50 protein-coding genes, 2 tRNA genes and 2 pseudogenes (1 of these 54 cut by a window edge) are annotated in these 57,364 nt (G+C 67.5%); 20 read left to right on the top strand and 34 right to left on the bottom strand.

The annotated features are described in order from the left end of the window. The 5 genes in view from WS69_RS13595 to mltG are tightly spaced (at most 53 nt apart) and all read right to left on the bottom strand, a layout consistent with a single transcriptional unit that may run on beyond the window. Positions 1-178, bottom strand: the beginning of a protein-coding gene (locus tag WS69_RS13595) for a TatD family hydrolase (RefSeq protein WP_059471282.1). Its footprint begins 632 nt before the window's first position; 178 of the gene's 810 nt are visible here — the first part of the coding sequence; its start codon is at positions 176-178; its stop codon lies off the left edge, out of view. A 53-nt stretch (positions 179-231) separates the two neighbouring features. After that, complete coding sequence (locus WS69_RS13590; protein WP_059471281.1) at positions 232-738, bottom strand: GNAT family N-acetyltransferase; 507 nt, start codon at positions 736-738, stop codon at positions 232-234. A 36-nt stretch (positions 739-774) separates the two neighbouring features. Next, positions 775-1,803, bottom strand: coding sequence for a DNA polymerase III subunit delta' (locus WS69_RS13585; RefSeq protein WP_059471280.1), 1,029 nt, complete (start codon positions 1,801-1,803; stop codon positions 775-777). Positions 1,804-1,822: 19 nt separating this feature from the next. Continuing rightward, complete coding sequence (tmk, locus tag WS69_RS13580) at positions 1,823-2,443, bottom strand: dTMP kinase (RefSeq protein ID WP_059471279.1); 621 nt, start codon at positions 2,441-2,443, stop codon at positions 1,823-1,825. Next, a complete protein-coding gene (gene mltG, locus WS69_RS13575; RefSeq protein WP_059471278.1) occupies positions 2,444-3,463 on the bottom strand; it encodes an endolytic transglycosylase MltG in 1,020 nt (339 codons plus the stop codon). 78 nt (positions 3,464-3,541) lie between these two features. Here mltG and ygfZ point away from each other — a divergent pair, with 78 nt between their 5' ends. Further along, a complete protein-coding gene (gene ygfZ, locus WS69_RS13570; RefSeq protein ID WP_059471277.1) occupies positions 3,542-4,588 on the top strand; it encodes a CAF17-like 4Fe-4S cluster assembly/insertion protein YgfZ in 1,047 nt (348 codons plus the stop codon). A gap of 70 nt (positions 4,589-4,658) precedes the next feature. Then, the gene (locus tag WS69_RS13565; RefSeq protein ID WP_059471276.1) at positions 4,659-5,510 is read left to right on the top strand and encodes an NRDE family protein; all 852 of its coding nucleotides are present in this window, start codon (positions 4,659-4,661) and stop codon (positions 5,508-5,510) included. A gap of 259 nt (positions 5,511-5,769) precedes the next feature. Here WS69_RS13565 and WS69_RS13560 read toward each other — a convergent pair whose 3' ends face one another. The 6 genes from WS69_RS13560 to WS69_RS13535 all read right to left on the bottom strand — a co-directional run bounded on the left by WS69_RS13560 (position 5,770) and on the right by WS69_RS13535 (position 10,261). Next, positions 5,770-6,210 (bottom strand): GNAT family N-acetyltransferase, encoded by a 441-nt coding sequence (locus tag WS69_RS13560; RefSeq protein ID WP_059471275.1) that lies wholly within the window; start codon positions 6,208-6,210, stop codon positions 5,770-5,772. A 299-nt stretch (positions 6,211-6,509) separates the two neighbouring features. Then, entirely contained in the window at positions 6,510-7,469 is a 960-nt protein-coding gene (locus WS69_RS13555) for an alpha/beta hydrolase (protein WP_059471274.1), read from the bottom strand. Positions 7,470-7,550: 81 nt separating this feature from the next. Next, positions 7,551-8,549 (bottom strand): NADP-dependent oxidoreductase, encoded by a 999-nt coding sequence (locus WS69_RS13550; RefSeq protein WP_059471273.1) that lies wholly within the window; start codon positions 8,547-8,549, stop codon positions 7,551-7,553. Positions 8,550-8,634: 85 nt separating this feature from the next. Continuing rightward, complete coding sequence (locus WS69_RS13545) at positions 8,635-9,117, bottom strand: PaaI family thioesterase (RefSeq protein ID WP_059471272.1); 483 nt, start codon at positions 9,115-9,117, stop codon at positions 8,635-8,637. Beyond that, on the bottom strand, positions 9,114-9,428 hold the full coding sequence (locus WS69_RS13540) for a Dabb family protein (protein ID WP_059471271.1): 315 nt from the start codon (positions 9,426-9,428) through the stop codon (positions 9,114-9,116). Before WS69_RS13540 ends, WS69_RS13545 begins: the two co-directional genes overlap by 4 nt. Before the next feature lie 617 nt (positions 9,429-10,045). Further along, positions 10,046-10,261, bottom strand: a complete 216-nt coding sequence (locus tag WS69_RS13535) for a hypothetical protein (RefSeq protein WP_059471270.1) — start codon at positions 10,259-10,261, stop codon at positions 10,046-10,048. A gap of 423 nt (positions 10,262-10,684) precedes the next feature. On the opposite strand from WS69_RS13535, the gene WS69_RS13525 reads away from it, so the two are divergent. Together WS69_RS13525 and WS69_RS13520 are read left to right on the top strand one after the other, a co-directional pair. Further along, entirely contained in the window at positions 10,685-10,975 is a 291-nt protein-coding gene (locus WS69_RS13525) for a hypothetical protein (RefSeq protein ID WP_156438115.1), read from the top strand. A gap of 338 nt (positions 10,976-11,313) precedes the next feature. Continuing rightward, entirely contained in the window at positions 11,314-12,714 is a 1,401-nt protein-coding gene (locus WS69_RS13520; RefSeq protein WP_059471268.1) for a GGDEF domain-containing protein, read from the top strand. A gap of 199 nt (positions 12,715-12,913) precedes the next feature. Here WS69_RS13520 and WS69_RS13515 read toward each other — a convergent pair whose 3' ends face one another. The 4 genes from WS69_RS13515 to WS69_RS13500 form a co-directional block, all read right to left on the bottom strand. After that, positions 12,914-14,092: an acetyl-CoA C-acyltransferase gene (locus WS69_RS13515; protein ID WP_059471267.1), complete on the bottom strand. Its 1,179-nt coding sequence runs from the start codon at positions 14,090-14,092 to the stop codon at positions 12,914-12,916. 59 nt (positions 14,093-14,151) lie between these two features. Then, positions 14,152-14,778, bottom strand: coding sequence for a bifunctional nicotinamidase/pyrazinamidase (pncA, locus tag WS69_RS13510; protein ID WP_059471266.1), 627 nt, complete (start codon positions 14,776-14,778; stop codon positions 14,152-14,154). A 35-nt stretch (positions 14,779-14,813) separates the two neighbouring features. Then, positions 14,814-16,898, bottom strand: a complete 2,085-nt coding sequence (locus tag WS69_RS13505; protein WP_059471265.1) for a 3-hydroxyacyl-CoA dehydrogenase NAD-binding domain-containing protein — start codon at positions 16,896-16,898, stop codon at positions 14,814-14,816. Between the two features lie 199 nt (positions 16,899-17,097). Further along, positions 17,098-18,738, bottom strand: coding sequence for a 3-(methylthio)propionyl-CoA ligase (locus WS69_RS13500; protein WP_059471264.1), 1,641 nt, complete (start codon positions 18,736-18,738; stop codon positions 17,098-17,100). A 127-nt stretch (positions 18,739-18,865) separates the two neighbouring features. On the opposite strand from WS69_RS13500, the gene WS69_RS13495 reads away from it, so the two are divergent. The 5 genes from WS69_RS13495 to WS69_RS13475 all read left to right on the top strand — a co-directional run bounded on the left by WS69_RS13495 (position 18,866) and on the right by WS69_RS13475 (position 22,688). Beyond that, a complete protein-coding gene (locus tag WS69_RS13495) occupies positions 18,866-20,431 on the top strand; it encodes a protein adenylyltransferase SelO (RefSeq protein WP_059471263.1) in 1,566 nt (521 codons plus the stop codon). Positions 20,432-20,507: 76 nt separating this feature from the next. Continuing rightward, on the top strand, positions 20,508-20,939 hold the full coding sequence (gene msrB, locus WS69_RS13490) for a peptide-methionine (R)-S-oxide reductase MsrB (RefSeq protein WP_059471262.1): 432 nt from the start codon (positions 20,508-20,510) through the stop codon (positions 20,937-20,939). Positions 20,940-21,036: 97 nt separating this feature from the next. Beyond that, a complete protein-coding gene (locus tag WS69_RS13485; RefSeq protein WP_059471261.1) occupies positions 21,037-21,567 on the top strand; it encodes a septation protein A in 531 nt (176 codons plus the stop codon). Positions 21,568-21,569: 2 nt separating this feature from the next. Continuing rightward, positions 21,570-21,884, top strand: a complete 315-nt coding sequence (locus WS69_RS13480; RefSeq protein WP_059471260.1) for a BolA family protein — start codon at positions 21,570-21,572, stop codon at positions 21,882-21,884. 24 nt (positions 21,885-21,908) lie between these two features. Next, positions 21,909-22,688, top strand: a complete 780-nt coding sequence (locus WS69_RS13475; RefSeq protein WP_059471259.1) for a peptidylprolyl isomerase — start codon at positions 21,909-21,911, stop codon at positions 22,686-22,688. Positions 22,689-22,948: 260 nt separating this feature from the next. Here the strand turns inward: WS69_RS13475 and purL are convergent, their stop codons facing one another. Continuing rightward, positions 22,949-27,046, bottom strand: a complete 4,098-nt coding sequence (purL, locus tag WS69_RS13470) for a phosphoribosylformylglycinamidine synthase (protein ID WP_059471258.1) — start codon at positions 27,044-27,046, stop codon at positions 22,949-22,951. A 253-nt stretch (positions 27,047-27,299) separates the two neighbouring features. Here purL and WS69_RS13465 point away from each other — a divergent pair, with 253 nt between their 5' ends. The 3 genes from WS69_RS13465 to pgi all read left to right on the top strand — a co-directional run bounded on the left by WS69_RS13465 (position 27,300) and on the right by pgi (position 31,965). Continuing rightward, a complete protein-coding gene (locus tag WS69_RS13465; RefSeq protein ID WP_059471257.1) occupies positions 27,300-28,604 on the top strand; it encodes an FAD-dependent oxidoreductase in 1,305 nt (434 codons plus the stop codon). Positions 28,605-28,648: 44 nt separating this feature from the next. Continuing rightward, positions 28,649-30,244 carry an NAD(P)H-hydrate dehydratase gene (locus tag WS69_RS13460; protein WP_059471256.1) on the top strand — a complete coding sequence of 532 codons (1,596 nt, stop codon included), beginning with the start codon at positions 28,649-28,651 and terminating at the stop codon, positions 30,242-30,244. Positions 30,245-30,342: 98 nt separating this feature from the next. Next, a complete protein-coding gene (pgi, locus tag WS69_RS13455) occupies positions 30,343-31,965 on the top strand; it encodes a glucose-6-phosphate isomerase (RefSeq protein WP_059471255.1) in 1,623 nt (540 codons plus the stop codon). Positions 31,966-32,235: 270 nt separating this feature from the next. On the opposite strand, the gene WS69_RS13450 is transcribed toward pgi, so the two are convergent. Further along, the gene (locus WS69_RS13450) at positions 32,236-32,952 is read right to left on the bottom strand and encodes an ABC transporter ATP-binding protein (protein WP_059471254.1); all 717 of its coding nucleotides are present in this window, start codon (positions 32,950-32,952) and stop codon (positions 32,236-32,238) included. Between WS69_RS13450 and WS69_RS13445 the strand changes: the two genes are divergently transcribed. Beyond that, complete coding sequence (locus WS69_RS13445; protein WP_059471253.1) at positions 32,951-33,625, top strand: arylesterase; 675 nt, start codon at positions 32,951-32,953, stop codon at positions 33,623-33,625. The two genes, WS69_RS13450 and WS69_RS13445, sit on opposite strands and share 2 nt — an antisense overlap. Positions 33,626-33,936: 311 nt before the next feature. On the opposite strand, the gene WS69_RS13440 is transcribed toward WS69_RS13445, so the two are convergent. From WS69_RS13440 to WS69_RS13425, 4 genes are all read right to left on the bottom strand, one after another. Then, on the bottom strand, positions 33,937-35,871 hold the full coding sequence (locus WS69_RS13440) for a SurA N-terminal domain-containing protein (protein ID WP_059471252.1): 1,935 nt from the start codon (positions 35,869-35,871) through the stop codon (positions 33,937-33,939). A gap of 86 nt (positions 35,872-35,957) precedes the next feature. Then, positions 35,958-36,034: transfer RNA gene (locus WS69_RS13435), tRNA-Asp, on the bottom strand. Positions 36,035-36,332: 298 nt separating this feature from the next. Next, on the bottom strand, positions 36,333-36,782 hold the full coding sequence (locus tag WS69_RS13430) for a carboxymuconolactone decarboxylase family protein (protein ID WP_226382820.1): 450 nt from the start codon (positions 36,780-36,782) through the stop codon (positions 36,333-36,335). 327 nt (positions 36,783-37,109) lie between these two features. Then, positions 37,110-37,604, bottom strand: coding sequence for a BCAM0308 family protein (locus WS69_RS13425; protein WP_059471251.1), 495 nt, complete (start codon positions 37,602-37,604; stop codon positions 37,110-37,112). Between the two features lie 407 nt (positions 37,605-38,011). Here WS69_RS13425 and WS69_RS13420 point away from each other — a divergent pair, with 407 nt between their 5' ends. Next, a complete protein-coding gene (locus tag WS69_RS13420) occupies positions 38,012-38,341 on the top strand; it encodes an HPF/RaiA family ribosome-associated protein (RefSeq protein ID WP_059471250.1) in 330 nt (109 codons plus the stop codon). A 356-nt stretch (positions 38,342-38,697) separates the two neighbouring features. On the opposite strand, the gene WS69_RS13415 is transcribed toward WS69_RS13420, so the two are convergent. The 6 genes from WS69_RS13415 to tig form a co-directional block, all read right to left on the bottom strand. Further along, positions 38,698-38,773: transfer RNA gene (locus WS69_RS13415), tRNA-Val, on the bottom strand. A 56-nt stretch (positions 38,774-38,829) separates the two neighbouring features. Continuing rightward, positions 38,830-39,102 carry an HU family DNA-binding protein gene (locus WS69_RS13410; RefSeq protein WP_059471297.1) on the bottom strand — a complete coding sequence of 91 codons (273 nt, stop codon included), beginning with the start codon at positions 39,100-39,102 and terminating at the stop codon, positions 38,830-38,832. A gap of 224 nt (positions 39,103-39,326) precedes the next feature. Continuing rightward, entirely contained in the window at positions 39,327-41,747 is a 2,421-nt protein-coding gene (gene lon, locus WS69_RS13405) for an endopeptidase La (protein WP_059471249.1), read from the bottom strand. Positions 41,748-41,942: 195 nt separating this feature from the next. Next, complete coding sequence (gene clpX / locus WS69_RS13400; RefSeq protein WP_059471248.1) at positions 41,943-43,214, bottom strand: ATP-dependent Clp protease ATP-binding subunit ClpX; 1,272 nt, start codon at positions 43,212-43,214, stop codon at positions 41,943-41,945. A gap of 159 nt (positions 43,215-43,373) precedes the next feature. Further along, positions 43,374-44,027 (bottom strand): ATP-dependent Clp endopeptidase proteolytic subunit ClpP, encoded by a 654-nt coding sequence (gene clpP, locus WS69_RS13395; RefSeq protein ID WP_025989765.1) that lies wholly within the window; start codon positions 44,025-44,027, stop codon positions 43,374-43,376. 133 nt (positions 44,028-44,160) lie between these two features. Next, positions 44,161-45,507, bottom strand: coding sequence for a trigger factor (gene tig, locus WS69_RS13390; RefSeq protein WP_059471247.1), 1,347 nt, complete (start codon positions 45,505-45,507; stop codon positions 44,161-44,163). A 462-nt stretch (positions 45,508-45,969) separates the two neighbouring features. Here tig and WS69_RS13385 point away from each other — a divergent pair, with 462 nt between their 5' ends. Next, entirely contained in the window at positions 45,970-47,139 is a 1,170-nt protein-coding gene (locus WS69_RS13385) for a glycerate kinase family protein (protein ID WP_059471246.1), read from the top strand. Between the two features lie 95 nt (positions 47,140-47,234). Next, positions 47,235-47,684 carry a MarR family winged helix-turn-helix transcriptional regulator gene (locus WS69_RS13380; protein WP_059471245.1) on the top strand — a complete coding sequence of 150 codons (450 nt, stop codon included), beginning with the start codon at positions 47,235-47,237 and terminating at the stop codon, positions 47,682-47,684. A gap of 293 nt (positions 47,685-47,977) precedes the next feature. Here the strand turns inward: WS69_RS13380 and WS69_RS13375 are convergent, their stop codons facing one another. Further along, positions 47,978-48,976 (bottom strand): 2-dehydropantoate 2-reductase, encoded by a 999-nt coding sequence (locus WS69_RS13375; protein WP_082716178.1) that lies wholly within the window; start codon positions 48,974-48,976, stop codon positions 47,978-47,980. 95 nt (positions 48,977-49,071) lie between these two features. Further along, positions 49,072-50,217, bottom strand: a complete 1,146-nt coding sequence (locus WS69_RS13370) for a helix-turn-helix transcriptional regulator (protein WP_059471243.1) — start codon at positions 50,215-50,217, stop codon at positions 49,072-49,074. A gap of 323 nt (positions 50,218-50,540) precedes the next feature. Here WS69_RS13370 and WS69_RS13365 point away from each other — a divergent pair, with 323 nt between their 5' ends. The 4 genes from WS69_RS13365 (at position 50,541) to WS69_RS13350 (ending at position 54,734) form a co-directional block, all read left to right on the top strand. Next, positions 50,541-51,596 carry a porin gene (locus tag WS69_RS13365; RefSeq protein WP_059471242.1) on the top strand — a complete coding sequence of 352 codons (1,056 nt, stop codon included), beginning with the start codon at positions 50,541-50,543 and terminating at the stop codon, positions 51,594-51,596. 23 nt (positions 51,597-51,619) lie between these two features. Next, the gene (locus WS69_RS13360) at positions 51,620-52,807 is read left to right on the top strand and encodes an MFS transporter (RefSeq protein WP_059471241.1); all 1,188 of its coding nucleotides are present in this window, start codon (positions 51,620-51,622) and stop codon (positions 52,805-52,807) included. Between the two features lie 47 nt (positions 52,808-52,854). Next, positions 52,855-53,964, top strand: a complete 1,110-nt coding sequence (locus tag WS69_RS13355) for a class II histone deacetylase (protein WP_059471240.1) — start codon at positions 52,855-52,857, stop codon at positions 53,962-53,964. 146 nt (positions 53,965-54,110) lie between these two features. Further along, entirely contained in the window at positions 54,111-54,734 is a 624-nt protein-coding gene (locus tag WS69_RS13350) for a phospholipase D family nuclease (protein WP_059471239.1), read from the top strand. Positions 54,735-54,914: 180 nt separating this feature from the next. Here the strand turns inward: WS69_RS13350 and WS69_RS31000 are convergent. From WS69_RS31000 to WS69_RS13335, 5 genes and pseudogenes are all read right to left on the bottom strand, one after another. Beyond that, positions 54,915-55,118, bottom strand: a pseudogene (locus tag WS69_RS31000) (MEKHLA domain-containing protein); the annotation flags it as partial. A 23-nt stretch (positions 55,119-55,141) separates the two neighbouring features. Beyond that, entirely contained in the window at positions 55,142-55,522 is a 381-nt protein-coding gene (locus WS69_RS34740) for a cupin-like domain-containing protein (protein ID WP_231747137.1), read from the bottom strand. Between the two features lie 55 nt (positions 55,523-55,577). Beyond that, the gene (locus tag WS69_RS34735) at positions 55,578-56,378 is read right to left on the bottom strand and encodes a hypothetical protein (RefSeq protein ID WP_226382819.1); all 801 of its coding nucleotides are present in this window, start codon (positions 56,376-56,378) and stop codon (positions 55,578-55,580) included. 75 nt (positions 56,379-56,453) lie between these two features. Continuing rightward, a pseudogene (locus tag WS69_RS30990) lies at positions 56,454-56,674 on the bottom strand (MbtH family protein). Beyond that, a partial coding sequence (locus WS69_RS13335; protein WP_231747136.1) for an ATP-binding cassette domain-containing protein occupies positions 56,671-57,364 on the bottom strand: 694 nt, incomplete at its 5' end. The pseudogene WS69_RS30990 and the gene WS69_RS13335, both read right to left, overlap by 4 nt.

The raw sequence follows: 57,364 nt of genomic DNA, 5'->3' as shown, positions 1-57,364 counted from the left end.
CCGACGCGAAGACGTTGTCGTGATCGCGCGCGATCGCGAGCACCGACGGCAGCGTCTCGAGATCGACCGACACGCAGAGCGCGTGCGTGACGCCGTGCTCGCGCATGTTGTCGAGCACTTGCGGCAGACGGTCGGCGAGCCCTTCGAAATTGATGTGACAGTGAGAATCGACGAACATGATGAATTCCTTGCTGCGCGCGGCGGCGGCCCGGCGGATAAACCCGCGCGCGCTTACGCGTCGACGAGCCGCCTGCCGACGATCACGAGATCGCGCTCGACGCCGTCGAGCACCGCGACGCGCGGCAGCGTGCCCCAGGTCGAAAAGCCGTGGCGCGCGAAGAGCCGCAGGCTCGGCTCGTTATGACCGAAGATGAAGCCGAGCGCCGTGTGGACGCCGAGCTCGGGCGCCTTCGCGAGCGCGAGTTCGAGCAGCTTGCCGCCGAGCCCCTTGCCGCGCGCGGTCTCGTCGAGATAGATGCTGATCTCCGCCGTGTGGCCGTATGCGGGACGGCCGTAGAAATCGGAGAAGCTCAGCCACGCGATCACCCGCCCCGCTTCCTCGACGACCCACAGCGGCCGCGCGTGCGGATCGTGCGCGTCGAACCATGCGCGGCGGCTGTCGACCGTCACGGGCTCGGTATCGGCCGTCACCCGGCGCGACGCGACCGTCGAATTGTAGATCGCGACGATATCGGACAGATCGTCGGGCGTGGCGTCGCGGTAGGCAAGCTGAGTCATGGATGGCGATTCGATGGGCGAAACGGTTGGGCAGGACTACGCGAACAGCTCGCGGTAGCCGAGAAACAGCTCTTCGAACACGAGGCGCGCGCCGAGCGGATGGTTCTCCACCGCGCGCTGCCGCGTGACCGTCTTCTGGAAGCGCGCGAACGCGTTCGCGTCGAGCGCCGCCGCGCAGCGCGCGAGCGCCGCCCGCTGCGCGGGGAAGTAGCGCGGCGCGCCCGCCGCGCGCTCGGCGAGCAGATCATACAGCCAGCGCTGCAGCCAGCCGAGCACGACAGGCACGGGCAGCTTCTGCAGCGTCTCGCCGCACGCGAACGGATCGCACGCGGCGCCCGCCGCGAGCTGCGCGAGCGTCCAGTCGCGCAGCGGCCGGTTCTCGTCGCTCGCGAGCGCGAGCGCGGCGAGCGGCGCGCCGCCCGCTTCGGCGAGCAGCGCATTCGCATCGGCGACGTTCTGCGCCGCGAGCCAGGCCGCGGCCGCGTCGGGCGCGGGCACCGTCATCGGCCACTGGCGGCAGCGGCTCACGATCGTCGGCAGCAGCCGGTCGATGCGCGCGGACACGAGCAGGAACACGACGCCCGCGGACGGCTCCTCGAGCGTCTTCAGCAGCGCGTTCGCGGCCGCGACGTTGAGCGCCTCGGCCGGATACAGCACGACGACGCGCGCGCCGCCGCGATGCGACGCGATCCCGCAGAAGTCGACGAGCGCGCGCACCTGCTCGATCTTGATTTCCTTGCTGGGCGTCTTGGTCTTCTTGCCGCCTTCGTCGGCGTCGGCGGCCTTCGGCTCGTCGGCCGCGCCCGGCAGCTCGCCCGCGAGCGCCTCCGGCACGACGATCCGGTAATCGGGATGATTGCCCTGCTCGAACCACGTGCAAGCGGCGCACGCGCCGCACGGCTCGCCGCGCTCATGCGGCGCCTCGCACAGAAAACCCTTCGCGAGATGCTGCGCGAAGGCGAGCTTGCCGATCCCCGCCTGGCCGTACAGCAGCAGCGCGTGCGGCCAATGCGCGCGCAGCGCCTGTAGGCGGTTCCAGTCGTCGGTCTGCCACGGATAGATCATCGTTCGCGTCTTCCTTTCGTCACAGCGCGGCGAGCACGCCTTCGAGCTTCTTGCGGATCTGCGGAATCGGCTCGCTCGAATCGATGATCGCGAAACGATGCGGCGCCTCCTGCGCGCGGCGCAGGTACTCGGCGCGGGTGCGCGCGAAGAACGCGTCGGACTCGCTCTCGAACTTGTCAGGCATTCGCACCGCGCCGCGGCGCGCGCTCGCGACTTGCGGCTGCACGTCGAACAGCACCGTCAGGTCCGGCTGGAAACCGCCCTGCACCCAGCGCTCGAGCGCCTCGAGCTTGTCGCGCGGCAGCCCGCGCCCGCCGCCTTGGTACGCGAACGTCGCGTCGGTGAAGCGGTCCGACACGACCCAGTCGCCGCGCGCGAGCGCGGGCTCGATCACGAGCGCGAGATGCTCGCGCCGGCCGGCGAACATCAGGAGCGCCTCGGTCTCGAGATCCATCGGCTGGTTGAGGAGAATCTCGCGCAGCGTCTCGCCGAGCCGCGTGCCGCCTGGCTCGCGCGTGACGACGACGTGCTTGCCGCTTTGCCCGAGCCTTTCCTGGAGCCGGTCGCAGAACCACTGCAGATGCGTGGTCTTGCCCGCGCCGTCGATCCCTTCGAACGTGATGAATTTGCCACGCGCCATTCATTGACCTCGTATGTATTTGTCCACGGCTTTGTTGTGATCCCCGAGCGTGTCGGAAAAAACGCTCGTGCCGTCGCCCTTCGCGACGAAATAGAGCGCGGACGTCGCCGCGGGGTTCACCGCGGCGTAGAGCGCCGCCTCGCCCGGCAGCGCGATCGGCGTCGGGGGCAGCCCGCGGCGCGTGTAGGTATTGTACGGAGTGTCGGTCTGCAGATCGCGCTTGCGCAGCCGCCCGGCGTACGCGTCGCCCATTCCGTAGATCACCGAAGGATCGGTCTGCAGCGGCATCCCGACCCGCAGGCGGTTCGCGAACACGCCCGCGACGAATCCGCGATCGGCCGCGTGCCCCGTCTCCTTCTCGACGAGCGACGCAATCGTCAGCGCTTCGTAAGGCGTCTTGAACGGCAGGCCGGGCCGGCGCGCCGTCCACGCGTCGGCGAGGCGCATCTGCATCAGCTTGTACGCGCGGCGATAGACGTTCAGGTCGCTCGTGCCCTTGTCGAACAGATAGGTATCCGGAAAGAACAGGCCCTCGCCGCTGCCACGCGCGACGGCCTCGTCGGGCGCGCCGATCGCGCGCAGCAGCTCCGCGTCGCTCATCCCGGCGCTCGCGTGCGCGAGCGCGGCGTTCGCGTCGAGCTCCGCGCGCATCCGCCGGAACGTCCAGCCCTCGATCACCGTGACGACGGACTCGTTGACGTCGCCGCGCGCGACCTTCTGCAGCACCTCGTAAGGGGTCACGCCCGTCTTGAATTCGTAGTTGCCGGACTTGAGCCGGCTCGACAGCAACAGCACGCGCGTCATCGCGACGAAGAGCCTCGGCTCGACGGGCACGCCGCCGTGCGCGAGCTGCAGCGCGACGCCGCGCACGCTGCTGCGGGGCTTGATCGTGACGTCGAGGGTCGGCGCGGCGAGTGCGAGGGGCCGGGTGGCCCAGTAATAGGCGCCGCCCGCGCACGCGGCGCCCAGCAATACGACGGCGAGCGCCGCGAGCGCGGCGCACTTCTTCAGTAGGGACATGCGGAACGTGAATCAGGTAAGACTCATATAATACTTGCTCGCCTCTGCCAAAGTCAGGATTGACTGTTCCCTCATTCCATGAGCACACCGATCGCCTCCCCGGCCACGCAGGCCGCCGTTCCCGCCGCGCTGCCGGCGCTGCCCCGTCCGCCCGCCGGCGATTTCGCCGCCGCGCTCGGGCGCGGCGCGTTCGCGGTGCTCGAACAGTTCGGCATCGTCGATGTGACGGGCGCCGACGCCGCCACGTTCCTGCACAGCCAGTTGACGAATGACATCGAACATCTCGACGCCGCGAGCGCACGCCTCGCCGGCTACTGCTCGCCGAAGGGGCGCCTCCTCGCATCGTTCCTCGCGTGGCGCGCCGGCCACGACGTGCGCCTCCTCGTGTCGAAGGACGTGCAGCCCGCGGCGCAGAAGCGCCTGTCGATGTTCGTGCTGCGCGCGAAGGCGAAGCTCGCCGACGCGAGCGACGCACTCGTCGCGGTCGGCTTCGCGGGCGACGTGCGCGCCGCGCTGTCGGGCGTCTTCGACGCGCTGCCGGACGGCGTCCATACGAAGGTCGACGCGCCCGCCGGCGCGCTGATCCGCCTGTCCGACGCGGCCGGCCGCGCGCGCTATCTGTGGATCGGCACGCGCGTCGAGCTCGACGCGCGCCTGCCCGCGCTCGAAGCCGCGCTGCCGCGCGTGTCGGCCGCCGTCTGGGACTGGCTCGACGTGCGCGCGGGCGAGCCGCGGATCACGCGGCCCGCCGTCGAACAATTCGTCCCGCAGATGGTCAACTTCGACGTGATCGGCGGCGTCAATTTCCGCAAGGGCTGCTATCCGGGCCAGGAAGTCGTCGCGCGCAGCCAGTACCGCGGCACGATCAAGCGCCGCACCGCGCTCGCGCACGTCGCGGTCGACACCGACGCCGCGCACGCGGGCGTCGAGCTCTATCATTCGGACGACCCCGGTCAGCCGTGCGGGATGATCGTCAACGCGGCGGCGGCGCCCGAAGGCGGCGTCGACGCGCTCGTCGAGATCAAGCTCGCCGCGCTCGAGAGCGGGGCGGTCCACCTGGCTTCCGCGAGCGGTCCGACGCTCGCATTCCTGCCGCTTCCTTACGCGTTGCAAGCCGAAGCCTGACTACCGCGCGCCGCCGGACGACACGCGCCGCAACGCGCCGTCCGGCCTCACCCAGCGAGGATATCGCCCGATGTGCCTGATCGTATTCGATTGGCAGCCCGACGCCACCCACGGCCCGGTGCTGACGCTTGCCGCGAACCGCGACGAATTCTTCCGCCGCACGAGCGCGCCGCTGTCCTGGTGGAGCGACGCGCCGAACGTGCTGGCGGGCCGCGATCTCGAAGGCGGCGGCACGTGGCTCGGCGTCGCGCGCGACGGCCGCTTCGCCGCGCTCACCAACTATCGCGCGCCGTTCGACATCCGCGCGGGCGCGCCCACGCGCGGCAAGCTCGTCTCCGAGTTCCTCGCGGGCAACAACGTTGCGCCGCTCGACTATCTCGCGATCGTCGCCGAAAAGGCCGTGTTCTACAACGGCTTCACGCTGCTCGTCGGCGACGCCGTGCGCGGCGAGCTCGCGTGGTACTGCAACCGCCCGGCCGACGCACAGCCGGCGCCCGACGCCCCCGCGCTCGTCGCGCCCGGCGTGCACGGGCTGTCGAACGCGCGGCTCGATGCGCCGTGGCCGAAGCTCGTCGCGAAGCGCAGCGAGCTCGGCACGCTGCTCACGGGCGACGCGGCCGCCCCCCTCGACGCGCTGATCGAGATGATGCGCGACACCCGCGAGGCCGCCGACGACGCGCTGCCGCGCACGGGTATTCCGCTCGAGCGGGAGCGCGCGCTGTCTGCGGCGTTCATCGAGACGCCCGAATACGGATCGCGCGGCACGACCGCGTTGCGGGTCGCGCGCGATGTCGAGGGACGGCTGAGGTTCGACGTCAAGGAGCGCTGCGACGACGACGGCTCGCACCGGATCGTGCGGCCGGGCACGTTCGAGCGGGCGTTCACGTTCGACGTCGACGAGGGCGGCGCCGCGCGGCGGTGACGGGTTCGGGACTCGGGACTCGGGACTCGGGACTCGGGACTCGGGACTCGGGACTCGGGACTCGGGACTCGGGACTCGGGATTCGATCAGCATAGGCCGCCGTATCAAAATCGGCGGTCGCGGTGAAATCGCGGCCGTTCATCGCATGCCGCCGCCCCGCGTCCAGCCTGACCGACCGGACGGCAAACGGATCGTGCTCCGTCCCGCCTTGCACGCGTCACGCGCGCCGATTCGGCGCCCACGCGCGACGCCGGACCGCTCACGGCTCGCGCGCCATCTCGATATGCTGCACGCCCGCCTCGACGAACGGCTCGCCGACGATCCGAAAACCGAGCCGCAAATAGAACGCGACCGCGCGCTGCTGCGCGTAAAGACGCACGAGCGCGTCGCCGCGCACCCGCGCTTCGGCGAGAAGCGCATGCAGAAGCCGCGAGCCGACGCCGCGGCCGCGCGCGTCGGCGAGCACCGACACCCGGCCGATCGCGCCCGTCGGCAGCAACCGCCCCGTCGCGACCGCGCGCCGCGCGCCCGCCACCCGGTCGACCAGATACGCGACCGCGTGCCGCGCATGCGGATCGTCGTCGTCGAGGTCGAGCTCGGCCGGGATGCGCTGCTCGCGCACGAACACGGTATCGCGGATTCGCGACGCGTCGCAGCCCAGCCGTGACCAGTCGCCGGTTTCGATCTCAATGCTGTCCATGTGCCGCGTCCTCGTTAGCCAGCGCGCGTCGGGCGTTGCGCACTGCGTTCACGCCCCGCGTATCCGGCGGTTTCGCGCCGCGCCGCCGGTCGCAGCCGATCGCAACCGCAAGCGGCAAAATCGATGCAGATATCGCCTGTCGAATGCCACGCCGCGGCAATCGGCCGATCGCCACCATCCGCCGCCCGGCCGACCCTACCCGCCCTCGCAGCCGCCACGAATCTCGCTCGACCGGTGAAGCTCGTCCAGTTCGCGAAGCCCGCGCCCGGCCCCGCCGATCGCCTCGCTCGCGTTCAAGCTCAATCGCCCTCGAACGCTGCGCGCAACGCAGAAGCCGCGTCCGCATGCGCAAGACGCACTTCCGGCACGAAGCCGCCCATCTTGAAGAACTCGTGAATCATCCCCGCATACGCGACGAGCGTCACCTTGTTGCCCGCGGCACGCAGCTTGTCCGCGTACGCGTCACCTTCGTCGGACAACGGATCGTACTCCGCCGTCGCGATCCACGCAGGCGCGACGCGCTCGAACGACGGCGCGCCGCGCGTGCCGTCGAGCGGCGCGAAGCGCCAGTCGTCGCGGTCCGACGCGTCGCGCACGTAGTGCGTGAAAAACCACTGGATCGTGTCAGCCGACAGCAGATAGCCCTTCGCAAGCCGTGCGTGCGATTCGGTCTGCTGGTGCCCCGTGGTCCCCGGATAGATCAGCAGTTGCAGCGCGAGCGCGATTCCGCGGTCGCGCGCGAGCACCGCGCACACGGTCGCGAGCGTGCCGCCCGCGCTGTCGCCGCCGACCGCGAGCCGCTCCGGATCGACCCCGAAGCTCGACGCGCGCGCGTGCAGCCACACGAGCGCGTCCTCCGCGTCATCGACCGCAGTCGGGAACCGGTGCTCCGGCGCAAGCCGGTAGTCGACCGACAGCACCGCACAGCGTGCGTCGCGCGCGAACATCCGGCACAGCGCGTCGTGCGTGTTCACGCTGCCGACCGTGAAGCCGCCGCCGTGATAGTAGACGAGCGCGGGCAGCGGCTCGGCGAGGCTCGGCTCGACGGGCAGATAGAGCCGCGCGCCGAACGCGCCGCCATCGCGCGACGGCAGCCGCAGGTCTTCGACCGAGAACATCGGTGCTGCCGCGACGTCGAGGATCGGCGCGCTCTTCTCGTAGGCCGCGCGCGCCTGCGCGGGCGTCTGTTCATGATAATCGGGACGTTTCGCGCGCTCGATCATGTCGAGCACCTGCGCAATCTTCGGGTTCAGCGGCATCGTAAAAGGCAAACGGCGGGCAAACGGCGCGAACGCGCCGACGGAAAGCTCGGGACACGCGCCGTATGATGCCACGGCCCATCAGACGAGCGCGACGAGCTGCTTGCCGAAATTGCGTCCGTTGAGCAGCCCGAGCAGCGCGTCGGGTGCGCGCTCGAGCCCCTGCGCGATCGTCTCGCGGTAATGCAGCTTCTTCTGCGCGACGAGCGCGGCGAGCTGCGCGAGCGCCTCCGGCCACACGTCGAAATGCTCGGACACGATGAAGCCCTGCACGAGAAGCCGCTCGCGCAGGATCAGCGCCGGGTTCGCGAGCGGCGCCGACGCGCCGTCGTACACCGAGATCATCCCGCACATCGCGACGCGGCCGAACGGATTCATCAGCGCGAGCGTCGCGTCGAGCACCGCACCGCCGACGTTCTCGAAATAGCCGTCGACGCCGTTCGGCGCGGCGGCTGCGAGATCGTCGGCGAGCCGGCCCGCCTTGTAGTCGACGCATGCGTCGAAGCCGAGCGAGTCGACGACGTAGCGGCACTTGTCCGCACCGCCCGCGATGCCGACCGCGCGGCAGCCGGCGAGCTTCGCGAGCTGCCCGACGACGCTGCCGACGGCGCCGCTCGCCGCGCTGACGACGATCGTCTCGCCCGCACGAGGCCGGATGATCCGATTCAGGCCATACCACGCGGTCACGCCGGGCATGCCGACCGGCCCGAGATACGCGGACAGCGGCACGTGCGTCGTGTCGACCTTGCGCAATTCCTTGCCCGTCGACGTGCCGTACGCTTGCCAGCCATAGGCGCCGACCACCTTGTCGCCGACCGCGAACGCCGGATTCCGCGACTCGACGACCTCGCCCGCTGTGCCGCCCCCCATCACTTCGCCGAGCGGCTGCGGCTCCGCGTAAGACTTTCCCGCGTTCATCCGCCCGCGCATGTACGGATCGACGGACAGGAAATGATTGCGCACGCGCACCTCGCCGTCGGCGAGCGGCGCGAACGGCGTCTCGACGAGCTTGAAGTTGTCGACGCTCGCCTCGCGCTCGGGGCGCGACACGAGCAGTACCTGCCGGTTGATCTGTGACATCGCCTGCCTCCTCGTGCATCGCGGCGCGCTTTGCCGCGCGCCAATGGCAAACGGCCCCGCCGATGGGCGGGGCCGTTCGGATGCGTCATGCGTCGCTCGGGCCGGGATGCGCGCCCGGATCCGTGCGGGTGCGCTGCCGCGCGATGTCGCGGCCGACCGCGAGCCGCTTCATGTACTTGAACGTGCCGAGCGCCTTCGCGACGAAGTTGCCCGCGCTGTCGCGGACCTCGCCTTCGCAGTACGCCATCGTCGTCGAGCGGTGCAGCACGCGGCCGTACGCGCGCAGCTCGCCGCGCCCGGGCTGCATGAAGTTCACCTTCATCTCGACCGTGACGACGCCGACGCCGTCGTCGGTCAGGCTGCGCGCGGCCATCGCGAGCGCGACGTCGGCGAGCGTCATCGTGACGCCGCCGTGCGCGATGTTCCACGTGTTCATGTGCTGCTCGGCGAGCGGCAGCACGATCTCGCTCGCACCGTCCTTCGCGGATACGAGCTGCACGCCGAGCGCATCGACGAACGGGCTCTCGATCACCGGCTCGTGGCCGGTCGTGGCGGAACCGGCGCTCATCGTGCTTCGTCGACGAGATAGTCGATGCACTCGCGGCTCTCGCGCACCGCGCCGACGAACTTCTTCACTTCCTCGTGCACCGGATGCACCTGGTATGCGTCGAGCGAAGCCTTGTCGGCGAAATCGGAGACGAGCACGACGTCGCAGGTCGCCTCGAGACCGGGCGTCGCGACCCCGATTTCGAGAGCAAGGAGGCCCGGCACGATGCCGCGGCACGCCTCGAGCTTCTCCTTCAGCTTCTGCGCGTTCTGCGCACGCGTCGCGCCTTCGGCCGATTCCTTCAGTTTCCACATCACAATATGCCTAATCACTCTGTTCGCTCCAGTTCGCAATCGTCCGGGAATCAGCCCCGATCCCTCGCCTGGCGGACTTCACCCGGCACGTCTTGGTTCGCCTATGTTCGCTCGAAATCGCCATCGTCCGGAACAGCACCGGATAAGGGAACCGGACATCATGCCGACCTCGTCGACACGACACGATACCCGGTTTTACCGCGCTGCCCAGCGACGTCGAGATCAGGCAGGCCGAGGCAGACGACAAGCCTACCAAACTTGCCGGCTCCAATGGACTTGTCGCGAACCTCGAAGTCAGCGCACCCCGCGCGACGTTCCGGCAAAATCGCGGCGATCGTCCGGCGCGTCGACGATCGCGGTTCGCCGTCGGTGGCGTTCGCGTTTCGCCAGGACGTCCCATCCGCATTGCGGATACGCGGTGATCACGTTGCGGACCGGCGCCGAGCCGGCCGGGGCGCAACAGGACGAATTCGTCAGGCTGCCGACCGAAAACGCCCGCGCCCGCGCCCGCGTCGAGCGCCGCGCGCCGCGCGCTCAGGCGATCGTTCGAGTTTCGAGATATTCGCTGCAATCAGATCAAGGTCGAGTGCGGATCGTGGAAGCACGCCGCATGCATCGATCGCTATTTTCCCGATTCAACCATAGCGAGTCCTGAGCCATTCCTTGGCCCATATCTGCGCATATGCGATTGCTTCGTCGCGCTGGTCGAATCCCTTCAGGTCGCCGCTCATGAGTACGTCGGACTCGATCCCGTCACGATCGACTTCGATGATCCTGGCGTGAGCCATATACTCGCCGTCGGCCCGCCGCGGCGTCGGGTCGATACGAAATAGTGTCGAATTGAATTGCATTCTGCCCTCCCGGTTGGCGTTGCATCGACCTTCGCGGACGCAACACTGAAGACACAGAGCCATCTAAGTCAGACGCGCTTTCCGGGATACCGGACTCACCTTGCTCGGCGGATCGGCCACGCTGCAATTGCGTCGTCGCCAATGGGAAAGACGTCGTCGTCAGTTGGACCGACGGAATCCAACATCCTTTCGTGCGAAATACGGCTCGACGGCACGATATCGCGTACGGCCCCAGCCGATCCGCCGCGATTCCTCCTACCATGTTAGGCGAGCCGCGACGTCGGCCATGCGCGGATCGCCTCGATGCTTTGATCGACGACAATGCGCCCACTCGCGCAAATCCCGAAGCCGTCGGCGAGGACCGCGCACGGGCGCTTGTCCTCAAGCGTGCAACGGCATTCCAGTGCGTTCAGCGAGCGTCCGTTGCTCGCCACGATTTGGGTCGATGACGCGCTCCGCGTCACGCAACGAAGCCGTACATGCATCACCTGCACTCGAAAATGGGAGTCGCCGACGAGCCTGAACAATATCTACAATGCCGGCAAGCTGCTCGGCGTCACTCCCCGGCAAACCCCGGACAAACCGGTGACGCCGCCGTCGCAACCGCAACGGTCGTTCCAGATGGAAGGCGTCATCGACGGGAAGACCGACCCCGCGAAAGCCAGCCTCCGTGCGCCGCTCGTCAAGTCGCCGCCGACCTACCGACGCTGCTGACGCACGCATTGCCGCATGCTCCCGGCCGCAAGCCGAATCGGCGAACCCCGTTCGCGCGCGGCCACGCATCGTGTGACGGCGCGGATCGCCGCGCCATCGCCCGTGGCGAGCATGGTCGTTCAAACGACGAAAAGCAGCCCGAGCCAGCCGCCGATCGCCGTGCAACAAGCCTGTCCGGCAGGTTTATCAAACGATGCGCACCGCCTATACTCGACGCTAATCGATAACGATTCGGCGATACGAGGCAGCGCGCAATTCGACGCGGCGGCGACGCCATCCCGACGATTCCGCACTGGGGTTTCACGATCGAAACCAAGACCAGCCCTGCGGAGGTCGCCGTGAACACTGCCTTCACCGCCCAGCAAACGCCTCGCGTCGTCGCCACGATCACGCGAATCTACGCCGCGTGCCTGCTGATCGGCTTCGCGCTCGCGCCTGCGTTCGTGATCGCGTATCTGCAGTTCTTCATCGATCCCCGCCTGACTTTCGAGAATCATCACGTCCACGAACTGACGACCGCCGCCGCGACGCTTGCCGATCTCTTCGTCACCTACGTGGCCTGGCGCTGCTATCTGTCGTCGGGCGAGCCGCTGCTGCGCTGGCTCACGCTCGGATTTCTCGGCTTCGCACTGATCTATTCGCTGCACGGCGCATTCACCGGCATGGCGCACCACGACATCTGGCTGTTCCTGCTGTACGGACCGGCGTCGCGCCTCGTGATGTCGCTCCTGCTGCTCGTCGGGCAGTTGTCGTATTTCAAGGACGCCGATCTGCCCGCGCACCGTCGCCGCCTTGCGATCTGGCTGCCGTGGATCGCCGGCATCGTCGTCATCTGCTTCGCCGTCGCCGCGATCTCGCGATCACCGATCGCCGGCAATCCCTGGATGCGCGCATCGATGGAAGGCGGCGCGATGGTCGTGTCGCTCATCAACGTCGCGCTCTTGCTCGTACGACGCATCCGCACACCGCTGATGCTCATCTATGGAATCTCGGTGACGTCGTTCGCGCTGTCGTCGGTCGCGTTCATTCTCGGCAAGCCGTGGAACCACATGTGGTGGCTCGCGCATGCGATCTTTGCGGGCGGCTTCTTCCTGCTGAGCATCGGCGTCGTCCAGGCGTTCCAGACGACCCGCTCGTTCGCGACCGTGTACAGCCAGCAGGATCTGGTGGCGCGGCTCGCCGAATCGATGGCGCGCACCGAAGGCGTGCTGCAGGAGCTCAAGCGGACCAATCAGAAGCTCCAGCATCTCGCGACCACCGATTCGCTGACGGGCGCGTCGAACCGGCGCAAGTTCATCGAGCAGATGCAGACGGAAATCGCGCGCGCGCAACACGACGGCACGTCGTTCTCGCTGCTCGCGCTCGACCTCGACAACTTCAAGAAGATCAACGACAACTACGGTCACCAGGTCGGCGACGTCGTGCTGCGCAGCTTCGTTCAGCAGTGTCTCGCCACGATTCGCCCGCACGATCACATCGCGCGAGTCGGCGGCGAGGAGTTCATGGTGCTGTTGCCGCAGATGCGCGCGGACGTCGCGCGCAAAATCGCGGAGCGCGTGCGGACGGCGATCGCGAAGACGTCGTTCGGCGTCGACAGCGAGCACACGCCCGTGACCGTAAGCATCGGCGTGTCGCAGTATGGGCGCGACGGCGATACGGTCGACGAGATTCTCGGCGTCGCCGACGAGCGGCTCTATCGCGCGAAGCGTGAGGGGCGCAATCGCGTCGTCGCCGATTAGCGCGGCGGGCGGGCGCAATCAAACGGATGGGGCGAATTTCGTTCGGCGCGGCGCTGCGGGTCGCAGGCGTCGTGCGCACACGTCACGCGCATCGCCGCGATGCGACGCGGAGCGCGAACGGCGCGCTTGCCCGCCGCATGCGATGCGACGCAGGCCGATGCCGCCCGGCTCCGGCCCGCAAGCGCCCGACGTCCCGCCGTCAAACCACTTCGAACAATCCCGCCGCGCCCTGCCCGCCGCCGATGCACATCGTCACGACGACGTACTTCACGCCACGCCGCTTGCCTTCGATGAGGGCGTGGCCCGTAAGACGCGCGCCCGATACGCCGTACGGGTGGCCGACCGCAATCGCGCCGCCGTTCACGTTCAGCCGATCGTCGGGAATCCCGAGCGTGTCGCGGCAATAGAGCACCTGCACCGCGAACGCTTCGTTCAGCTCCCACAGACCGATGTCGGACACCTTGAGTCCCGCCTGCTTCAGCAGCTTCGGCACCGCGTAGACGGGCCCGATGCCCATCTCGTCCGGCTCGCAGCCGGCGACCGCGAAGCCGCGGAAGACGCCGAGCGGCGCAAGCCCTTCGCGTTCCGCGACCTTCGCGTTCATCACGACGCACGCGGCCGCGCCGTCCGAGAACTGGCTCGCGTTGCCCGCGGTGATCACGCCGCCCGGCAGTGCCGGACGGATCTTCGCGACGCCTTCGAGCGTCGTGTCGGCGCGGATGCCCTCGTCGGCCGCGAGCGTCACTTCTTTCGTGTAGAGGCGTCCCGTCGCCTTGTCGACAACGCCCGCACGCACGGTGATCGGCACGATCTCGTCATCGAAGCGCCCCGCCGCCTGCGCGGCCGCCGCGCGCAACTGCGAATTCACGCCATACTCGTCCTGGCGCGCCTTCGAGATGCCGTAGCGCTTCGCGACGGTTTCGGCCGTCTGCAGCATCGTCCAGTAAATCTCCGGCTTGTGCGCGTCGAGCCAGCCTTCGCGCAGCATGTGGCGGTTCATCTCGTTCTGCACGCACGAGATCGATTCGACGCCGCCCGCGACGAACACGTCGCCCTCGCCCGCGATCACGCGCTGCGCGGCGAGCGCAATCGTCTGCAATCCCGACGAGCAGAAGCGGTTCACGGTCATCCCCGGCACGCTGACGGGCAGCCCCGCGCGCAGCGCGATCTGCCGCGCGATGTTCGCGCCCGTCGCGCCTTCGGGGTTCGCGCAGCCGATCAGCACGTCTTCGACGCGCGCGGGATCGAGCTTCGCCCGCTCGACGGCGGCCGCGACCACGTGGCCGCCGAGCGTCGCGCCGTGCGTCATGTTGAACGCGCCGCGCCAGGATTTCGCGAGCCCGGTGCGGGCGGTCGATACGATTACGGCTTCGGTCATCCGAGTCTCCTGATTCTGAATTCTGTGTGTCGATGCGATGAAATGGGTAACGGCGGCGTCTACGGATTGACGTCGGCGGACTGCACGCGGGCGACGCCCGCCGCCGCGAGCGACGTCCACGCGCGTGCGAGCGAGCCGTCGAGATCGATCGCGCGGGACGCGTCTTCGATCACGGCGGCCTCGAAGCCCGCCGCGCGCGCGTCGAGCGCGGACCACGCGACGCAATAGTCGGTCGCGAGCCCGCAGCACCACACGCGCTTCACGCCAAGCTCGCGCAGGCAGCCGGCGAGACCCGTCGGCGTCTTCCGATCGGCTTCGACGAACGCCGAGTAGCTGTCGACGGAGGCGTCATGTCCCTTGCGGATCACGAGCCGCGCATGCGGGATGTCGAGATCGCGATGCAGCGCGGCGCCTTCCGTGCCTTGCACGCAGTGCACGGGCCACAGCACCTGCTCGCCGTACGGCAGCGCGATCGTCGAGAACGGCGCGCGGCCCGGATGGTTCGCCGCGAACGACACATGGCCGCGCGGATGCCAATCCTGTGTCAGCACGACCTGATCGAAGCGCGCGGCGAGGCGGTTGATCGCCGGCACGACTTCGTCGCCGTGCGCGACGGCAAGCGCGCCGCCCGGCATGAAATCGTTCTGCACGTCGATCACGAGAAGGACATCGTCGGTGCGCTGCATCGTGGTGCTCCGTCAATGGGCGACGCCGCCGCACGTCACGAGTTGAATCCGCGTCCGCTCGCAGCGAGCTCGACGATCGACGGCGCGATCTGCCACGCGTCGCCGTTCGCGCGCTCCGCGTAGCCGCGCATCGCGCGCTCGACGTTGTAGAGGCCGACCGTGTCGGCGTACAGCATCGGGCCGCCGCGCCAGAGCGGAAAACCGTAGCCCGTCAGGTAGACCATGTCGATGTCGGACGCCTTCGACGCGATCTTCTCTTCGAGGATCTTCGCGCCTTCGTTGACGAGCGCGTAGACGAGCCGCTCGACGATCTCGGCGTCGCCGATCTTGCGCCGCTCGACGCCGCGCTCCTTCGAATACGCGGCGACCATCTCGTCGACGAGCTTCGACGGCTGCGCCTTCCGCTCGCCCGGCACGTAGTCGTACCAGCCCGCGCCCGTCTTCTGGCCGAAGCGGCCCTGCTCGCACAGGCGATCGGCGATCTTCGAGTAATGCAGATCCGGTTGCTCGACGTAGCGGCGCTTGCGGATCGCCCAGCCGATGTCGTTGCCGGCCAGGTCGCTCATCCGGAACGGCCCCATCGCGAAGCCGAATTTCTCGATCGCGCGGTCGACCTGCGCGGGCAGCGCGCCTTCCTCGAGCATGAAGAGCGCCTGGCGGATGTACTGCTCGACCATCCGGTTGCCGATGAAGCCGTCGCACACGCCCGACACCACCGCGGTCTTCCGGATCTTCTTCGCGATCTGCATCACGGTCGCGAGCACGTCCTTCGCGGTTGCTTCGCCGCGCACCACTTCGAGCAGCTTCATCACGTTCGCCGGGCTGAAGAAGTGCATGCCGACGACGTCCTGCGGCCGCTTCGTGAACGCGGCGATCTTGTTGACGTCGAGCGTCGACGTGTTCGACGCGAGGATCGCGCCCGGCTTCGCGACCGCGTCGAGCCGCTCGAACACCTGCGCCTTCACGGCGAGCTCCTCGAACACCGCTTCGATCACGAGATCGGCATCCTTCAGGTCGTCGTACGCGAGCGTCGGCTTGATGAGCGCCATCCGCGCGTCGAGCTTCTCCTGCGTGAGCTTGCCCTTCTTCACCTGCGCATCGTAATTCTTGCGGATCGTCGCGAGCCCGCGGTCGAGCGCGTCCTGCTTCGTCTCGAGCAGCGTGACGGGCAGCCCCGCGTTCAGGAAGTTCATCGCGATCCCGCCGCCCATCGTGCCCGCGCCAATCACGGCCACCGACTTGATGTCGCGCACCGGCGTGCCGGCCGGCACGTCGGGAATCTTGCTCGCCGCGCGCTCTCCGAAGAACGCATGGCGCAGCGCGCGGCTCTCCGGCGTCTGCACGAGCGCGATGAAACAATCGCGCTCGAACGCGAGGCCCTTGTCGAAACCTTGCAGCACGCCCGCCTCGATCGCGTCGATGCACTTGTGCGGCGCCGGATAGTGCTGCGCGAGCGCCTTCACGCTGTTGCGCGCGAACTGGATGAAGCCCGCCGCGTTCTCGTGGACGATCTCGCGGTCGCGCACGCGCGGATGCGGGCCGCTCGCCGCACCGACCTTGCGCGCGAACGCGACGGCCGCGTCGAGCAGATCGCCCTCGACGAGTTCGTCGAAGAGCCCGCTCTTCGCGAGTTGCTCGGACGGCACGGGGGCGCCCGACACGATCATGTTGAGCGCGGTCTCGAGGCCCACCGCGCGCGGCAGGCGCTGCGTGCCGCCCGCGCCCGGCAGGATGCCGAGCTTCACTTCGGGCAGCGCGATCTGCGCGCCGGGCGACGCGATCCGGTAGTGCGCGCCGAGCGCGAGCTCGAGGCCGCCGCCCATCGCGACGCTGTGGATCGCGACGACGACGGGCTTGCCGCTCGCCTCGACCGCGTCGATCACGGTGTGCAGCGTCGGCTCCTGCAGCGCCTTCGGCGTGTTGAATTCGGTGATGTCCGCGCCGCCCGAGAACGCGCGGCCCGCGCCCGTGAGCACGATCGCCGCAACCGACGGGTCGCGCCGCGCGCGTTCGAGCCCTTCCATGATGCCGAGCCGCGTCGACAGACCCAGCCCGTTGACGGGCGGATTGTTGAGCGTGATGACGGCGACGCCGTCGCGAGTCGTGTAGTCCACTGCCATCTGCCTGCCTCCATGCGTATGCGCGGCCGGTGCGGCGGCGCCAGCTTTGATACGGTCATTGTCCGCCAACGGCCGAAAGGCCGCGCGGTCGATGCGCCGTTTTCTGAGAAACAGAGGCAGGATACAACAAAAAAGAACGATCGTTCAATTTAGTGGCGGCCCGCGCGGCGATGCACGCGCGGGCCCGTTTCGCGGACGCTCAGGCGCCGACGGCCGTCGGCAGCACGTGGCCCCGGAACTGCTCGCGCAGCTTGAGCTTCTGCAGCTTGCCCGTCGCCGTGTGCGGCAGCGCGTCGACGAACGCGACGTCGTCCGGAATCCACCATTTCGCGACCTTGCCCTCGTAGAACGCGAGCAGCGCGTCGCGCGTCACGTCCATTCCGGCGCGCCTGACGACGACGAGGAGCGGCCGTTCGGTCCACTTCGGATGCGCGCACGCGATACACGCGGCCTCGGCGACGGCCGGATGCGCGACCGCGACGTTCTCGATGTCGATCGAGCTGATCCACTCGCCCCCCGACTTGATCACGTCCTTGCTGCGGTCGGTGATCTGCAGGAAGCCGTCGGCGTCGATCGTCGCGACGTCGCCCGTCGGAAACCAGCCGTCGACGAGCGGCGACCCGTCGATGCCGAAATAGCGATCGATCACCCACGGGCCGCGCACCTGCAGGTCGCCGAATGCGACGCCGTCCCACGGCAGCTCGCGGCCGTCCTCGCCGACGATCCGCATGTCGATCCCGTAGATCACCCGGCCCTGTTTCCCGAGGAGCCGCCGCTGCTCATCGACGGGCCGCTGCGACTGCGCCCAGTTGAGCTTCGACAGCGTGCCGAGCGGCGACAGCTCCGTCATCCCCCACGCGTGGATCACGCGCACGTCGTAGACGTCCTCGAACGTCGTCAGCATCGACGGCGGACACGCGGAACCGCCGATCACCGTGCGATTGAGCGTCGAGAAGCGCACGCCGGCCTCGCGCATGTAGTTGAGGAGGCCGAGCCAGACGGTCGGCACGCCCGCCGAGAACGTCACGCGCTCGGCTTGCATCAATTCGTACAGCGACTTGCCGTCCAGATCCTTGCCCGGCAGCACGAGCTTGCTGCCGGTCAGCGCCGCCGTGTACGGCAGGCCCCATGCGTTGACGTGGAACATCGGCACGACGGGCAGCGCCGCGTCGAGCGACGACAGCCCCATCGCGTCGGGCAGCGCCGCGCCGTACGCGTGCAGCACCGTCGAGCGATGCGAATAGAGCGCCCCCTTCGGATGGCCGGTCGTGCCCGACGTGTAGCAGAGCGACGACGCCTGCCGCTCGTCGAGGAGCGGCCATGCATAATCGCCGTCTTCCGCGCCGACGAGCGTTTCGTAGCAGAGATACGGCGTCGCGCCCTTCGGCAGGTGCGCGTCGTCCGTCATCGCGATCCAGCCTTTCACGTTCGGGCATTGCGGCGCGAGCTGGTCGACGAGCGGCGCGAAGGTCAGGTCGAAGAGCACGTAGCGGTCTTCGGCGTGATTGACGATGTACGCGATCTGCTCGGGAAAAAGGCGCGGATTGATCGTGTGGCAGACGGCGCCCATCCCGCTGATTCCGTAATACGCCTCGACGTGCCGGTAGCCGTTCCATGCGAGCGTTCCAATCCGGTCGCCGCCGCCCACGCCCAGGCGGATCAGCGCCTGCGCGAGCCGTTTGGAACGCATTTCGCAATCGCGATAGGTATAGCGGTGAATGTCGCCCTCGACGCGCCGCGATACGATCTCGACGTCGCCCGCATGCCGCGCCGCATGCGCGATCAGCGACGACACGAGAAGCGGCATATCCATCATCTGGCCCAGCAACGGCTTACCCATCGTCTTCCTTCTCCCTGAAGTATTTTTCCGATACGGTCTGCTGCGAACGGCTCGACGGCGCGCGGACGGCTTCAAGCGCCCCGCGCGGCGCGGACTTACAATATCGGCTAACTTACAGATCAGCAATATGTCGTTTTCCAGAAGCGAGGCCGCACCGGCCGCTCCTCTTCCCGATCTCGCCGCGACGCTCGCCGCGCCGCGCGACGATGCGTTCCTGCAACTCGGCGCCGCGTTCCTGACGCGGCTGCCCGCCGCGCCCCTGCCCGCGCCATACGTCGTCGGCTTCTCCGGCGAAGCGGCGCGGATGCTCGGGCTCGATCCCGCGCTGCGCGACGCGCCCGGCTTCGCCGAGCTGTTCTGCGGCAATCCGACTCGCGACTGGCAGCCGGCGTCGCTGCCGTACGCATCGGTCTACTCGGGCCATCAGTTCGGCGTGTGGGCGGGCCAGCTCGGCGACGGACGCGCGCTCACGATCGGCGAGATCGAGCACGGCGGCGGCCGCTACGAGCTGCAGTTGAAGGGCGCGGGCCGCACGCCGTATTCGCGGATGGGCGACGGCCGCGCGGTGCTGCGCTCGTCGGTTCGCGAGTTCCTGTGCTCGGAGGCGATGCATCATCTCGGCATCCCGACGACGCGCGCGCTCGCCGTGATCGGCTCCGACCAACCGGTGATCCGCGAGGAAATCGAAACCTCGGCGGTCGTCACGCGCGTCGCGGAGAGCTTCGTGCGCTTCGGCCATTTCGAGCACTTCTTCGCGAACGACCGGCCCGATCTGCTGCGCGCGCTCGCCGATCACGTGATCGACCGTTTCTATCCGTCGTGCCGCGACGCCGACGATCCCTATCTCGCGCTCCTCGCGGAAGCGACGCGGCGCACCGCGGAGCTCGTCGCGCAATGGCAGGCGGTCGGCTTCTGCCACGGCGTGATGAACACCGACAACATGTCGATCCTCGGCGTGACGATCGACTACGGCCCGTTCGGCTTCCTCGACGCGTTCGACGCAAAGCACATCTGCAATCACTCGGACACGCACGGCCGCTACGCATACCGGATGCAGCCGCGCATCGCGCACTGGAACTGCTTCTGTCTCGCGCAGGCGCTCTTGCCGCTCTTCGGCCTCCATCGCGACGCGCCGAACGAAGACGCGCGCGCCGAGCGCGCGGTCGAGGACGCGCACGCGGTGCTCGGACGCTTTCCCGAGCAGTTCGGCCCCGCGCTCGAACGCGCGATGCGCGCGAAGCTCGGCCTCGAGCTCGAACGCGACGGCGATGCGGCGCTCGCGAACCAGTTGCTCGAGATCATGGACGCGAGCCATGCCGATTTCACGCTGACGTTCCGCCACCTCGCGCGCGTGTCGAAGCACGACGCGCGCGGCGATGCGCCGGCGCGCGATCTCTTCATCGATCGCGACGCGTTCGATCGCTGGGCGAACCTCTACCGCGCGCGCCTGTCGGACGAAGCGCGCGACGACGCGACGCGCGCAGCCGCGATGGACCGCGCGAATCCGAAATACGTGCTGCGCAACCATCTCGCGGAAACGGCGATCCGCCGCGCGAAGGAGAAGGACTTTTCCGAAATCGAGCGCCTCGCGGCCGTGCTGCGGCGCCCGTTCGACGAGCAGCCGGAATATGACGCCTACGCGGCGCTGCCGCCCGACTGGGCGAGCGCGCTCGAGGTGAGCTGCTCGTCGTGACGCCGCGCCGCGGGCCGCGCGACGTTGCGCGGCCGCCCCGCGGGCGTTCCGCATGAATCCATCAGGAGAATAGAAGATGTCAGGAGATCGAGACGACCGGCGTTATCCGTATCAGGAGGACGACGCCGAGCTGCGCGGCCGGCTTTCGCCGCTGCAATACGAAGTCACGCAGCATGCGGCGACCGAGCGGCCGTTTACGGGCGAGTACACGGACACCGAGGACGCAGGGATCTACCACTGCATCGTCTGCGGCACCGCGCTCTTCGAATCCGGCGCGAAATACCACTCGGGCTGCGGCTGGCCCAGCTACTTCAAGCCGATCGACGGCGAGGTCATCGACGAGAAGATCGACTACACGCACGGGATGACGCGCGTCGAAGTGCGCTGCAACCATTGCGGCGCGCATCTCGGCCACGTGTTCGAGGACGGCCCGCGCGACAAAACCGGATTGCGGTACTGCATCAACTCGGCTGCGTTAAACTTCGAGGCTAAACCCGAGCGGAAGTGAGCCTGCGCCGGCCCCGAAAGCCGGCCGGCGCGCGCGCCGCGACGGGCGTCCCTACAACGGTGGCGGGTCACGCGCCCACCACGCAGCCGCGAGCACCATGAAATTTCTGTTCGATCTGTTCCCGATCATCCTGTTCTTCGCCGCCTTCAAGGTGTGGGGCATCTTCACGGCGACCGCTGTCGCGATCGCCGCCACCCTCACCCAGGTGGCCTGGGTCGCCTTCCGGCACCGGAAAGTCGACACGATGCTGTGGGTGAGTCTCGGCGTGATCGTCGTGTTCGGCGGCGCGACGCTCGTGCTGCATGACGAGAAGTTCATCCAATGGAAGCCGACCGTCCTCTACTGGCTGTTCGCGGCCGGCCTCGTCGCCGCGCGCTATGCGTTCGGCAAGAACCTGATCGAGAAGATGATGGGCAAGCAGCTCACGCTGCCCGATCCGGTCTGGGACAAGCTGAACCTCGCGTGGGCCGCGTTCTTCGCGGCGCTCGGCGTGACGAACCTGTACGTCGTGCGCAACTTCAGCGAATCGCAATGGGTCAACTTCAAGCTGTTCGGCACGACGGGCGCGATCGTCGTCTTCGTCATCCTGCAAAGCCTCTGGCTCGCGAAATACCTGAAGGAGGAGTGACGATGGGCGAGACCATCCTGCACGCCGCACCGGCCGAGCGCATCGCGCTCATCGAGACGCGTCTTTCCGCCGCGCTCGCCCCCGAATCACTCGACGTGCGCGACGACAGCGCGCAGCACGCGGGACACGCAGGCGCCGTCGCGGGCGGCCACTATACGGTCACGATCGTGTCGGCCGCGTTCGCCGGCAAGACCCGCGTCGCGCGGCATCGGCTGGTGTATGATGCGCTCGCCGATGCCATGCAGCGCGGCATTCACGCGCTCGCGATCGTTGCGTATACGCCAGAAGAATATCTAGAGTCTTCACGTTCTCAATAAGTCCGTCTCATTAGGAACTTCCCGATGATCCTGAAATCTCCCCGTCTGTGGGCCGCGGCAGCCGCTCTCGCAGCCGCTCCGGCTTTCGCCCAGAACATCGCCGTCGTAAACGGCACGCCGATTCCGAAGTCGCGCGCCGACGCGATGATCGCGCAACTCGTTCAGCAAGGTCAGCAGGACACGCCGCAGCTCGAGCAGGCGGTGCGCCAGGAACTCGTCAACCGCGAAATCCTGATGCAGGAAGCGATCAAGCGCGGGATTCCGAATCGTCCGGACGTAAAGGCGCAGATCGTCGTCGCGCAGCAGACCGCCGTGCTGCGCGCGCTGATCGAGGATTTCCTGAAGAAGAACCAGCCGAGCGACGCCGAGCTGAAGGCGCGCTACGACGACCTCGTGAAGAGCGCGGCGGGCCGCGAGTATCACCTGCACCACATCCTCGTCGACAACGAGCAGCAGGCGAAGGACCTGATCGCGAAGATCAAGGGCGGCGCGAAGTTCGAGGATCTCGCGAAGCAATTCTCGAAGGACCCGGGCTCGGCGAAGAACGGCGGCGATCTCGACTGGTCCGATCCGAAGGCATACGTGCCGGAATTCGCAGCGGCCGCGCAGCAGCTGCAGAAAGGCCAGATGACGGATGCGCCGGTGAAGACGCAGTTCGGCTGGCACATCATCCGCGTCGACGACATCCGCAGCATCACGCCGCCGCCGTTCGAGCAGGTCAAGCAGCAGATCGCGCAGCAGATGGTCCAGCAGAAGCTGCAGGCGTTCGAGGAAGGCCTGCGTCAGCAAGCGAAGGTCCAGTAACGATCGCCGCTTCGACACCGCATATTGCACGCGGCCGAACGTCGTAAAAAAAGCCGCTCCAAAATTGGAGCGGCTTTTTTGCATGCGGCGCAGACGAAACGTCGGTGTCGCGGCATCGCCGAATCGCCTTCGCATTCACGAGGCTCGCGCGGCGGACCGGCCGGTCGCACGAGCAGCAGAGTGCGCCTCGGCCGCACCCTTGCGGCAGCCGACCGCCCGACCGGCGCCGCGAAGAACGATGCCCCGTCTAGCGCCTGCGCTCAGCCGAGCCAGCGGCGCGCGTTGCGGAACACGCGCAGCCAGGGGCTCGCCTCGCCCCAGCCTTCCGGATGCCAGCTCATCGTCACCGTGCGATGGACACGCTCCATGTGCGGCATCAGCACCGTGAAGCGGCCATCCGCCGTCGTCACCGACGTGATGCCGGCGGGCGAGCCGTTCGGGTTGAACGGATAGCGCTCGGTCGCGTTGCCGCGGTGGTCGACGAAGCGCATCGCGACCGCGACGCTGCTTGCATCGCCCTGCTGCGAGAAGTCCGCATAGCCTTCGCCGTGCGCGACCGCCACCGGAATCCGCGAGCCTTCCATGCCGGCGAAGAAGATCGACGGCGAGCGCTGCACTTCGACGAACGACAGGCGCGCCTCGAACTGCTCGGACTTGTTGCGCGTGAACTTCGGCCACGCTTCGGCGCCCGGGATCATCGACGCGAGGCTCGACATCATCTGGCAGCCGTTGCAGATGCCGAGCGCGAACGTGTCGGGCCGCGCGAAGAACGCGGCGAACATCTCGGCCAGCTGATCGTTGAAGCGGATCGTCTTCGCCCAGCCTTCGCCCGCGCCCAGCACGTCGCCGTACGAGAACCCGCCGCACGCGACCGCCCCCGCGAAATCGGCGAGCGACGCACGGCCCGCGAGCAAGTCGCTCATGTGGACGTCGTGCGTGTCGAAGCCCGCGCGATCGAACGCGTAGGCGGTCTCCAGATGCGAGTTCACGCCCTGCTCGCGCAGAATCGCGACGCGCGGCCGCGCGCCCGTCGCGACGCTCGGAAAGGCGCCCCCTTGCGAGATGAACGGCGCGGCGACGTCTTCCGCCGGATCGAACGACAGCACGGGCGACAGGCCCGGGTCTTCCGCGTCGAGGATCGCGTCGTATTCGGCGTCCGCGCAGGCCGGGTTGTCGCGCAGCCGCGCGATCCGCCAGCTCACTTCGGCCCACGCGCGCTGCAGCTCGACGCGCGGCGCTTCGTAGACCTTCTTCGCATCGCGGTACACCTCGATCGCGTCGGTCTCGTTGACCGCGCCGATCACGTGCGAGCACGCGGACAGGCCATGCTCGCGCAGCACGCCGAGCACCGCGTCGCGGTCTTCCGCGCGCACCTGGACGACCGCGCCGAGCTCTTCGGAGAAAAGCGCGCGGATCGTCCGGTCTTCGCGGCGGCCGCTCGTCTGCTTCGCCCAGTCCTTCGCATCGCCGTAATCGGATTCGTGCTGCGCATCGAGCGTCAGCATGTCGACGTTCAGCGACACGCCCGCGTGCCCCGCGAACGCCATTTCGCAGACGGTCGCCCACAGGCCGCCGTCCGAGCGGTCGTGGTACGCGAGCAGCTTGCCTGCGCCGTTCAGCGACTGGATCGCCGCGAAGAAGCGCTTCAGGTCTTCCGGATCGTCGACGTCGGGCGCCGCGTCGCCGACCTGCTGCGTGACCTGCGCGAGAATGCTGCCGCCCAGGCGATTCTTGCCGCGGCCGAGGTCGATCGCGATCAGCACGCTCGCGCCGACGTCGGCGATGCGGCGCAGCTCCGGCGTCAGATGCCGGCGCACGTCCTCGACGGGCGCGAACGCCGAGATGATCAGCGACACCGGCGCGACGACTTCCTTCGCAACGCCATCCTCGTCCCACTTCGTCTTCATCGACAGCGAATCCTTGCCGACCGGGATGCCGATGCCGAGCGCGGGGCACAGCTCCATGCCGATCGCCTTCACGGTGTCGAAGAGCTTCGCGTCCTCGCCTTCGGTGCCGCACGCGGCCATCCAGTTCGCGGACAGCTTCAGCTTGTCGAGCGACGCGATCGGCGCGGCCGCGATGTTGGTGATCGCCTCGCCGACCGCCATCCGGCCCGACGCGGGCGCGTCGATCACCGCGAGCGGCGTGCGCTCGGCCATCGTCATCGCCTCGCCCGCGAAGCCCGCGTAGTCGAGCGCGGTGACCGCGCAGTCGGCGACGGGCACCTGCCACGGGCCGACCATCTGGTCGCGCACCGACGTGCCGCCAACCGTGCGGTCGCCGATCGTGATGAGGAACGACTTGCTCGCGACGGTCGGGTGCTTGAGCACGTCGCGCGCGACGTCGGCGAGCGACACGCCCGTCACGTCGACGCTCGCACGCGCGGCCGCGACGCGCTTCACGTCGCGGTGCATCCGCGGCGGCTTGCCGAGCAGCACCTCCATCGGCATGTCGACCGGATAGGCTTCGACGCCCGTCGCCTGATCGTCGACGAGCTGCAGTCGGCGCTCGTCCGTCGCGACGCCGACCACCGAGAACGGGCAGCGCTCGCGCGCGCAGATCGCCTCGAAGCGCGGCAGCTCGGCCGGCGCGATCGCCAGCACGTAGCGCTCCTGCGCCTCGTTCGACCAGATCTCGCGCGGCGACAGGCCCGACTCCTCGAGCGCGACCTTGCGCAGCTCGAAGCGCGCGCCCTTGCCTGCGCCGTCGACGATCTCGGGGAACGCGTTGGACAAGCCGCCCGCGCCGACGTCGTGGATGCTGAGGATCGGGTTCGCGTCGCCGAGCTGCCAGCAGCTGTTGATCACTTCCTGCGCGCGCCGCTCGATTTCCGGATTGCCGCGCTGGACCGAGTCGAAATCGAGTTCGGCCGTGTTCGCGCCCGTCGCCATCGAGCTCGCCGCGCCGCCGCCCATGCCGATCCGCATGCCGGGGCCGCCGATCTGGATGAGGAGCGAGCCGGCCGGCACGTCGTGCTTGTGCGTGTGCGCGTCGGAGATGTTGCCGATGCCGCCCGCGATCATGATCGGCTTGTGATAGCCGCGCACCTGGCCGCCGACGTTCTGCTCGTAGACGCGGAAGTAGCCGCCGAGGTTCGGGCGGCCGAATTCGTTGTTGAACGCGGCGCCGCCGAGCGGGCCGTCGATCATGATCGAGAGCGGCGACGCGATCCGGTCCGGGCGGCCGTACGGGCCATGCGGCGCGTCGGCATTGCGCTCGCCGACGGGCTGCGCGGCGTCGCGCGCGTTTTCCCACGGCTGGCGCGCGTCGGGCAAATCGAGGTTCGACACCGTGAAGCCCGCGAGGCCCGCCTTCGGCCGCGCGCCGCGGCCCGTCGCGCCTTCGTCGCGGATCTCGCCGCCCGCGCCGGTCGCCGCGCCCGGGAACGGCGAGATCGCCGTCGGGTGGTTGTGCGTCTCGACCTTCATCAGCGTGTGCGTGAGCTCGGTGTGGCGACCATAGCGCTCGGCGGGCTCGCCCGAGCCGTTCGCGCCGCGCGGGAACCAGCGTTCGGCCAGCGCGCCCCGCATGATCGACGAGTTGTCCGAATACGCGACGATCGTGCCTTGCGGGCTCATCTTCTCGGTGTTGCGGATCATCGCGAAGAGCGACATGTCCTGCGCCTGCCCGTCGATCGTCCACTGCGCGTTGAAGATCTTGTGGCGGCAGTGCTCGCTGTTCGCCTGCGCGAACATCATCAGCTCGACGTCGGTCGGGTTGCGCTCGAGCTTCTTGAATGCGTCGACGAGGTAGTCGATCTCGTCGTCGGCGAGCGCGAGGCCGAGCTCGACGTTCGCGCGCCCGAGCGCGCCGCGGCCCTGCGCGAGCACGTCGACCGTCGCGAGCGGCTTCGCCGGCAGCTCGTCGAACAGATGGCGCGCATCGTCGCGCGAGCCGACGACGCTTTCCGTCATCCGGTCGTGCAGCGCCGCCGCGACCGCCGCGCGCGCGTCGGCCGACAGCGCCTTCTTCGCGCCGACGCCCAGAATGCCGGCCTTGAGCGTCACCGTGAACTCGATTCCGCGCTCGATCCGCCGCACGCGCGACAGCCCGCAGTGCTGCGCGATGTCGGTCGCCTTGCTCGCCCACGGCGACACGGTGCCGAAGCGCGGCAGCACGACGAACGTGTCGGTCGCGCCCTTCTCGGCGGCGGGCTCGAACGGCGCGCCGTAGTGCATCAGCGCGTCGATGCGCGCGTTGTCGTCCGCGGCGAGCGGCTCATGCGCATTGACGAAATGCAGATACTGGCCGCGGACCGCGACGATGTCGCCGTCGATTTGCCGGAGCGCATCGAGCAGGCGGGTTTGACGGAAATCGGAAAGCGCCGAAGCACCGGGAAAACACGAGAAGTGAGCCATGGGCTGGACTGACGTCGATGAGTCGCGCAAGCTGGCGACGTGGGGCGTAAGGAAGGCCGTAATTATACCCGGAAGTCGCCCGCCGAACGGCCGCCCGCATGCGCCCGCCCGCATGCATCGAGCCGCGCCGCGCGCACCCGCACCGGCCGGCGCGCGTCATTTGGCGCTATCATGCGCGCTTCACCAGGCCGGGCACGGCCTGCCACGCGGATCTTCAATCGGGCCGGATGCGGCGCCTGTCATCGAATCGAACATGGATGTAATCGTCATCGGCGGAGGCATGGCCGGCATCGCCACCGCCTACCAGTTGCGCGCGGCCGGCCATCGCGTGTGCGTCGTCGAACGCCACGCGACGGTCGCGCAGGGCGCGAGCTACGGCCAGGGCGGCGCCCTGCTGCCGACGCCGCTCGACGTGTGGTTCGGCCCGACCTTCATGCGCGAGCGGCGCGCGCAGAAGAGCGGCATCGTCTACAGGCCGGGCTTCAACGGCGCGCTGCGGCGCTTCACGCGCCGCCTCGACGCGTTGCGCGAGCCCGTCGCGTTCGCCGCGCAGTACGCGAAGCTGCGGCCGCTCGTCGAACTGTCGCGCGATGCGATCGCCGACGTCGAAGCCCGCTTCGGCCTTGAATTCGAGCAGAAGAGCGGCGTGCTGCACGTCGTGCGCGAGCAAGCCGAATGGGACGACGCACAGCCCGCGCTCGACCTGATGCGCGACCTCGGCCTGCCTTACGAGACGCTCACGCCCGCCGCATGCGCGGCGCTCGAGCCGTCGATGCCGACCGAGCCCGCGTTCGCGGGTGGCGTGCTGTTCGCGCAGGAACGCACGGCGAACTGCCCGCTCTTCGTGAAGCTCGTCAAGCAGGTGCTCGACGAGCGCGACGTGCAGTTCCGGCTCGGCCGCGCGGTCGCCGCGATCCGCACCGACGCGAAGCGCGCGGCCGTCGAGCTCGCGCCCGACCCGGCCGACCCGCGCGCGGCGAAATCGAAGGAAGTCGACGTGGTCTCGGCCGACGCGATCGTCGTCGCGGCGGGCACCGAGAGCCTCGCGCTCGTCGAGCGGCTCGGCGTGCACGCGCCGCTGCATCCGGTGCGCGTCCACACGCTGACGGCGCCCCTCGCGTACGAGGAGCACGCGCCGCATCTGAGCATCGTCGATTCGGTCAAGCGGATCACGATCACGCGGCTCGGCCAGCGGCTGCGGATCGGCGGCGGCGCGGTGCTGCAAAGCGCGAAGGACATCGCGCGGCCGCTGCCTGAGCCGCTGTCGGAAGCGGCGCTCGCGCTCCTCGGCCAGGCGACGCACGACTGGCTGCCCGGCACCGCGAAGATCTCCGCCGCGCGCGCGTGGCAAGGCGCGAAGCTCCTGTCGCCGGACGGTCTGCCGGTCGTCGGGCCGACGGCCGATCCGCGGATTTTCGTCAACTTCGGCCACGGCCCGGCGGGCTGGGGCCTCGCGTTCGGGTCTGCTAAAGTGGTGGCGGATTACGTCGGCGGCGGCGCGCAGCGCGTGCCCGCCGACACGCTCGCCGCGCTGCGCGCGGAGCGCTTTGCCACCTGACGCCACCCGGCTGCACGCGGGCGGCGCGTGATCGCGAGCCGCCCATGATCGTCACTACCGATTCTCCCCTGCTTCACTCGTCCGATCCGTTCGACGCGCCGCCGATTCACGCGAGCGAGCCGCTCCTGACCGTCGCCGAGCTGCGCGGCGTCGAAACCGGGGCCGCCGCAGCGCTACCGCCGCACACGCTGATGGACCGCGCGGGCAAGTCCGCCGCGCAATGGCTCGCCACGCGGCTCGTCAGCGACCCGCGGCCCGTCTGGTTCGCGGTCGGCCCCGGCAACAACGGCGGCGACGCGCTCGTCGCCGCGGCCGAGCTGCGGCGGCTCGGCTTCGCGGCCGACGTCTGGATGCCGATCGAAGCGAAGCCCGACGACGCGCGCTGGGCGCTCGAACGCGCGCGCGCGGCGAACGTGCCGATCGACGACGCGGCGCCCGGATCGTTCGACGGCTACGGCTGGCTCGTCGACGGCCTGTTCGGCATCGGCCTCGCGCGGCCGCTCGACGGCGCGTTCGCGGCGATCGCACAGCGGATGGCGGCGCGCGCGCGGCACACGGGCCGCGTGCTCGCGCTCGACGTGCCGAGCGGCCTCGACAGCGACACCGGCGTGCACGTCGGCGCGGGGCCCGCTGTCGCGGCGACCGACACGCTGTCGTTCATCGCCGCGAAGCCCGGCCTCTACACCGGCGACGGGCGCGATCTCGCTGGCGAGATTCACGTCGCGCCCCTCGATCTCGACGCGCTCGCCGCGCCCGCGATCCGGCTGAACGCCCCCGACCTCTTCGGCGCGCGCCTGCCCGAACGCGCGTTCGCCTCGCACAAGGGCACGTACGGCAGCGTCGCGATCGTCGGCGGCGACACCGGCATGTGCGGCGCGCCGATCCTCGCCGCGCGCGCGGCGCTCTTCGCGGGCGCGGGCAAGGTCCACGTCGGCTTCGTCGGCGCGGGCGCGCCGCCGTACGATCCGCCATATCCGGAGCTGATGCTGCATCCCGCCGACGCGCTGCCGGCCGCCGCGCTCACCGCGCTCGCGATCGGTTGCGGGCTGGGCGCGAGCGAGCGCGCCGCGCGCACGCTCGCGGCGCTGCTGCCGCTCGATGCGCCGAAGCTGATCGACGCCGACGCCCTGAACCTGATCGCGAAGACGCCCGAGCTCGCCGATGCGCTCGCCGCGCGCGGCCGCGCGGGCGACGCCGCGGTCCTCACGCCACATCCGCTCGAAGCCGCGCGCCTCCTCGCGACCGATGCGGCCGACGTCCAGCGCGACCGCGTCGCGGCCGCCCGCGCGCTCGCCGCACGCTTCTCGGCGGTCGTCGTGCTGAAGGGGTCCGGCACCGTGATCGCCGCGCCCGACGGCCGCGTCGCGATCAACCCGACCGGTAACGCGGCGCTCGCCACCGGCGGCACGGGCGACGTGCTGGGCGGCCTGATCGGCGCGTTCCTCGCGCAGCGGATGCCGCGCTTCGAAGCCGCGCTCGCGGGCGTCTACCTGCACGGGCTCGCCGCCGAGCGGCTGTGCGCGGCGGGCGCGGGCCCGGCGGGCACGGCCGCGGGCGAGCTCGCGGCCGTGGTGCGCGTGCTGATCAATCGGCTGTTTTATACGCGGCCCGCCACGCCGGGCCAAGCGCCGCTATACTGATCGTCCCGCCGTAGGCGGGCTCCTCGTCCGCCCGCATGCCGCGCGCCGGCATGCGGGCGCGGCCTTCCCCGATTCGTGCTGTTTCGCTCCTGATCGCCATGACGCTGAATTCGCTCCCCGTTTGGCCCGCGCTGCAAGCGCACTACGAAGAGATCCGCGACGCGCATCTGCGCGACTGGTTCGCCCTCGCCAACGATCCCGCCCCCACGCGCGCCGAGCGCTTCACGTTCGAAGGCGGCGGCCTCGCCGCCGACTTCTCGAAGAACCGCATCACCGACGCGACGCTGCGTCTTCTCGTCCAGCTCGCGCGCGAAGCGGGCGTCGAAGCGCGCCGCGACGCGATGTTCGCGGGCGAGATCGTGAATCCGACCGAGGGCCGCGCCGCGCTGCACACCGCGCTGCGCGCGAATTCGCCCGACGCGCCGTTCCACGCGCAGGTCGCGGCCGAGCGCGCGAAGATGGCGCGTTTCGCCGACGCGGTGCGCAGCGGCGCGTGGACGGGCTACACCGGCAAGCGGATCCGCCATGTCGTGAACATCGGCATCGGCGGCTCGGACCTCGGGCCGAAGATGGTCGTCCATGCGCTGCATCACGTCGCGACGCCCGACATCTCGACGCACTTCGTGTCGAACGTCGACGGCGCCGATCTCGCGCGCGTGCTCGAGCAGATCGATCCGGAAGAGACGCTCGCGATCATCGTGTCGAAGACCTTCACGACGCTCGAGACGATGACGAACGCGCGCTCGCTGCGCGACTGGTTCGTCGCGAAGGGCTGCCCGGAGAACGCGCTCGCGAAGCACTTCGTCGGCGTGTCGGCGAATCCCGCCGAGGTCGTCAAGTTCGGCATCGCCGAGACGAACGTGTTCGAGATGTGGGACTGGGTCGGCGGCCGCTATTCGCTGTGGTCGGCGGTCGGCCTGTCGATCATGATCGCGATCGGGCCGGAGCGCTTCGACGAGCTGCTCGCCGGCGCGCACGACATGGACGAGCACTTCCGCATCGCGCCGCTCGAACGCAACCTGCCGGTGCTGCAGGGCCTCGTCGGCATCTGGTATCGCCATTTCTTCGGCGCGCAGAGCTACCTCGTCGCGCCGTACTCGGAAGCGCTGCATTACCTGCCGTCGTATCTGCAGCAGCTCGAGATGGAGAGCAACGGCAAGTCTGCGCAAATCGACGGCGCGTTCGTCGACTACCCGACGTCCGCCGTCACCTGGGGCGAGCCCGGCACGAACGGGCAGCACGCATTCTTCCAGATGCTGCACCAGGGCCCGACGCTCGTGCCGATCGACTTCATCGCCGTGCTCACGCCCGAGCATCCGTTCGCGAGCCATCATCCGAAGCTGCTCGCGAACTGCTTCGCGCAGAGCGAGGCGCTGATGCTCGGCCGCACGCTCGACGAAGCGCGCAAGATCGCCGGCCCGGACAAGCCCGAGCTCGCGCCGCACCAGACGTTCCCGGGCAACCGGCCGACGACGACGCTGCTCGTCGACGCGCTCACGCCGCGCACGCTCGGCGCGCTAATCGCGCTGTACGAGCACAAGGTGCTCGTACAGGCGGCCGTATGGAACATCAATCCGTTCGATCAGTGGGGCGTCGAGCTCGGCAAGATCCTCGGCAAGGTCGTCGAGGCCGATCTTACGGCCGCGCAAGCCGATCCGGCGAAGCACGATTCGTCGACGTCGACGCTGATCGCGCGCGCGCGAAAGGCGCTGGGTCGATAGGCAAGACGCGCGGCGACGGGCGCTGCGGCCGCGATGCGCCGTCGTCGTGCCGCTCGGTGCGCGCGATGCATCGATTCCGAGCGGCCCGGCTGCCGGTCTTGGGGTCTTGCGGTTTCACAGCATCGGCTTCTCTGCGCCGCGCAAGCCGAACGCCGTCCCACAGCACAGGCGCCCGCAGCATCGCCGAATCGGTCCGCGACGGGCAAGTTCGCCGACCGCCGGCCGATGACCGCCCGACGCACCGGCGTCAAGCCTGCGCTGCGCCCCGCGTCAGCTCGCCTCGTGCCGCACGTGATCCGCGCCGTGCAAATGCCCCGCTTCGAGCACGACCGTCGTGCCGCAGCGGCGCGCGAGTTCGGGATCGTGCGTGACGAGCACGAGCGTCGCTCCGTGCGTGCGATTCAGCTCGAACATCAGATCGATGACCGCATGGCCCGTCGCCGCGTCGAGACTGCCCGTCGGCTCGTCGGCGAACAGTAGCGCCGGACGCGTGACGAATGCGCGCGCGAGCGCGACGCGCTGCTGCTCGCCGCCCGACAAGAGCTTCGGATAGTGGCCGGTGCGCGCGCCGAGCCCCACTTCCTCGAGCAACGCGCGCGCGCGCTTCGCGGTCTCGCGCGCGCCGACACCGCCCTGCAGCTCGAGCGGCAGCATCACGTTCTCGAGCGCGGTCAGATGCGGCATCAGTTGAAACGACTGGAACACGAAGCCGACCGTGCCGTTGCGCAGCGCCGCGCGTGCGTCCTCGTCGAGCTGGCCGAGATCCTGGCCGAACAGGCGAACCGTGCCCTCGGTCGCGCTGTCCAAGCCGGCGAGCAGGCCGAGCAGCGTCGATTTGCCCGATCCGGACGCCCCGACGATCGCGACGCTGCTACCCGCACGGACCGTCAGGTCGATGCCGTCGAGAATCGTCAGTTCGCCGACGGCATCGGTGACACGCTTGCACACATTCCGTACTTCGATGATCGGATCGGTAATCTTGAGCATGAAACGCACTTTTCGCTGGAAGGTCGGCGCAACGCTCGCCGTGATCGCGACGTTCGGCGGCCCGGCATCCGCCGCAACGAATGCCGCGCCGTTGACGGACGCTCACGGCGGCAAGCCGGTGATCGTGGTGCTCGGCGACAGCCTGTCGGCCGAGTACGGCCTGCCGCGCGACACGGGCTGGGTTGCGCTGATGCGCACACGCCTCGCGGCCGAGCGGATCGATTATAGCGTCGCAAACGCAAGCATCTCCGGCGACACAACGAGCGGCGGCCGCGCGCGGCTGCCTGCGGTGCTCGCGCGGCTCAAGCCCGCCGTCGTCGTCGTCGAGCTCGGCGCGAACGACGCGCTGCGCGGCGTGCCGCTCACCGCGACCGAAAGCAATCTGCGCGAGATCGTCGCACAGGCGCGGCAGGCGCGCGCGCAGGTACTGCTCGTCGGCATGTACGTGCCGCCGAACTACGGGCCCGACTACACGCAGAAATTCCACGGCGTCTACACGGCGCTCTCGAAGGAGATGCGCGTGCCGCTCGTGCCGTTCCTGCTCGCCGGCATCGAGAACAAGCCCGACATGTTCCAGGCCGACCAGATCCATCCGACACAGGCCGCACAGCGCCGGTTGCTCGACAACGTATGGCCGGCGCTCAAGCCGCTGTTGCGCGCGTCGTCGCATTGATACGCTGATGCGCGGAGACGCCGCCCGCGCTCGTACCCGCGCCCAGCCGGCCGGCGGCGAACGTCCTGCTCCGTGGCGACGCGCCGGCGCCGACAGGCCGGCCGATACGACGCATGCCGACAAGCCGATGCGGCTTCGCATCGGCTTGTCGCCCGCTGCCCCCGCCATAGCGCCCGACACCGCTCGACGAATCGAGCCCCGAACGCCTGCTGAGCCGCCCGAGGCTGTCGCGTTCGCAGAAACGAAACAGCCCCGCACGATGGCGGGGCTGTTTCCTCATCGAACCGGCACGCTCGCGCGCGCCGTCGCCGTCAGTTCGAGCCGTCCTGCGCGGTGCCGGCGGCCGGGCCGTAGAGCTTGACCTTCGAGCGCGTGCGCAGCGACGCGAGATACGCCTCCGTCTCGCTTTGCGCGTACACCTGCGCGAGCTGCTGCTGAGCGGCTCCGAGGCGCTGATCGTCGACGGGCGCCGCGGCCGCGACCGAATTCACGCGGAAGATCGCATAGCCGTCGCTGCCGAGATCGACACCGACGTACGCAGGCAGCGTCTTCGGATCGACCTTGTAGATCGCGCTCACCGCCGCGGGCGGCAGCCCGTGCGCTTGCGTGCGCGAGATCTTGTCGGCCGCGGCGAAGCCCGCCGTCGACTTCGACTTGCGCAACTCCGCGAGCTTCGCTTCGCCGTCCTGCTTCGCGAGGCGCGCCGCCTCTTCGGCGACCACCTTCGCGCGCACCAGATCCTTGATCGCGTCGAGCGCGGGCACGACCGACGGCTGGTGATTCGTCACGTGCGCGGCAATCAGCGTGTTGTTGCCGACGTCGATCGCCTGCGTGTTGTTGCCGTTCTTCACCGAATCGACGGCGAACACGGCCGCGAGGAACTTCGCGTTGTTGAGCGGGCTGTCGGGCGGCAGCGCCGGGTTCGGCTGCGGCGACACCGTCGCGGTCTGGACCGTCAGCTTGTACTTGTCGGCGGCCGGCTGCAAACTCTTCGCCTTCTCGTACACGGTCGACGAGAAGCCTTCCGCGTTGTCGGCGAACGCCTTCGCCGCGAACTGCTGCTTCAGGTCGGCGGCGATCGAATCCTTCACCTCCGCGAGCGGCTTCACGACGGCCGGCTTCACGTCGGTCGCCTTCAGGATGTGGAAGCCGAAGTCGCCTTGCACGACGCCGCTGATTTCATCCTTCTTCAGCGCGAACGCGGCGTCGTCGAACGCAGTGCCGCCCGCGGTCGAGCCGCGCGTGATGAAGCCGAGGTCGCCGCCCTTCGCGGCCGACGGCGCATCCTGCGAGTTCTTCTCGGCGATCTGTGCGAACTGGTCCGGATGCGCCCTCACTTCAGCGAGCAACTGCTCAGCCTTCGCCTTCGCGGCCGCCTTGTCGGCCGCGCTCGCGTCCTTCGCCGCGGCGATGAAGATGTGGCTCACGCGCACCTGCGCGTCGGTGCGGTAGTGCGCGATGTTGTCGTCGTAGTACTTCTTGATGTCGACGTCGCTCGGCTGCGCCGCCGCGGCGGCCGTCGCCTGCGAGTAGACGAGGTACTGGATCGTCGCCGTCTCGCGCGTCGCGAACGCTTGCTTGTGCGCGTCGTAATAGGCGGAGATCTGCGCGTCGGTCGGCTGCACCTTCGCCGCGTAATCGGCCGACTTCAGCACCATCGGCTGCACCTCACGCTGCTGCTCGGCGAGTTCGGTCAGGCGGCGCGCGACGCTCTTCGGCGTGAACGCGCTCGACACGATGCTCGTCGGAATCTGCTGCAGCGCGAGGCTGTAGCGCACGCGCTCCTGGTATTGATCGGGCGTCATGCCTTGCATCGCGAGCATCTGCGTGTAGCGCTCGGCGTCGAATGAACCGTCCGGCTTCTTCAGCGACGAGATCACAGGATCGCCGAGGAGCGTCTGGCGCACCGCGCCGTCCGATGCGGTCAGGTGCAGGCGCTGCGTCTCGTCGGCGAGCGCGCGCTGCTGGATCAGTCCGTCGAGCAGTTGCTGACGGCGCTCCGGCGTGTCGAACGCCTTCATGTCGAACTGCGCGCCGAGCGCCTGGCGCGCCTGGTCGATCTGCTGGCGCAGCATGCCGTCGAACTCGGCACGCGTGATCTTGTGTCCGTTGACGGCCGCGACGTTCGCGCTTTCGTCGAAGAACCCACGGAAACCCTGAATGCCGACGATCCCAAGCCCCGGCAGCACGATCAGGAGCAGGAAGAACATCATCAGGCGCTGGTGATTGCGAAAGAAATCGAGCATGCGTGACGGCGTGAGCTGGACAAAACGCCCGATATTACAACAGCGGGCAAGAAAAAAGGCGAACCGGAGTTCGCCTTTCGGGATGATGGCGGAGCGGACGGGACTCGAACCCGCGACCCCCGGCGTGACAGGCCGGTATTCTAACCGACTGAACTACCGCTCCTTGGTCTTGCTTGCATGCGGGGAATGGCACCGAACCGCATGCCGAGGCGCCCGGCTCGCTCGAACCCTGGGCGGGCAAGGCGCGCACTCGGCGCACTCGGCCGGACCCAGCAGCTACCGCGACAGCGCGACAATCTGCAATGGTATCCGAAGCTGTCGTTCGGGCGCAACGGCAATTTATTTGTTTGCCGCTTGCGATTCGGGGCACGATCTACGACGGACCACGCCTCACGAATTGCCAATCGCCACTCACGGCCCCCGCCTTCCGTCGACGATGTGAAACGCGCGAGTTGCCGGCCTCATCGGCAACGGCAACCGGCATGAAAGCCAAAGCGCGAATCGCACCGTGTCGCACCGCCAACCGACCGCCGCCGCACGCCGACAATCGCCCGGCCGAGACGAGCGCGAAAAATCGCGCCGCCCGGGCGGGATCGTCGACGGTCGCCGTGCCGGCCAGCACCGCATCGAGCGGCACCGATGACGCGGCCCCGGAGAACGGCTCGAACGCCTCGTCCGTGGTACGCGTAGACGACGGCAGGCCCGCCGCCCATCATCACCACGACGCCGGCGGCGTCGAGAATCTCGCGATCGGACGCGCCCGCATGTAACGCTTCGTGCACGTAGTAGCCAATACAGTCGTCGATATAGTCGTCGCATTGCGCCGCGATCGCGATCAGCTGCTTGTCGCGTTCGTCGATCGCGCTACCCGCGAGCGCCGGCCGATGCATTCGGAAGAATCCGTCGAGCACGGGTCCGAGCGGACTATTCGCCGGCCTGCCCAGCATCACCTGAAATTCAGGTGATATTGCTCGGGATTGATTTTCCTCATCTTCGGTCTCGTGGCGGCCTGTCTACGACAGCCGGAGCATGGTCCCGGCCAGCCCGCCGCGCGTCGAGCGCCACGGCACGGCCGAGGAACCACAATCGAGGCACGGCGCTCCATGCGAAGCGCGTTCACGCGGCGTCGCCAGCATGACGAAAATGCGTTCGCCACGAAACGACTGTGTGCGGGCGGCCGGTCCGCCGAATGATGCGCGTCAACGCAGCTCGACGTCCTGCGCATTCGCGCGCGGCGCTCATCGACGCCAATACGCGCGAACGAGCTGTTCGTCGAGGCTGTATTTCAGGTCGAGCGAGCCCTGATATGCGGACTTGAGCGCCGAGCCGAGATTGCGCGCCAGATGGACGTCGGTGGTGGTCACGACCGTCGCGCCGTCGTCGGTGTCGATCGACATGATCCTCTGCATCGGGTGCCCCTCGCGCGTACGCTCCTCGTGATGGCGCAGCAACTGGAGCAGCTCGGACAGATGCTCGTTGGCGAATGGTCCGTCGATATGGAGATAGCCGGCCGGCAGACGCTCGGCGGTACGCTGACAGGCGCCGCATTGATGCTCGTGCGCGTCGTCGGGACGCGCGAGCCACTGCCAGCGCCCGGCGCTGAAGACCGCGCCACAGGTCGGGCACACCGTCGGCTCGCGCAGTTTGCGACGCATCGCATAAGGATCTTGCGCGAGCCCGGGATAAACCTCTTCGTGACTGCCTGCCTTGAAAGGCCGCGTGCGATGGTTCATGGAGACGCTCCTTGCATGACACCGAACGAATGCAACGACAACCTCAGCCTATGGCAGGTGTCCGCGCCGACGTTGACCTGAGTCAACGAAGCCATGCCGCGCATCGGGCGCTCGCGCACCGAGCGCTGCGGTGTGCGACGCTCGCGTTCATACCATGCGCGTCGCACCTTTCCCGCTCACGCAAGATGCGCCGCCGCATCACGGCGCACGCGCGCCGTGAATGCACCTCGCGCCCGTCCGAACGCAATCGCCCAGCGTTGATCGACGTCAAGCCGCAATTCGGGCCACGGCGAACAATGAACGCGTCGCCGCCCGCAAGGATCCGAGCCGCGCGAATCCGCTTCGCGCATCGTCCGTGGTCGACGACGCATACGCACGACCAACTTCGTTTTTCACCGAGTACAACAATGAAATTACCGCTCGAAATCTCGATTCAAGGCATGCCTCGCTCCGACACGCTCGAAGAGGCCGTCGCCCGCCACGCCGCCAAGCTCGAACGCTATTGCGCCGACATCATCCGCTGCCGGGTCAGCGTGATCCTCGACGACAAGCACAAGCACCGGGGCAAGCCGTTCGACGTGCACATCGACGTGACGATCCCGGGGCGCGAGCTCGTGTCCAATCGCGAATCCGACGAGGACGTGTACGTCGCGTTGCGCGACGCGTTCAAGAATGCCGAGCGGATGCTCGACGACGCGGTGAACAAGCGCCAGGATCGGACGAAGCAGTCCGTGTGATGTGGTGCGGCATCGCCGCAGGCCTCGCGCGCCACGAGCCGCGCCGCGGCGGGCCGTGAGTGCGCGGCGCCCGCCCGCACATGCGAGCCGACGACGCTGCACCCATGGCACGGCACCCATGGCATCTTGAGGCCAGCCGAACGACGCCAAACGATCGCAGCGTGGCGCCGCAATACGCGCCCCGGCGTCGTCATCGCTGTAATTCGGCGACTGGCCGGGAGCGGCGCCTTCAAGCGAGCCGCGTTTCTCCAACGGAGCCGCAAAACAAAAAACCCGCAAAGGCAATCGCCATGCGGGTTTCAGTCATTGCTGCAGTCTTCTTCGGGTTGCGTCGAACGCGTGTCGCGAAACGGAACTGGTGGGTGCTGAGAGGCTCGAACTCCCGACCTACGCCTTGTAAGGGCGCCGCTCTACCAACTGAGCTAAGCACCCGCTCCGGATTCACACCGTTCTAGACCGGGGCATCGCCCCTTCAAATAACAAGCCTATCAGTTTAGCGCATCCTTTAGTGCTTTGCCAGCCCTAAATTTAGGCATGTTCGCCGCGCGGATCTCGATCGCCTCGCCAGTACGCGGGTCGCGGCCGACGCGCGCAGCGCGCTTGCCGACCTCGAACGTGCCGAAGCCGACGAGCGTCACCGCGCCGCCCTGCTGCAGCGCGCTCGTGACGCCGCTGAGCAGCGCGTCGAGGGCACGCGCCGCCGCCGACTTCGACAGGTCCGCCTGCCTTGCGATATGTTCGATCAATTCGGTCTTGTTCATCCACGCTCCGTAGCCGGTCGGGTTGTTCGTCGCTCGGCGCGCAAGCAGGAAAAAAGCGCCGCGCGCCGCTCCCATCCATTAGAGGAAACCGAAACGAAAACGTCAAGACGCGTCCGCCGCTAGCAGACTCGCTCGCGAGCGCAACCTGCCGTCGCGTACAAAAACAATGCCCACGGCCTCGCGGCCGTGGGCTTGTCAGCGAAGCGCGAACTACCTGCGCGCACTCAGTGCTTGACGACCTCAGTCGAGCCGGCATCCTTCGCGGGTTCCGCGACGGGCGCCGCCGCCTTCGCCTCTTCCTCGGGCAGCGCGCTCGGCAGACGTTCGAGCGCGAGTTCGAGCACCTTGTCGATCCAACGGACCGGCACGATTTCGATCGCGTTCTTCACGTTGTCCGGAATGTCCGCGAGATCCTTCACGTTCTCTTCCGGAATCAGCACGAGCTTGATACCGCCGCGGTGCGCTGCGAGCAGCTTCTCCTTCAGACCGCCGATCGGCAGCACCTCCCCGCGCAGCGTGATCTCGCCCGTCATCGCAACGTCGGCGCGCACCGGAATGCCCGTCAGCACCGACACGAGCGCCGTCGTCATCGCGATGCCGGCGGACGGACCGTCCTTCGGCGTCGCGCCTTCCGGCACGTGAATGTGGATGTCCTGCTTTTCGAACGCCTCGTCCTTGACGCCGAGCCGTCGCGAGCGCGAGCGCACGACCGAGCGCGCGGCCTCGACCGACTCCTTCATCACGTCGCCGAGCGAGCCCGTACGAATCACGTTGCCCTTGCCGGGCATCACGGCCGCCTCGATCGTCAGCAGATCGCCGCCCACTTCGGTCCATGCGAGACCCGTGACCTGGCCAACCTGGTTCTCCTTCGCGGCAAGACCGAAATCGTACTTGCGCACGCCGAGGAACGTGTCAAGGTTCTCGCCGTCGACCTTGATCGCGCCCGTCGCCTTCTTCAGCAGCAGCATCTTCACGACCTTGCGGCAGATCTTCGAGATTTCGCGCTCGAGCGACCGCACACCGGCTTCCCGCGTGTAGTAGCGGATGATGTCGCGAATCGCCTGCTCGGCGACATCGATCTCGCCCTCCTTCAGGCCGTTGTTCTTCTTCTGCTTCGGCAGCAGGTAGCGCTGCGCGATGCTGACCTTTTCGTCCTCCGTGTAGCCCGACAAACGGATCACTTCCATCCGGTCGAGGAGCGGCGGCGGAATGTTCAGCGAGTTCGACGTCGCGACGAACATCACGTCCGACAGATCGAAATCGACCTCGACGTAGTGGTCGGCGAACGTGTGGTTCTGCTCCGGATCGAGCACTTCGAGCAGCGCCGACGACGGATCGCCGCGGAAATCCATCCCCATCTTGTCGACTTCGTCGAGCAGGAAGAGCGGATTGCGCACGCCGACCTTCGACAGGCTCTGCAGGATCTTGCCCGGCATCGAGCCGATGTAGGTCCGACGGTGACCGCGGATCTCGGCCTCGTCGCGCACGCCGCCCAACGCCATGCGGACAAACTTGCGGTTCGTCGCGCGCGCGATCGACTGGCCAAGCGAGGTCTTGCCGACGCCCGGAGGCCCGACGAGGCACAGGATCGGTGCCTTCACCTTGTCGACGCGTTGCTGCACCGCGAGGTACTCGAGGATCCGTTCCTTGACCTTCTCGAGGCCGTAGTGATCCTCGTCGAGGACCTTCTCGGCGTTGGCCAAGTCGTTGTTGACCTTGCTCTTCTTGCGCCACGGCAGCGCGATCAGCGTATCGATGTAGTTGCGCACGACGGTCGCTTCCGCCGACATCGGGGACATCAGCTTCAGCTTCTTGAGCTCGGCATCGGCCTTCTTCTTCGCTTCCTTTGGCATGCGCGCGGCGTTGATGCGCTTCTCGAGTTCCTCGAGATCGGCGCCTTCCTCGCCTTCGCCCAGTTCCTTCTGGATCGCCTTGACCTGTTCGTTCAGGTAGTACTCGCGCTGGCTCTTCTCCATCTGGCGCTTCACGCGCCCGCGGATGCGCTTTTCGACCTGCAGGATGTCGATCTCCGCCTCGAGCTGGGCGAGCAGGTGCTCGAGCCGCTCGATGACCGGGAACATCTCGAGGATGTGCTGCTTCTGGTCGAGTTTGAGCGGCAGGTGCGCCGCGATCGTGTCTGCGAGCCGGCCTGCCTCGTCGATACCCGACAGCGACGTCAGAATTTCAGGCGGGATCTTCTTGTTCAGCTTCACGTACTGATCGAACTGCGACACGATCGCGCGGCGCAGCGCTTCCGTCTCGGCGCTGTCGGCGTGGTCCGGTTCGAGCGGCATCACTTCGCACGAGAACTGCGTCTCCTGCTCTTCGATCGAGAGCGCCTGCGCGCGCTGCAACCCTTCGACCAACACCTTCACGGTGCCGTCGGGCAGCTTCAGCATCTGCAGGATGTTCGCGATGCAGCCGACGTCGTACATGTCTTTGTCGGTCGGCTCATCCTTTGCGGCGGTCTTCTGAGCAACAAGCATGATGTGCTTGCCGCCTTCCATTGCCACCTCGAGAGCCTTGATCGACTTCGGCCGGCCCACGAAGAGCGGGATCACCATGTGCGGGAAAACGACGACGTCCCGCAGCGGCAGCAGCGGGAGCGTAGTGCGTTCCGGCGGGAGAAGTTGGGTGCCTGACATTTCATTTCCCCATGAGTGGAATCAATTATTCGGTAAGTAAGGCCGGCACAGCGGATTGCAAGCCTTCAGCGCGTGGGAAATATTCAGTAAAAAAGTTACCGTGCGGTTCGAGTCAGAGTTACCCACAAGATAAACGAAAAAAAGCCGTTCACGATTCCATGAACGGCTTTTTTGCTCACGAAACTTCAAAGCCGATCAATTCGAACCCGCCACTTTCGGCGTGTCCTCATAAATGAGTAACGGTTTGCCGTCCCCTTCGATGACATTGTCGTCGATGATCACCTTGCCGACCCCTTTGAGGGTCGGTAGTTCGTACATCACGTCGAGGAGCGCCTGCTCGATGATCGAACGCAGCCCACGCGCGCCCGTCTTGCGACGGATCGCCTTACGGGCGACCGCCTGCAGCGCGTCCGGGCGAATTTCGAGTTCGACCCGCTCCATCGCGAACAGCTTCTGATACTGCTTGACGAGCGCGTTCTTCGGCTCGACGAGGATCTTCATCAGCGCGGCTTCGTCGAGCTTGCCGAGCGTCGCGACCACGGGCAGACGGCCGATCAGCTCGGGGATCAACCCGAATTTGATCAGGTCTTCCGGCTCAACCTCGCGCAGCACTTCGCCCGCGTCCCGCTCCTGCTTGCTCTTCACGGTCGCGCCGAAGCCGATGCCGGTCTTCTCGGTGCGGTCGGTGATCACCTTCTCGAGGCCGTCGAACGCGCCGCCGCAGATGAACAGGATGTTCGTCGTGTCGACCTGGATGAAATCCTGGTTCGGGTGCTTGCGGCCGCCCTGCGGCGGCACCGACGCCATCGTGCCCTCGACGAGCTTCAGGAGCGCCTGCTGGACGCCCTCGCCCGACACGTCACGGGTGATCGACGGGTTGTCCGACTTGCGGCTGATCTTGTCGATCTCGTCGATGTAGACGATCCCGCGCTGCGCCTTCTCGACCTCGTAGTTGCAGTTTTGCAGCAGCTTCTGAATGATGTTCTCGACGTCCTCGCCGACGTAGCCGGCTTCCGTCAGCGTGGTCGCGTCGGCGATCACGAACGGCACGTTCAGAAGGCGCGCGAGCGTCTGCGCGAGGAGCGTCTTGCCGGAGCCCGTCGGGCCGATCAACAGGATGTTGCTCTTCGACAGTTCGACGTCGTCCTTCTTGTCGAGATGCTTCAAGCGCTTGTAGTGGTTGTAGACGGCGACGGCGAGGATCTTCTTCGCGCGTTCCTGCCCGATCACGTATTGATCGAGGATGTCGCGAATCTCCTGCGGGCTCGGCAGGTCGGATTTGGACAGGCTGGCTTCGACGCCCACCGCGGCCGCTTCGTCGCGAATGATCTCGTTGCACAAATCGATGCATTCATCGCAGATGAACACCGACGGCCCTGCGATGAGTTTTTTCACCTCATGCTGGCTTTTGCCGCAAAACGAGCAATACAACAGCTTCTCGCTGTTCGAACCTTTTTTGTCCGCCATGAATTAGAGCCTCCGGACACGTGAGTTACATGATACGCCGTTTGTCCCCGATACCATGACCTGGTAAATACTCGGGAGACGGCGGCGATGTTCTTTTGCCGCAGATGCTCGGGGCGTGTGGCGGGTGCCGCGCCTATTGGGGCGGCACCCCACTAAAGCTTACGGGCGCTTGATCGACACATGGTCGATCAGCCCGTACGCCTTCGCATCTTCGCTGGACATGAAATTATCACGGTCGGTGTCGCGCGCGATGCGCTCGACGTCCTGACCGGTGTGTTGGGCGAGCAGGTGGTTCAGGCGGTCCTTCAAGTAGAGGATCTCGCGTGCCTGGATCTCGATGTCCGACGCCTGGCCGCGCGCGCCGCCGAGCGGCTGATGGATCATCACGCGCGCGTTCGGCAGCGCATAGCGCTTGCCCTTCGCGCCCGACGCGAGCAGGAACGCGCCCATGCTGGCCGCGAGGCCCATGCAGAGCGTCGACACGTCCGGCTTGACGAACTGCATCGTGTCGTAAATCGCCATCCCGGCCGAAACCGAGCCGCCCGGGCTGTTGATGTAGAGGCTGATGTCCTTGTCGGGATTCTCGCTTTCGAGGAACAGAAGCTGCGCGACCACGAGATTCGCCGTCTGGTCGTTCACTTCGCCGACCATGAACACAATGCGCTCTTTCAGGAGTCGCGAGTAGATGTCGTACGAACGCTCGCCGCGACCGCTCGTCTCGACGACGATCGGCACGAGCCCGAGCGCTTGCGCCTCGAAATCCCGCGGGGCTTGCGAAGCCAACGTGTCAAGCAATTGAGCGCGATTAATCATTCAATGAGCCTTGTCCGAGAATGAGTATTGAACGGCAGGAAACGAGCCGGAGAACGTCGCACGCGGCGCCGCATCATGAAAAAACGGCGTGCCGGCCGTCGCTCCGACAGCCGGCACGCCGCTAGAGCAACACTTATGCTTGCGCCGTTGCGCTCGCCAGTGCTTCGAAGCTTACTTCCTTGTCCGTCACCTTCGCCTTGCCCAGCACGAAATCGACGACGTTGCTCTCAACGACGAACGCTTCCATTTCGGCAAGGCGCTGCTGATTCGAATAATACCAGCGGACCACTTCCTTCGGGTCTTCGTAGCTCTTCGCGAATTCGTCGACTTCCGCACGGATCTGCTCCGGCTTCGCCTCGAGGCCGTTCGCCTTCACCAGCTCGGCCAGCACAAGGCCGAGCTTCACGCGGCGCTCGGCCTGATCGGCGAACATTTCGGCCGGAATCGGCGCATCCTTCGCGTTCGGCACGCCGCGCTGCGAGAGATCCTGACGAGCCATCTCGACGAGGCGCTGCTGGTCCTGCTCGATCAGCGCCTTCGGCACGTCGAGCTCGGAAATCTTCAAGAGCGCGTCCATCACCTGGTTCTTCACGATCGACTGCGTGCGGCGCTTCGCCTCGCGCTCGAGGTTTTCCTTGATCTCGCCGCGCATCTTGGTCAGATCGCCGTCCTCGACGCCGAGCGACTTCGCGAAATCGGCGTCGATCGCCGGCAGGTGCGGCCACTCGACCTTCTTCGTCGTGACCGTGAACTGCGCGGTCTTGCCCGCCACGTCCTTGCCGTGGTAGTCGTCCGGGAACTTCAGGTCGAATTCGCGCGACTCGCCCGTCTTCAGGCCGAGCGCCGCCGTCTCGAATTCGGGCAGCATCCGCCCTTCGCCGAGCACGAACACGAAGTCTTCGGCCGTGCCGCCCTGGAACGCGACATCGTCGATCTTGCCGACGAAATCGACCGTCACACGGTCGCCGTTCTGCGCCGCCGTGTCCGCGCCGCCGTCGCCGTGCTCGCCGCCTTCGCCGCGCGCGTGGAAGTGCACGCGCTGCTTGCGCAGGATGTCGAGCGTGCGGTCGATTTCGGCGTCGCCGATCGACGTCGTCGAGCGCTCGACTTCAGCCGTCTCGAGCGCGCCGATCTTCACTTCCGGGTACACCTCGAACGTCGCGTCGAACGCGTACGCGCCCTCCGCTGCGTCCTGCTTCGGCTCGAAGCTCGGCTGGCCCGCGACGCGCAGGTTCTCCGCGCGGCTGATCGTGAAGAACTCCTGACCGATCTTGTCGCTCAGCACCTCCGCCTCGACCTGGCCCGCATACTGCTGCGCGACCATCTTGAGCGGCACCTTGCCCGGGCGGAAGCCCGGCATGCGCACGTTCTTCGCGAGTTTCTGAATACGGGCGTCGATCTCCTTCTGCACGACATCCTTCGGCAGGGAGATCGTCACGCGGCGTTCGAGCTTGCCGAGGTTTTCAACAACGTTAGCCATGGCTTCAATCGTCCTAAAATTATTCGAGCGAATCGGTTTTTCCTTGCCGTGCCAGCCTTGCGACGGACGCGCTGTCGCGCACCGTCCGTTCGCTCGTGCGAGCGCATCGGGCGCAGGCCGCGCTGGCGGCTCGCTCAGCCCCGCGTGCGACTCCCGCGTGCAACTTTCCGCATGCGACTCGTTCGGCGGCTTGGAGCAACGGCTTTGGCCGGAAGAATCGACTATTCTAGCAAACTATTTTCCTCTCACCGCGAGTTCAGGCGGTGGCGCGCCGCAGCATCGCGCACGCGGCGCCCTCCGTGCGATCCCGGACATGCGCGGCGCGGTATCCCGCAGCCGCGGGCCATCGGGTAAGCTCCCTTTTCGATCCCCGCCGGTCTTCGCGCCGCTCGCATGTCCACCGCATCCACCGTGCCCGCCCGCGCGATCCGCCCGTCATCACGAACGACATCCGGAGACACCATGCCGCAGCATTCGCCCGCGCCCGTCGTCGTCATTGCGCCCGACTCGTTCAAGGGGTCGCTATCCGCCGAACAGGTGGCGAACGCGATCGCCGCGGGCGTCGCGCGGGCGCGCCCCGACGCCGTCGTGCGGCGCTGCCCGATGGCGGACGGCGGCGAAGGCACGCTCGACGCGCTCCTCGCGCACGGCGGCACGCGCCGCACGCTGCGCGTGCCCGGCGCGTCGCTCGCGCCGCGCGACGCGGCCGTCGGCCTCATCGACGCGCGCACGGCGATCGTCGAGACGGCGGAAATCGTCGGCATCACCGATCCGGCCGGCATGAGCGCGCCCGTCGCCGCGCGCAGCACGCGGGGCCTGGGCGACGCGATCCGCGCCCTTCTCGACGAAGGCGTACGCACGTTCTACGTCGCGCTCGGCGGCAGCAGCACGAACGACGCCGGCGCAGGCCTGCTCGCCGGCCTCGGGCTGCGCGCGTTCGACGCGCACGGCCGCGAGATCGAGCCGACGCCCGAGCGGTTCGCGCACGTCGCGAGCGTCGACGTCGCCGAGCTCGACGCGCGCCTTGCCGAGACGTCGTTCGTCGCGATGTCCGACGTCGACAATCCGCTCACGGGCGAGCACGGCGCGACCGCCGTGTTCGGCCCGCAAAAGGGCGTGACACCCGCGCAGGTCGCGCCGCTCGACGCGGCGCTCGATCATTTCGCGGCGCTCGTCGAGGCGGCGCTCGTCCGCCGTCCCACCGGGACTTCCGCTGGTCGCGCCCGTGATCTGCCCGGCGCCGGCGCGGCGGGCGGGCTCGGCTTCGCGCTGCACGTGCTCGGCGCGCGCTTCGAGCCGGGCGCCGATGTCGTCGCGCGGCAGATCAGCCTCGACGCGGCGCTCGCGGGCGCGAACTGGATGATCACGGGCGAAGGCCGCTCGGATGCGCAGACGCTGCACGGCAAGGCACCGTTCGTCGCGTGCCGGCACGCGCGCGCGGCAGGCGTGCCGGCGACGCTGCTGTCGGGCGCGGTCGATGCGGCGGCGCTGCCGCAATTGTCTGGTCATTTCGACGGCTGCTTCTCGCCTGCGCCCGGCCCGATCACGCTCGACGTCGCGCTGCGCGACGCCGCGCGCCTGCTCGAGAACGAGGCCGAGCAACTGACGCGGCTGCGCTACGGCCGGGTCTGACACGCTCGGCACGTGCGGCCCGCGCGGGCGGCACCGTTGACCGCACGCCGCGATGCGGCAACAATCGGGCCCGCACCCCTCATTCAGGACACGACATGACAGGCAGCAAAGTCGGGCTCGACCAGTTCATGACCTACCGGATGCACGTGCTGAACAAGCTCTCCGACCGCGGCATCGGCGATCTGTATCAGACGAAGCTCGGCGTATCGCTGCCCGAGGCGCGGATCATCGCGTCGGTCGGCGCGTTCGGGCCGTTCTCGATCATGGAGCTCGCGCGGCGCGCGAACCTCGACAAGAGTCAGGCGAGCCGCGCGGCCGAGGCGCTGATCCGGCGCGGGCTCGTCAAGCGCAGCCCGAGCGACGCCGACGGACGCGTCGTGCTGATCGCGCTCACGCCGGCGGGCGCCGCGCTCAACCGGAAAATCATGCCGATCGCGCAAAAGTGGAACGCCTTGCTGCTCGATTGCCTGAGCGAAAGCGAGAAAGCCGCATTCAGCCGCGCGCTCGACAAGATCATCGCCGGCGCGCGGGAACGGGCGGATTGAACGCTCGACGGGCGGGCGGCCGAACCCGCTTGGTACGCGCGGGCGTCGGGTCCGTGAGTTGGGTAGTCGCGGCGGTGACGATTCGTTCGCGTTTTCTGCCGGCTGTTCGCCCACGTCGGAATTCGGAGAATCGGCTGATCGGCTGATCGGCTGATCGGCGAGCATCGCGGCTTCGCGTCGACGACACGCGCCCGAGCGTTGCCCGCCCCGCTCGCGCGGATGGACGCAGCGCCGTCGCGCGGCGCCTTCACGAGCCGCCCGCGTCGATCGGCCACCGCCCGCCGCACGACACGTCACAGCCCGGAATTGAACGCACGCTGCCGCAGCAGCCCGAGCACCGCGTCGCAATATGGCGTCGGCACGCAGAGCTTGCGGCCGAGCTCCGGGAACACGCCCAGAATCGGCCCGATCTCGAGCGGCCGCCCCGTCTCCAGATCCTGCAGCATCGACGTCTTGAACGCGCCGAGCTGGCGCGTCACCGCGATCCGCTCCGGACCGCTCATCCCGGCCGACAACCCGAGCCGCGCACCGATCGCGTCGGCCTCCTCCATCATCCGCAGCGCGAGCTCGCGCGTATGCGGATCGTCGAGCAGGCGATCCGCCGCCGAGCCCGTCAGCGCGCTCAGCGGATTCATGTTCATGTTGCCCCAGAGCTTCGCCCAGATGTCGGTGCGAATGTCGGCCGAGCGCTCGACGTCGAAGCCGCCCGCCGCGAGCGCGTCGGCGACGTGCGCGGTCGGATCGCGCAGTTCGGGCCGCGGCGCGCCGACGATCAGCCGGTTGCCGCGCCCGCGCACGACGACGCCCGGCTCGCGCGTCGCCGACGAAAGATGGACGACGCAACCGATCGAGCGCGCAGGCGGCAGCGCCGCGGCCGTCGCGCCGTCCGGGTCGACCGCGTCGAGCGCGACGCCGTCGAGCGGCCCGCCGAAGCCGTCGAAAAACCACCACGGCAGGCCGTTCATTGCGGCGACGATGATCGTCCGCGGCCCGACGAGCGGCGCGAGGCGCGCGGCGACGCCGGGCAGCGCCTGCGCCTTCAGCGCGACGACGATGTAATCCTGCACGCCGAGCGCGTGCGCGTCGTCGCTCGCGCGCAACGCGACCGCCGCCTCTTCGCCCGACCTGCCCGCCTCGCCGACGATCCGCAGCCCGCGCTCGCGCAACGCGTCGAGCGTCGCGCCACGCGCGAAGGCGCTCACGTCCCAGCCCGCGCGCGCCAACGCCGCCGCGAACAATCCGCCGATCGCGCCGATCCCGACGATCGCCGCGCGCACCGGTGCTCGATCCATATGCATGCCTCCTCGTTCGATGAAGCGACGAGCATAGAGCCGAATAGTTGCGGTCACAACCATTTCGCGGGGCGATGCCAGGCTCGGATCGCGCGTCACCCGCCGCCGTCGCGCTCCGCGCCGATTCCTTCAGCAGCGCGATCGATCTCGCCGAGCACGCCCGAGATCTGGCTCTTGTCGTGCATCCCGAGCTTGCGATACGCGCAGCGCAGATAATGGCGCACGGTAGCGGGCGCGATCTCCATCTGCTGCGCGACTTCCTTGTGCGAGCGCCCTTCGCCGTAATAGCGGATCGCCGCGAGCTCGCGCGGGCTCAGGCGGTCGAGCAGCGAGCGAGGCCGCACCTCCAGCTGGAACAATCCGGCGACGGGCATGCAGCGCATTCGCAGCGCATCGCCCGAATACGCCTGCGACGCATGGCGGCGCATGTGATCGACGAGCGCCGGCGGCAGCCGCGAGCCGCTCCAGTCGGGCCACTCGGTTCGCAGCACCGCGCCGAAGCCGGCGTCCGCGTGATGCAGTACGCCGAAGTTGTCGCAGATCGCGCGCACCGTCGACGCGGCCGCCTCGCTGCGCAAGCGGCTCAATTGCGCGGCGCGATTGATCGTCAATGCGGCCGCGAGGTGTGGAATGACGTCTTCGTAGCGGCGCGCGTCGTCTTCGGTAAACTGACGATTCAAGCCCTGCCGGTAGATCGACATGAACGTCGTGAGTCCGAAACGACGGTCGAGCGTGCACACGCACATGAGCTGAGCAAGCCCGTACTTGACGCACCAGTCGCGAAACCGGCCGTCGAGTCCCGGTTCGACGACCGACAGGATCGCCGCCTGGCCGTACGCGCCATGCAAGGTGCGATGCGCGAGCGGATCGCAATCGCGCACGCGCTTCCAGTCGGTGAAGAACTCGTGCGGCAGCCGGTACAGATAGCTGTTGTGCATCACGGGGCCGGTCGGCGTGTGGTTCGCGACGCCCGTCCATCCGGCGTCGAACGGCAGATAGCGCGACAGCAGCTGGAAGAACCGGCATTCGAATTCGCCGATCGACGCGCGGCTCGCAACCGCATACAGGTCGAGCAAGAACAGGCTCAGCTCGCGAGACGCCGCGCCCGGCGTCTGCGTGACGCCGTCGAAGTCGCGCCTGCGCAGCGCAAGCGGCGGCCACGCGGCGGCGTCGAGCACGATCGCCGCCGGCACGTCGCGCAGCGCATCGATGTCCTGCCGGATTCCCGCTCTGATCGCCACCACTGACCGCTCCCTTGCCCGCCCGTATCGCCGGCCTTGCGCGCTTCGATGAGCGATCGATTATAGCCGTCGGTCTTTTTTGAAAACCGCCCGCGCACGACCGCGCGAATGCCCCATCCATTTGAACGGTATCGGTGCGCTGCTGCGCCGCAGCATCCGCGCCGCCGCCCCGGGACCGCGCATACGCACCGGCGCGACGGCATTCAGGACGCCTCGAGGGTTTCCCGCACCGTTCATCTGAACGGCTTTGCAGCGGCATCGCTGCTACCGACACTGCGGATGCCTCCCACAAAAACGATCACCCGGTTTGGAGAAACGAAGCGATGAGGACGTTCAGGCACACACGCAGACGACGCGCGCTCGCGGCAACCGCGACGCTCGCCGCGCTATCCGGGTCGACGCATGCCCAGTCGACGCTCACGCTGTACGGCGTCGCCGATGCCGGCATGCAATATCTGTCGCATGCCGACGGCCAAAAAGGCGCATGGCGGCTGCAGAATTACGGAATCCTACCGTCCCAGATCGGCCTGAAAGGCGAAGAGGATCTCGGCGGCGGCTGGCGCGCGCGCTTCAAGCTCGAGCAAGGCATCAACCTGAACGACGGTACGGCGACGGTGCCGGGCTACGCGTTCTTTCGCGGTGCGTACGTCGGCATCGGCGGCCCGGTCGGCACCGTCACGCTCGGCCGTCAGTTCAGCACGCTGTTCGACAAGACACTCTTCTACGACCCGCTCTGGTACGCGGCGTACAGCGGCCAGGGCGTCCTCGTGCCGCCGTCGGCGAACTTCATCGACAACTCGATCAAGTACCAGTCGGCGACGTTCGCGGGCTTCGACGTCGAGGCGCTCGCCGCGACGGGCGGCATCGCCGGCAACACGCGCGCCGGCCGCGTGCTCGAACTCGGCGGACAGTTCACGAGCAACGGGCTGTCGGCGAGCGCCGTCGTGCATCAATCGCACGGCACGCTCGACGCCGGCATCGACCGCTCCGCGCAGCGGCGCGAGATCGGCACGTTCGCCGCGCACTATGCGTTCGCGTCGCTGCCGCTCATCGTCTATGCGGGCGTCGAGCGCCTGACGGGCGATCTCGATCCCGCGCGCACGATCGTCTGGGGCGGCGCGCGCTATCAGACGAGCGGACGCCTCGGCTTCGCGGGCGGCGTCTATCACACCGATTCGCCGACGCCGCAGATCGGCCACCCGACGCTCTTCATCTCGAGCACGACCTATTCGCTGTCGAAGCGCACCGTCGCATACCTGAATCTCGGCCACGCGAAGAACAGCGGCCGGAGCGCGCAGACCGTCTACGAATACGACCCGACGCCGCTCGCCGGCACATCGCAGTGCGGCGCGATGCTCGGCATGTACCACGTTTTCTGAATCGAGCCTTCGAGATCACGACCATGAAAACACTGCTACAAGATTCCACGCTGCCGTCTGCGACACCGTCCGACGACGCGCCCGATTTCACGAGCGGCACGCTCGCCGCGCTCGTCGCGTTCGCTGCGATCACGCCGCTCCTGCTGCTCGTCGCACCCGTCGTCGCCGGGCAGCTCGGCGTGCAGCTCGGACTATCGGCGTCGCAGATCGGCACGTACTTCTTCGTCGAGCTGGGCGCGTTCAGCCTCGCGACGCTGCCGTCGTATCTGTGGCTCGGGCGCATCGACGCGCGGCGCGTCGCGTGGTGCGCGACCGCCGCGTTCTGCGTCGGCAATCTCGCGACTGCCGTGACGATGCCGGACTTCGTCCCGCTCCTCGCGCTGCGCGCGGTAACGGCGCTCGGCGGCGGCACGCTGATGGTGCTCTGCATGACGAGCGCCGCGGCGAGCGGCAATAGCGATCGCGTCTACGGGCTCTGGGTCGTCGGCCAGTTGATCGCGGGCGCGGCCGGTCTCTTTCTGCTGCCGCATCTGTTCGATGCAGTCGGATTGCGCGCGCTGTATGCAGTGCTCGCCGCGCTCGCGCTGTGCGCGGCGCCGCTCGCGAACCGCTTTCCGGCCGTGCCGCGCGCGCGTCCCCGGCGCGCCCGCGGCGCACGTCCGGATGCGTCGCGCGCACCGACCGCGCTCGCGATCGGCGGCGTGCTGACGTTCTATCTCGCGATCGGCGGCGTGTGGACCTTCGCGAACAAGGCCGCGGCCGCGGTCGGCTTCGACGCGCAGGCGAGCGGCACTGTGCTCGCGATCGCGAGCCTGATGGGGATCGCGGGCGCCGCGCTCGCGTCGTACCTAGGCGGCCGCGCCGCGCGGCGCGCGATGCTCTACGTCGGATACGGCATCCTCGCCGCATCGCTCGTCATGCTCGCGGCGATGCCCAACGCATCCGGCTACACGACGGCGATCTTCAGCTTCAAGTTTGCGTGGACGTTCGTCCTGCCGTTCATTCTCGCGAGCGTCGCGGCTGTCGATACGACGGGACGCCTGATCGCGACGCTCAATCTTGTGATCGGCGCGGGGCTCGCCGCCGGACCGCTCGTCGCCGGGCTGCTGCTCGACGGCGGCGGCACGCTGCGCGCGCTGTTTACGATCGCCGCAATCGTGTCCGTCGTCTCGCTCGCGGCGCTGCTGCGCGTCGAGCGCGGCGCGCATTGACGCCGCATGTCGTTTCCTCCCTTCCTTCATCGCTTCAGCTCATCGCAATGAAAAAAACCGCTTTCTTCACCGACGAACGCACTTTCTGGCACACGGGCGGCGCGCACGCGCTGTTCTTTCCGGTCGGCGGCTGGGTGCAGCCGCCGTCGAGCGCGGGCTATGCGGAATCGCCCGACTCGAAGCGGCGACTGCTGTCGCTCGTGCACGCATCGGGGCTCGCCGCACGTCTCGACATGCAAAGCGCGCCCGCGGCAACCGACGCCGATCTGCTGCGCATTCATCCCGCGCATTACCTCGAAGTGTTCAAGCGCGCGAGCGACGCGGGCGGCGGCGAGCTCGGCGAGCTCGCGCCGTTCGGCAAGGGCAGCTACGAAATCGCGGCGCTGTCGGCGGGGCTTGCGCTCGCCGCCGTCGACGCCGTGCTCGCCGAGCGCGCGGCAAACGCATTCTCGCTGTCGCGCCCGCCCGGCCACCATTGCCTGCGCGACAAGCCGATGGGCTTTTGCCTCTTCGCGAACATTCCGATCGCACTCGAGGCCGCGCGCGCGACGCACCGGGTCGAGCGCGTCGCCGTGATCGACTGGGACGTGCATCACGGCAACGGCACGCAGGCGATCTACTATGACGATCCGCACACGCTGACGATCTCGCTGCATCAGGACCGCTGCTTTCCGCCCGGCTACAGCGGCGCCGACGAGCGCGGCGCGGGCGCGGGCGTCGGCGCGAACGTCAACGTTCCGCTGCTCGCGGGCGCGGGCGACGATGCGTACCGCTACACGTTCGAGCGGATCGTGCTGCCCGCGTTCGACGCGTTCAAGCCGGAGCTCATCGTCGTCGCGAGCGGGCTCGACGCGAACGCGGTCGACCCGCTCGCGCGAATGCAATTGCACAGCGACAGCTACCGGTTCATGACGCATGCGGTGAAGGAAGCCGCGCAGCGGCACTGCGGCGGGCGGCTCGTCGTCGTTCACGAAGGCGGTTATTCGGAGGCCTATGTACCGTTTTGTGGACATGCGATCGTCGAGGCGCTGTCGGACATGCGCACCGACGTCGCCGATCCGATGCTCGAGCTCGCGATCGCGCAGCAGCCCGGCGAACGCTTCAACGCGTTTCAGCGGCAATTGATCGACGAGATGGCGACGCGCTTCGGCTACTGACGAAACGAAACCAGACGAAACGATGCGGCGCCGCGCGGCGCCGCGCCTCTTCATTCGACGTCACAAAGTTCTCGGCGAAGCGGCGAAAAATCGCGCCGATGCCGTTACACTCTCGTCCTCCTCAGTTTCGAGCGTCCAAGAATCACATGCAGTTGCAAAAGCGGCTCGCCGCCGCGTGTCTCGCCGCCGTTTTCCTGTCTGCTGCGCCGCCCGCCGTCAGCAAGACGAATTCCGAATCGCTGCTTACCCGCCTCTTCGACCTGATCGCCGACGCACTGCCGTCGCCCGCGAAGGAGGCGCCCGCCGGGCAGGTCGTCGAAGCCGCGTTTTCGCCCGACGGCGGCGCCGAGGCGCTCGTGTTGAAGGTGATCGGCGCGTCGCGCGCGTCGATCCGCCTCGCGGGCTATTCGTTCACGTCGCCGAAAGTCGTGCGGGCGCTGCTCGACGCGCATCGCCGCGGCGTCGACGTCGCGCTCGTCGTCGACAACGACGGCAATCGCTCGAAGGCGTCGAAGCAGGCGCTCAACCTGCTCGTCAACGCGAAGGTGCCGACGCGCACGATCGACCGCTATGCGATCCATCACGACAAATACATCGTCGTCGACGGCCGCCATGTCGAGACGGGCTCGTTCAACTACAGCGCAGCCGCGGCCGCGCGAAATTCGGAGAACGTGCTCGTCGTCTGGAACAATCCGGCGCTCGCCGCGCAATACCTGAAGCATTGGCAGAACCGGTTCGATCAGGGGGCCGACTATCGGTCGACTTATTGATCGGTTGTTCGTGCGGGCGAGCCGCATGCGCAGCGGCAGCGGAAGCAGAAAGCCCGGCGGCCGCTCGAACATGCGATCGCCGAGCAATGCATTCGCCAAGCGATACGTTCTCCGCGTGCAATTCCAGCCCCGCGGCGACTCGGCAGCGCACGGCGAATGGCGCCCGGCGAACTGCCGCCGCGAATCAGACGTCCGTCCACCGGTCGCGGCCTGCCCGCGATACGTCCCTTCGCGATCGATCAGATTCCAGACGGTGACATCCTCGATCCAGAAGCGCCGTCCCGACTTCGAAATCCGCAAGCCGCGATAGCCGGTCGCGAAGCCTCGCGTGCGCACCGACTCGAGCAGCCTCGCGCGCTCGTCGCGATTCGGGTGCTCCGCGGACAGATCTGCATACCTATGTGGATTCAACCCTGCCGAGCCTCCAATCCGCTGCGCGTTGACAACACCGCCCACGCATCCTCACGCATGAAGCGGTTCACCGACATTACCGCACCATCGCCTCTCACCGTGTGAAACCATCCAGCTGGCAAAATGAGCAACTCACCGGGGTGTAATTCACACTCGATCGATTTTGCTCGCTTTGCGAGTGGAAACTTCGTCAGATCTGGCCGAAATGGATCAAATCTCGCAATCTGGAACATATTGAAGCAGGCGCCTGGATATAGATATTCTGCGTCGTCCGGTCTGTATAGTACGAATCTCTTTGAGCCTATTACTTGGCCAATAAATGCATGTAAAAAATCACGATGCAAGCGAGTGCATGCGCTGAAATCCCGGCGCCCCATCCATAATTGCGGCCGCGTAAAACATTTTCGGTTCAGCAACGGGAACTCGAACATTTCATGCATGGGCCCGGGCAGTAAGCACCCGCCGCTGTAGACGCCGGACGCGTCGCCATCCAAAGTGGCATCGATCAACGCCCCCAAGGTCGACAGGCCCAGCGTGGCCCCAAGAATATCGGCATCCAGTCCAGCGAGCTGGCAGGTCGCCAAACCTTTGCTGGAGTTCGTCGAACGTCGTCCGCCAGCCCGAAGCATTGAGCATCGCCGTTAGAATCACCGGCGTCCCTCCATGCAATATCTGCATCAATTGCCTTGCATCGATGGTTGCCATTCGATGCACTTCGGTCTCGGGCGAAGCCAGATTTGTCACCTGCAAAGTCAGATCGCGCAAGCGGGTCCGGCCGCTATCCGCTTCCGGCTGCGCAGCATGAGCGATGAGAGAAACCAAAGCGCGATTCCCAGTCACCTTGACGGTATCCTCCAAGGTTGCGTATGGCTGCCCGATCAGCATACGAAATACTGCGGCGGACATTTCGACCACAGCGTCCGGCGCTTCGCACACGCCATCAAGAAATCTGATGTTTTCTGAAATATCCGCATAAAATTTTCCATCGGCTTCGTCGGACACGATGAATTGCACGATACCACCCTGATACCCCGGCAAAAAATTCCGGCTGATATGTCGACAAATAATTGATTTGAGGTTGCAAAATAATTCCATTTTTGTCGATTGATTTAAATATATGGAGCGCTGGCCGCGCGCAAAGCGTGACGCACGAGTGTACGCATCGGCGAAAGGCCGGAATACAAAGTGCGCCATATGGCAAGCCGGCCGCGCAGTCTTTCGCAAGATCAGCATGCGCAGCGCAAGCGCTTCAAATTCACCCTATGAGAACGATGGTCAATCGGGATGAACATCGGCTCAAATCAAAACTCACTTCGATTCGCGCGCGTTTTCCTCAAGCGCGCGCCTCAGGCTCAACGGACGCATGTCTATCCACGTCTTTTCGATGTAATCGAGACATACCGCTTTCTTGCCACTCACGCCCACTGTTTTCCAGCCATCCGGCACTGCCTTGTAAACCGGCCAGATCGAATACTGTTCTTCATGATTGATGACAACGTTAATTCGGTATCTTCATGATCCCAACTCATTTTTCATTCTCCTTGACAAAGCTAATTTGCATATCTTTCATATGCACGATTGTGTCGGCCACACCGAAATAGTCACTGTCATGCGTCACAACGATGACCAGTTTCTTCATCGCCGCCAGTTCGGGCAGGAACCGTCGATAGAACAATTCCCGACGGCTCTTGTCTTGATCCGCAGCCCATTCATCGAAAATACAAACCGGCTTATCGTCGGCCAGCAGATTGACCAGCGCCAGCCGCTTTCGCTGCCCCTGGGAAAGGCGCGGAGCCGATTGCCAGCCGCCCGCCGCGGACAATTTGTCCTCGAGCCCAAGCAGCTGAATCCATTGGCTCAACATCGGGCTTCGTGCCGAACCGGCCGTCTCAAAGGGCATGACAAAAAAATCGCTATGGATCGCGCTGACGCACCGCCGCAGCATCAAGGCCGCATCCAGGCCGGGCGCGACATCGTTCAGCAGCACAGATCCTTCGTTCGCCGCATAAAGCCCCGATAGCAATTTCGCCAGCGTCGTCTTGCCCGAGCCATTGCCGCCTGTGACGAACACGATTTTTCCGGCGGTCAACTGCAAATCGATCGGGCCGATCGATACGGGCTGCTCATTCGCGTCGACGGGTGAAGTTGACCCGCAAAAACGGACACCTATTCTTGTTGGAGAGGAGGTGCCGTCATGGGCAAGCATCGGAAAGCGTACC

This window comes from Burkholderia sp. BDU5, assembly GCF_001522845.1.
Lineage (GTDB): Bacteria > Pseudomonadota > Gammaproteobacteria > Burkholderiales > Burkholderiaceae > Burkholderia > Burkholderia mayonis.
This window is presented reverse-complemented; position numbering and strand designations above follow the sequence as displayed.

Bases quoted from the DNA above. Each gene is read 5' to 3' on its own strand.
- WS69_RS13505 (WP_059471265.1), bottom strand. From the start codon at position 16,898: ATGGCAGTGGACTACACGACTCGCGACGGCGTCGCCGTCATCACGCTC.
- WS69_RS13535 (WP_059471270.1), bottom strand. From the start codon at position 10,261: ATGCAATTCAATTCGACACTATTTCGTATCGACCCGACGCCGCGGCGG.
- WS69_RS34740 (WP_231747137.1), bottom strand. From the start codon at position 55,522: ATGGGGCGCCGGGATTTCAGCGCATGCACTCGCTTGCATCGTGATTTT.
- WS69_RS13495 (WP_059471263.1), top strand. From the start codon at position 18,866: ATGTCGTTTTCCAGAAGCGAGGCCGCACCGGCCGCTCCTCTTCCCGAT.
- WS69_RS13385 (WP_059471246.1), top strand. From the start codon at position 45,970: ATGCCGCAGCATTCGCCCGCGCCCGTCGTCGTCATTGCGCCCGACTCG.
- WS69_RS13545 (WP_059471272.1), bottom strand. From the start codon at position 9,117: ATGAGCGCCGGTTCCGCCACGACCGGCCACGAGCCGGTGATCGAGAGC.
- WS69_RS13500 (WP_059471264.1), bottom strand. From the start codon at position 18,738: ATGGGTAAGCCGTTGCTGGGCCAGATGATGGATATGCCGCTTCTCGTG.
- WS69_RS13515 (WP_059471267.1), bottom strand. From the start codon at position 14,092: ATGACCGAAGCCGTAATCGTATCGACCGCCCGCACCGGGCTCGCGAAA.
- WS69_RS13445 (WP_059471253.1), top strand. From the start codon at position 32,951: ATGAAACGCACTTTTCGCTGGAAGGTCGGCGCAACGCTCGCCGTGATC.
- WS69_RS13440 (WP_059471252.1), bottom strand. From the start codon at position 35,871: ATGCTCGATTTCTTTCGCAATCACCAGCGCCTGATGATGTTCTTCCTG.
- WS69_RS13590 (WP_059471281.1), bottom strand. From the start codon at position 738: ATGACTCAGCTTGCCTACCGCGACGCCACGCCCGACGATCTGTCCGAT.
- mltG (WP_059471278.1), bottom strand. From the start codon at position 3,463: ATGTCCCTACTGAAGAAGTGCGCCGCGCTCGCGGCGCTCGCCGTCGTA.
- ygfZ (WP_059471277.1), top strand. From the start codon at position 3,542: ATGAGCACACCGATCGCCTCCCCGGCCACGCAGGCCGCCGTTCCCGCC.
- WS69_RS13485 (WP_059471261.1), top strand. From the start codon at position 21,037: ATGAAATTTCTGTTCGATCTGTTCCCGATCATCCTGTTCTTCGCCGCC.
- WS69_RS13465 (WP_059471257.1), top strand. From the start codon at position 27,300: ATGGATGTAATCGTCATCGGCGGAGGCATGGCCGGCATCGCCACCGCC.
- WS69_RS13550 (WP_059471273.1), bottom strand. From the start codon at position 8,549: ATGTCACAGATCAACCGGCAGGTACTGCTCGTGTCGCGCCCCGAGCGC.
- WS69_RS13355 (WP_059471240.1), top strand. From the start codon at position 52,855: ATGAAAAAAACCGCTTTCTTCACCGACGAACGCACTTTCTGGCACACG.
- clpX (WP_059471248.1), bottom strand. From the start codon at position 43,214: ATGGCGGACAAAAAAGGTTCGAACAGCGAGAAGCTGTTGTATTGCTCG.
- WS69_RS13350 (WP_059471239.1), top strand. From the start codon at position 54,111: ATGCAGTTGCAAAAGCGGCTCGCCGCCGCGTGTCTCGCCGCCGTTTTC.
- pncA (WP_059471266.1), bottom strand. From the start codon at position 14,778: ATGCAGCGCACCGACGATGTCCTTCTCGTGATCGACGTGCAGAACGAT.
- WS69_RS13420 (WP_059471250.1), top strand. From the start codon at position 38,012: ATGAAATTACCGCTCGAAATCTCGATTCAAGGCATGCCTCGCTCCGAC.
- purL (WP_059471258.1), bottom strand. From the start codon at position 27,046: ATGGCTCACTTCTCGTGTTTTCCCGGTGCTTCGGCGCTTTCCGATTTC.
- WS69_RS13555 (WP_059471274.1), bottom strand. From the start codon at position 7,469: ATGCCGCTGAACCCGAAGATTGCGCAGGTGCTCGACATGATCGAGCGC.
- lon (WP_059471249.1), bottom strand. From the start codon at position 41,747: ATGTCAGGCACCCAACTTCTCCCGCCGGAACGCACTACGCTCCCGCTG.
- tmk (WP_059471279.1), bottom strand. From the start codon at position 2,443: ATGGCGCGTGGCAAATTCATCACGTTCGAAGGGATCGACGGCGCGGGC.
- WS69_RS13450 (WP_059471254.1), bottom strand. From the start codon at position 32,952: ATGCTCAAGATTACCGATCCGATCATCGAAGTACGGAATGTGTGCAAG.
- WS69_RS13585 (WP_059471280.1), bottom strand. From the start codon at position 1,803: ATGATCTATCCGTGGCAGACCGACGACTGGAACCGCCTACAGGCGCTG.
- clpP (WP_025989765.1), bottom strand. From the start codon at position 44,027: ATGATTAATCGCGCTCAATTGCTTGACACGTTGGCTTCGCAAGCCCCG.
- WS69_RS13475 (WP_059471259.1), top strand. From the start codon at position 21,909: ATGATCCTGAAATCTCCCCGTCTGTGGGCCGCGGCAGCCGCTCTCGCA.
- WS69_RS13560 (WP_059471275.1), bottom strand. From the start codon at position 6,210: ATGGACAGCATTGAGATCGAAACCGGCGACTGGTCACGGCTGGGCTGC.
- WS69_RS13565 (WP_059471276.1), top strand. From the start codon at position 4,659: ATGTGCCTGATCGTATTCGATTGGCAGCCCGACGCCACCCACGGCCCG.
- WS69_RS13480 (WP_059471260.1), top strand. From the start codon at position 21,570: ATGGGCGAGACCATCCTGCACGCCGCACCGGCCGAGCGCATCGCGCTC.
- WS69_RS13365 (WP_059471242.1), top strand. From the start codon at position 50,541: ATGAGGACGTTCAGGCACACACGCAGACGACGCGCGCTCGCGGCAACC.
- WS69_RS13375 (WP_082716178.1), bottom strand. From the start codon at position 48,976: ATGGATCGAGCACCGGTGCGCGCGGCGATCGTCGGGATCGGCGCGATC.
- pgi (WP_059471255.1), top strand. From the start codon at position 30,343: ATGACGCTGAATTCGCTCCCCGTTTGGCCCGCGCTGCAAGCGCACTAC.
- WS69_RS34735 (WP_226382819.1), bottom strand. From the start codon at position 56,378: ATGCTGATCTTGCGAAAGACTGCGCGGCCGGCTTGCCATATGGCGCAC.
- WS69_RS13360 (WP_059471241.1), top strand. From the start codon at position 51,620: ATGAAAACACTGCTACAAGATTCCACGCTGCCGTCTGCGACACCGTCC.
- WS69_RS13460 (WP_059471256.1), top strand. From the start codon at position 28,649: ATGATCGTCACTACCGATTCTCCCCTGCTTCACTCGTCCGATCCGTTC.
- WS69_RS13380 (WP_059471245.1), top strand. From the start codon at position 47,235: ATGACAGGCAGCAAAGTCGGGCTCGACCAGTTCATGACCTACCGGATG.
- tig (WP_059471247.1), bottom strand. From the start codon at position 45,507: ATGGCTAACGTTGTTGAAAACCTCGGCAAGCTCGAACGCCGCGTGACG.
- WS69_RS13410 (WP_059471297.1), bottom strand. From the start codon at position 39,102: ATGAACAAGACCGAATTGATCGAACATATCGCAAGGCAGGCGGACCTG.
- WS69_RS13425 (WP_059471251.1), bottom strand. From the start codon at position 37,604: ATGAACCATCGCACGCGGCCTTTCAAGGCAGGCAGTCACGAAGAGGTT.
- msrB (WP_059471262.1), top strand. From the start codon at position 20,508: ATGTCAGGAGATCGAGACGACCGGCGTTATCCGTATCAGGAGGACGAC.